This window comes from Faecalicatena contorta (assembly GCF_003149105.1).
Classification (GTDB): Bacteria; Bacillota; Clostridia; order Lachnospirales; family Lachnospiraceae; genus Muricomes; species Muricomes contortus_C.
The window spans coordinates 1-42,957 of the sequence record NZ_QGDS01000024.1; the positions used below are offsets into that span (position 1 = coordinate 1).

Annotated in this window: 43 protein-coding genes; 35 read left to right on the top strand and 8 right to left on the bottom strand. The window is 41.0% G+C overall.

The genetic code is table 11. The features are described from left to right. Together A8805_RS20660 and rsmH are read right to left on the bottom strand one after the other, a co-directional pair. Positions 1-574 (bottom strand): helix-turn-helix domain-containing protein (locus A8805_RS20660; RefSeq protein ID WP_109714607.1); only part of this gene is annotated, 574 nt, incomplete at its 3' end. 119 nt (positions 575-693) lie between these two features. Then, the gene (rsmH, locus tag A8805_RS20665) at positions 694-1,743 is read right to left on the bottom strand and encodes a 16S rRNA (cytosine(1402)-N(4))-methyltransferase RsmH (protein ID WP_109714608.1); all 1,050 of its coding nucleotides are present in this window, start codon (positions 1,741-1,743) and stop codon (positions 694-696) included. Between the two features lie 277 nt (positions 1,744-2,020). Between rsmH and A8805_RS20670 the strand changes: the two genes are divergently transcribed. From A8805_RS20670 to A8805_RS20715, 10 genes are all read left to right on the top strand, one after another. After that, entirely contained in the window at positions 2,021-2,485 is a 465-nt protein-coding gene (locus tag A8805_RS20670; RefSeq protein WP_109714609.1) for a YbaK/EbsC family protein, read from the top strand. 5 nt (positions 2,486-2,490) lie between these two features. Continuing rightward, positions 2,491-3,021 (top strand): CDP-alcohol phosphatidyltransferase family protein, encoded by a 531-nt coding sequence (locus A8805_RS20675; RefSeq protein WP_109714610.1) that lies wholly within the window; start codon positions 2,491-2,493, stop codon positions 3,019-3,021. Between the two features lie 203 nt (positions 3,022-3,224). Then, positions 3,225-4,175 (top strand): peptide-methionine (R)-S-oxide reductase MsrB, encoded by a 951-nt coding sequence (gene msrB / locus A8805_RS20680; RefSeq protein ID WP_109714611.1) that lies wholly within the window; start codon positions 3,225-3,227, stop codon positions 4,173-4,175. 148 nt (positions 4,176-4,323) lie between these two features. Next, positions 4,324-5,085, top strand: a complete 762-nt coding sequence (locus tag A8805_RS20685) for a DeoR/GlpR family DNA-binding transcription regulator (protein ID WP_242992533.1) — start codon at positions 4,324-4,326, stop codon at positions 5,083-5,085. 237 nt (positions 5,086-5,322) lie between these two features. Further along, the gene (gene pdxA / locus A8805_RS20690) at positions 5,323-6,339 is read left to right on the top strand and encodes a 4-hydroxythreonine-4-phosphate dehydrogenase PdxA (protein ID WP_109714613.1); all 1,017 of its coding nucleotides are present in this window, start codon (positions 5,323-5,325) and stop codon (positions 6,337-6,339) included. Between the two features lie 11 nt (positions 6,340-6,350). Further along, positions 6,351-7,700, top strand: a complete 1,350-nt coding sequence (locus tag A8805_RS20695; RefSeq protein WP_109714614.1) for a four-carbon acid sugar kinase family protein — start codon at positions 6,351-6,353, stop codon at positions 7,698-7,700. A 59-nt stretch (positions 7,701-7,759) separates the two neighbouring features. After that, positions 7,760-8,725 (top strand): 2-keto-3-deoxygluconate permease, encoded by a 966-nt coding sequence (locus A8805_RS20700; RefSeq protein ID WP_109714615.1) that lies wholly within the window; start codon positions 7,760-7,762, stop codon positions 8,723-8,725. 253 nt (positions 8,726-8,978) lie between these two features. Continuing rightward, positions 8,979-9,857 (top strand): AraC family transcriptional regulator, encoded by an 879-nt coding sequence (locus A8805_RS20705; protein ID WP_109714616.1) that lies wholly within the window; start codon positions 8,979-8,981, stop codon positions 9,855-9,857. 93 nt (positions 9,858-9,950) lie between these two features. Continuing rightward, on the top strand, positions 9,951-11,216 hold the full coding sequence (locus A8805_RS20710; RefSeq protein WP_109714617.1) for an aconitase X: 1,266 nt from the start codon (positions 9,951-9,953) through the stop codon (positions 11,214-11,216). Continuing rightward, positions 11,210-11,632, top strand: a complete 423-nt coding sequence (locus tag A8805_RS20715; RefSeq protein WP_109714618.1) for an aconitase X swivel domain-containing protein — start codon at positions 11,210-11,212, stop codon at positions 11,630-11,632. Before A8805_RS20710 ends, A8805_RS20715 begins: the two co-directional genes overlap by 7 nt. Before the next feature lie 180 nt (positions 11,633-11,812). Here A8805_RS20715 and A8805_RS20720 read toward each other — a convergent pair whose 3' ends face one another. Beyond that, positions 11,813-12,781 (bottom strand): helix-turn-helix domain-containing protein, encoded by a 969-nt coding sequence (locus tag A8805_RS20720; RefSeq protein ID WP_109714619.1) that lies wholly within the window; start codon positions 12,779-12,781, stop codon positions 11,813-11,815. 307 nt (positions 12,782-13,088) lie between these two features. Between A8805_RS20720 and A8805_RS20725 the strand changes: the two genes are divergently transcribed. The 6 genes from A8805_RS20725 (at position 13,089) to A8805_RS20750 (ending at position 19,319) form a co-directional block, all read left to right on the top strand. Then, complete coding sequence (locus tag A8805_RS20725; protein ID WP_109714620.1) at positions 13,089-14,066, top strand: ABC transporter substrate-binding protein; 978 nt, start codon at positions 13,089-13,091, stop codon at positions 14,064-14,066. Between the two features lie 41 nt (positions 14,067-14,107). Further along, entirely contained in the window at positions 14,108-15,130 is a 1,023-nt protein-coding gene (locus A8805_RS20730) for a FecCD family ABC transporter permease (RefSeq protein WP_109714645.1), read from the top strand. Beyond that, positions 15,130-16,143, top strand: a complete 1,014-nt coding sequence (locus A8805_RS20735) for a FecCD family ABC transporter permease (protein WP_109714621.1) — start codon at positions 15,130-15,132, stop codon at positions 16,141-16,143. Before A8805_RS20730 ends, A8805_RS20735 begins: the two co-directional genes overlap by 1 nt. A gap of 11 nt (positions 16,144-16,154) precedes the next feature. Beyond that, on the top strand, positions 16,155-16,988 hold the full coding sequence (locus tag A8805_RS20740) for an ABC transporter ATP-binding protein (RefSeq protein ID WP_109714622.1): 834 nt from the start codon (positions 16,155-16,157) through the stop codon (positions 16,986-16,988). Continuing rightward, positions 16,985-18,709, top strand: coding sequence for an ABC transporter ATP-binding protein (locus A8805_RS20745; RefSeq protein ID WP_109714623.1), 1,725 nt, complete (start codon positions 16,985-16,987; stop codon positions 18,707-18,709). The genes A8805_RS20740 and A8805_RS20745 overlap by 4 nt, the downstream gene beginning before the upstream one ends. Positions 18,710-18,848: 139 nt before the next feature. Beyond that, entirely contained in the window at positions 18,849-19,319 is a 471-nt protein-coding gene (locus tag A8805_RS20750) for a VOC family protein (RefSeq protein WP_109714624.1), read from the top strand. A 69-nt stretch (positions 19,320-19,388) separates the two neighbouring features. On the opposite strand, the gene A8805_RS20755 is transcribed toward A8805_RS20750, so the two are convergent. Next, positions 19,389-21,977, bottom strand: a complete 2,589-nt coding sequence (locus tag A8805_RS20755) for a bifunctional diguanylate cyclase/phosphodiesterase (protein WP_109714625.1) — start codon at positions 21,975-21,977, stop codon at positions 19,389-19,391. Between the two features lie 233 nt (positions 21,978-22,210). Between A8805_RS20755 and A8805_RS20760 the strand changes: the two genes are divergently transcribed. Further along, positions 22,211-22,840 carry a DNA-3-methyladenine glycosylase gene (locus A8805_RS20760; RefSeq protein WP_109714626.1) on the top strand — a complete coding sequence of 210 codons (630 nt, stop codon included), beginning with the start codon at positions 22,211-22,213 and terminating at the stop codon, positions 22,838-22,840. A gap of 23 nt (positions 22,841-22,863) precedes the next feature. Here A8805_RS20760 and A8805_RS20765 read toward each other — a convergent pair whose 3' ends face one another. Further along, entirely contained in the window at positions 22,864-24,711 is a 1,848-nt protein-coding gene (locus A8805_RS20765; RefSeq protein ID WP_109714627.1) for an APC family permease, read from the bottom strand. A gap of 167 nt (positions 24,712-24,878) precedes the next feature. Continuing rightward, positions 24,879-25,244: a DUF4180 domain-containing protein gene (locus tag A8805_RS20770; protein ID WP_109714628.1), complete on the bottom strand. Its 366-nt coding sequence runs from the start codon at positions 25,242-25,244 to the stop codon at positions 24,879-24,881. A gap of 272 nt (positions 25,245-25,516) precedes the next feature. On the opposite strand from A8805_RS20770, the gene A8805_RS20775 reads away from it, so the two are divergent. The 15 genes from A8805_RS20775 (at position 25,517) to A8805_RS20845 (ending at position 38,775) form a co-directional block, all read left to right on the top strand. Then, on the top strand, positions 25,517-26,758 hold the full coding sequence (locus A8805_RS20775; protein ID WP_109714629.1) for a [Fe-Fe] hydrogenase large subunit C-terminal domain-containing protein: 1,242 nt from the start codon (positions 25,517-25,519) through the stop codon (positions 26,756-26,758). Positions 26,759-26,897: 139 nt separating this feature from the next. Continuing rightward, the gene (locus tag A8805_RS20780; RefSeq protein WP_109714630.1) at positions 26,898-27,356 is read left to right on the top strand and encodes a DUF3788 domain-containing protein; all 459 of its coding nucleotides are present in this window, start codon (positions 26,898-26,900) and stop codon (positions 27,354-27,356) included. A gap of 58 nt (positions 27,357-27,414) precedes the next feature. Continuing rightward, entirely contained in the window at positions 27,415-28,023 is a 609-nt protein-coding gene (locus tag A8805_RS20785; protein WP_109714631.1) for a DedA family protein, read from the top strand. Positions 28,024-28,163: 140 nt separating this feature from the next. Further along, a complete protein-coding gene (locus A8805_RS20790; RefSeq protein WP_109714632.1) occupies positions 28,164-29,021 on the top strand; it encodes a DUF5685 family protein in 858 nt (285 codons plus the stop codon). Continuing rightward, on the top strand, positions 29,002-29,667 hold the full coding sequence (locus A8805_RS20795) for a J domain-containing protein (protein ID WP_109714633.1): 666 nt from the start codon (positions 29,002-29,004) through the stop codon (positions 29,665-29,667). The genes A8805_RS20790 and A8805_RS20795 overlap by 20 nt, the downstream gene beginning before the upstream one ends. Then, positions 29,658-30,191 carry a hypothetical protein gene (locus tag A8805_RS20800; RefSeq protein WP_109714634.1) on the top strand — a complete coding sequence of 178 codons (534 nt, stop codon included), beginning with the start codon at positions 29,658-29,660 and terminating at the stop codon, positions 30,189-30,191. Before A8805_RS20795 ends, A8805_RS20800 begins: the two co-directional genes overlap by 10 nt. Positions 30,192-30,474: 283 nt before the next feature. Then, on the top strand, positions 30,475-31,680 hold the full coding sequence (locus A8805_RS20805; protein WP_109714635.1) for a glycosyltransferase family 4 protein: 1,206 nt from the start codon (positions 30,475-30,477) through the stop codon (positions 31,678-31,680). A 98-nt stretch (positions 31,681-31,778) separates the two neighbouring features. Continuing rightward, the gene (locus A8805_RS20810) at positions 31,779-32,423 is read left to right on the top strand and encodes a PHP domain-containing protein (protein WP_109714636.1); all 645 of its coding nucleotides are present in this window, start codon (positions 31,779-31,781) and stop codon (positions 32,421-32,423) included. Between the two features lie 179 nt (positions 32,424-32,602). Further along, positions 32,603-33,265: a CD3072 family TudS-related putative desulfidase gene (locus A8805_RS20815; RefSeq protein ID WP_242992535.1), complete on the top strand. Its 663-nt coding sequence runs from the start codon at positions 32,603-32,605 to the stop codon at positions 33,263-33,265. Beyond that, positions 33,262-33,813 (top strand): CD3073 family putative ECF transporter S component, encoded by a 552-nt coding sequence (locus A8805_RS20820; RefSeq protein WP_109714637.1) that lies wholly within the window; start codon positions 33,262-33,264, stop codon positions 33,811-33,813. Before A8805_RS20815 ends, A8805_RS20820 begins: the two co-directional genes overlap by 4 nt. A 171-nt stretch (positions 33,814-33,984) precedes the next feature. After that, positions 33,985-35,796 carry an energy-coupling factor transporter ATPase gene (locus A8805_RS22705; RefSeq protein ID WP_242992537.1) on the top strand — a complete coding sequence of 604 codons (1,812 nt, stop codon included), beginning with the start codon at positions 33,985-33,987 and terminating at the stop codon, positions 35,794-35,796. Continuing rightward, positions 35,786-36,583: an energy-coupling factor transporter transmembrane component T family protein gene (locus A8805_RS20830; protein WP_109714638.1), complete on the top strand. Its 798-nt coding sequence runs from the start codon at positions 35,786-35,788 to the stop codon at positions 36,581-36,583. The genes A8805_RS22705 and A8805_RS20830 overlap by 11 nt, the downstream gene beginning before the upstream one ends. Before the next feature lie 27 nt (positions 36,584-36,610). Beyond that, the gene (locus tag A8805_RS20835; protein WP_109714647.1) at positions 36,611-36,805 is read left to right on the top strand and encodes a response regulator transcription factor; all 195 of its coding nucleotides are present in this window, start codon (positions 36,611-36,613) and stop codon (positions 36,803-36,805) included. A gap of 28 nt (positions 36,806-36,833) precedes the next feature. Further along, positions 36,834-37,787 carry a DMT family transporter gene (locus tag A8805_RS20840; protein ID WP_109714639.1) on the top strand — a complete coding sequence of 318 codons (954 nt, stop codon included), beginning with the start codon at positions 36,834-36,836 and terminating at the stop codon, positions 37,785-37,787. Positions 37,788-37,791: 4 nt separating this feature from the next. Beyond that, a complete protein-coding gene (locus A8805_RS20845) occupies positions 37,792-38,775 on the top strand; it encodes a tRNA dihydrouridine synthase (protein ID WP_109714640.1) in 984 nt (327 codons plus the stop codon). On the opposite strand, the gene A8805_RS20850 is transcribed toward A8805_RS20845, so the two are convergent. Continuing rightward, entirely contained in the window at positions 38,772-39,377 is a 606-nt protein-coding gene (locus tag A8805_RS20850) for a manganese efflux pump (RefSeq protein WP_109714641.1), read from the bottom strand. The two genes, A8805_RS20845 and A8805_RS20850, sit on opposite strands and share 4 nt — an antisense overlap. Before the next feature lie 107 nt (positions 39,378-39,484). Here A8805_RS20850 and A8805_RS20855 point away from each other — a divergent pair, with 107 nt between their 5' ends. Beyond that, positions 39,485-40,606, top strand: a complete 1,122-nt coding sequence (locus A8805_RS20855) for a M23 family metallopeptidase (protein ID WP_109714642.1) — start codon at positions 39,485-39,487, stop codon at positions 40,604-40,606. Positions 40,607-40,614: 8 nt separating this feature from the next. Next, entirely contained in the window at positions 40,615-41,178 is a 564-nt protein-coding gene (locus tag A8805_RS20860) for a phosphatase PAP2 family protein (RefSeq protein ID WP_109714643.1), read from the top strand. Positions 41,179-41,270: 92 nt separating this feature from the next. On the opposite strand, the gene zupT is transcribed toward A8805_RS20860, so the two are convergent. Beyond that, entirely contained in the window at positions 41,271-42,089 is an 819-nt protein-coding gene (gene zupT, locus A8805_RS20865; protein WP_330406051.1) for a zinc transporter ZupT, read from the bottom strand. Between the two features lie 294 nt (positions 42,090-42,383). Here zupT and A8805_RS20870 point away from each other — a divergent pair. After that, positions 42,384-42,957: helix-turn-helix domain-containing protein (locus A8805_RS20870; RefSeq protein ID WP_109714644.1), on the top strand; the 574-nt coding region annotated here is incomplete at its 3' end.

A 42,957-nucleotide genomic window follows, 5' to 3' on the forward strand; every position in this document is an offset into this window, starting at 1 on the left:
AAGTCTCTTCGGAGGCTGTGGATGATTCTCGCTGTTTTTTCAGAAGAGTTTCCTCCTCTAAACGCAACCTCCTCAATTCTTTTAAATAAGCATTCTCTATTTTTAATTTTAGAAGTTCATCTTCAAGTTGTTTGATATGTTCAGCGCTTGAATCGACCAAAGTAACTTCCTGAACTGGCTGCACCTTACTTTTTTTATTATCAGTATTCAAAGATTTCTTACGACCTCTTTTTTTCTCCCTTAGTGCTTCCGGACCTGCAATTCTAAAGTCATTTACCCATTTAGTTATCAGTGTTGGATTGTTCATTTTAAGTGCAGATGCCAAATCTTGATAAGAGTATTCTGATGATAAGTATAACTCAACTGCACGGATTTTGAAATCAAAAGTATATTTCTCATTCTTTCTGGAACGCATCAAACCTGCATCACCCAATTCATGGTATGCACAAACCCATCTTTTAATGGGCGAAGAAGATGACATACCATAATTCTTAGCTATTTCATCGAAGCTTGCATTTTTAGCCAGATATGCTAAAACTGTTTTTTTCTTAAATTCAAATGAATACTTTGCCATGAAAAAACCGCCCCTCCAATCATTAGATTTTTGGTCTAACAATTGGGGGGCGGTTCATTCTGGCTGGCACCTTTCTGTATATTTGGAATTTAAAACTTTGTCCTTATGACCCGCTTCTATTAAGCTTTTATAGCCCAACGTAATTTTGCGCATCGGGCACGGCTGTTGGAATTACATTCGGATGCGGATGGCCGAATGGCTTCAGGAGCTATTTCCCTATAGATGCCTTCGCGATAGAAGCGTTGAAAGGATTTTTTAACGAGACGGTCTTCTCCTGAATGGAATGTAAGGATAGCAACACGCCCGCCTTCAGCCATGGCAGCAGGAAGTTTTTCTAAAAATTCATATAATACTTCAAATTCATTATTGACATCAATTCGTAATGCTTGAAAGCATCTTTGACAGGATTTTTTGACTTCATGGTTTCTATCTTTTTCTGGAATGAATTTCAGAGCATCTTCGATAATTTGTTGGAGCTGACTTGTTGTGACAATGTCGGCTCCTTTTTTTATTGCGGAAGTAATGGCACGAGAGATTTCTGCGGCATGAGGCTCGTCTGCGTTTTCCAACAACATACCATGTAATTCATTTTGTGAAATGGTTCTAAGGCGGTCCGCTGCAGAGATACCTTTAGAGGCATTTAGCCGTAAGTCTAATGGTCCCTCTGTTTTAAAAGAAAATCCTCTTTCAGGATTGTCTATTTGCATGGAAGAGACACCTAAATCTGCCAATATAAAATCCAATGGTCCCGATTCGGAAACAATTTGATCTATATTGGAAAAGTTTGTTTGTTTAATTGTTAAAATTTCCGGGCCATAACCTAAGCGTTCTAAACGTTCTCTTGTTCGTGGCAATTCGATAGAATCTACATCGGTAGCATACAAGTGTCCTTTCGAATTTAAACATTTAAGCATCTCTAAAGTATGCCCCCCATAACCTAGGGTTGCATCTAATCCGGTTTGTCCAGGAGTGATTTGTAAGAATTCTAATATTTCGTTGACACAAATTGAGCGATGCATACCGGCAGGAGTATTGCCCTTTTGAATTACCTTGGCCACAGCATCAGCATATAACTCTGGCTGTAGTTCCTTATATTTATCTTTAAAAGCTTTTGGGTGAGTACCCTTATACCTGGGACGGCGCTGATGTTTTTGCTCTTGATTATCCATTTTGCTTCCACCTTTTAATCTCTATTTAATATACAATTCAAAATGCCTGTGAAATTGACAGTTTTGAATATTCCTATAAATTACATGATATCAAATACATGTTATAATAGCAAACGCATAATAAAAGAATCTGTATGAAAACCCAAGACTATAATAAATGGGCGCTAATAAACCGTTTTTATTGCATTGGATGGTATCCTCATGTAAAATGAATTTGTACTTAGTTAATCGAAAGTTAAGTAAAAAATAGATAATATAAACAGGCAGGGAGAATATCATGGCAATTGAAAATGTAAAAGCATTTTTTAAACAATATAATATGGATACTCGAATTCAGGAATTTGAAGCATCCAGCGCAACTGTTGAATTAGCTGCTTCCGCATTGAGCTGTGAACCGGAGAGAATCGCAAAAACGCTTTCTTTTATGGTAGACGGACAAGCAATTTTGGTTGTTACTGCTGGGGCTGCTAAGATTGAAAATAAAAAATTTAAGGGACATTTTAAAACAAAAGCAAAGATGCTCTCTCCAGACCAGGTGATTGATTTGGTTGGACATGCAATAGGGGGAGTTTGCCCTTTTGCTGTCAAAAAAGATGTTTCTGTCTATCTGGATATATCGCTCAAACGATTTGAAACGGTCTATCCTGCCTGCGGAAGCAGCAACAGTGCCATTGAACTTACAATAGAAGAATTGGAAAAATATTCTGGCTATATAGAATGGATTGATGTGTGCAAGGAGTGAAATTTATGAAAAGAATTCCTAACTGCATTACACTTATTAGAATATTTGCATCTGTCAGTTTGTTGCTTGTAGAACCATTTTCAATTCCATTCTTTTTCTTTTATGTTATATGTGGAATTAGTGATGTTTTAGATGGATATATTGCAAGAAGAATGGATGCCTGCAGCAAATTCGGGCAGGTGTTTGACAGTATCTCGGATCTGATATTTATTAGTATTGTGTTGTTCATATTTATACCAGTTATTAACCTTCCATTATGGAGTATCTATTGGATAGCCGCTATTGCTGCAGTGCGTTTGATTTCAATCATTACTGGTTTTGTAAAGTATCAGCGGCTTGCATTCCTACATACTTACGCTAATAAAGCAACAGGAATAGTTTTATTTTTCTTTCCCTTTTTATTCCCTGTTTTCGGAAAGGAAATAACGGTTTCCATTGTTTGTTGTATGGCGAGTATTTCTGCGGCTGAGGAATTGTTGATTAATCTGATTTCAAAAACATTATCCAGAGATAGAAGTTCAATTTTCAATAAATAGGCGAAAATGCAAAGCTCTTTTTAATTTATAAAAAGTTTCTTGAAATGTGCAATTGCACTGTATACAATGACAATATATGGTAGTTTTTTTCAGAGAACAAACAAAGGAAAGTAAAACCGTTATATAGATGATTGTGAATAAGAACGATGCAATTGAGAAAGCTACTTAAAATGAAAAGTCGTTTATTTAGGAAGGGGAATTCTATGAAAAAAGAGATTTATCTGGCAGGAGGATGTTTTTGGGGAACGGAAAAGTATCTGCAGAATATTCCAGGTGTTCTGTCTACGGAGGTTGGATATGCGAACGGAGATACGGAGAATCCAACTTATGAGGAGGTCTGCCGCAAGAATACCGGACATGCCGAAGCTGTAAAAGTGGAATATGATGACAGTAAAATCGGGCTTCCATTTATCCTGGACCTTTATTATGATGTCATCAATCCAATCAGTAAAAACCGCCAGGGGGGTGATATTGGCACACAGTATAGAACCGGAATTTATTTTACGGATGAAAAAGATGAGGAAGCTATTTTAGCTTCTATAGACAACCTTCAGAAAAGCTACAAGGAGAAGATTGCCATTGAAGTAAAGCCTCTTGCTAATTATTATAAAGCAGAGGAATATCATCAGAAATATTTGGATAAGAATCCTGGCGGATACTGCCATATTGGTGCTGACAAATTTGAGAAGGCGGAAAAAGCGGTAGATACAAGCAAGAAGTATGTGAAAAAGACGCAGGATGAGCTGAAAGCAAGTCTGAATGAAATGCAATTTGAGGTAACTCAGAATAATGGAACAGAACCTCCGTACCGCAATGAATATTTTAATATCTTTGAGGAAGGAATCTATGTTGATATTACTACGGGTGAACCTTTGTTTCTATCCGATGATAAATTTGAATCAGGATGCGGATGGCCCAGCTTTTCCAGGCCGATTGATTCCAAGTTAATTAAAAATATTACGGATAGAAGCCATGGTATGGTGAGGACGGAAGTAAGAAGCAGCAATGGAGATGCACATCTGGGGCATGTATTTGAGGATGGCCCTGCGGACCAGGGCGGATTACGGTATTGTATTAACAGTGCGTCTTTAAGATTTATTCCCAGAGAAAAGATGGAAGAAGAGGGATATGGGGAATATTTGAGTATGTTGTAGTATTGTCTTTAGATTTGAATCCATTATGTTGCCTTGAGAGTCAATAGAAGAAAACGTAAAACCATTTTCAATTGAAATATTAGGTTTTCTATAATATAATTAATTTGACAGAAATTCAAGTGCATATGAAAAGGGTGAAAATATGAAGATGAGTGAAAGACTTGAAGTTATTATAGATGAAGTACAGACGAATGGAAGCGTTAATGTAATAGATTTAAGTAACCGTTTAGGGTGTTCTGAGGTTACGATCCGCAGTGATATTAGAAAACTGGACGAGCAGGGTGTTTTAAAAAAAACTTATGGCGGAGCGGTGAAAATAGAGAAAGGGCTGAGTGTTGAATTTGTACCCGGAGAATGCTTTTTAAACAGCGATAAAAAATATCGCATTGCTAAGAAAGCATTTGAATATATAGTAAACAGAGACTCCATTATGATTGATGATTCTACAACGGGATATTATCTGGCAAAATATATTAAGGAGCATCCGGAGAAACATATTGTCGTAGTAACAAATTCTTTAATTTCGGCAGCAGAATTATCAACTGCAAGGCATGTGGATTTGTTTGTTGTAGGTGGGCAGGTGATGGGAAATCCGCCGTCAGCTTTGGATAATATTGCCGTGAATGCGATGGGACAATTTCATGTGAATAAAGCTTTTGTAGGTGTGAACGGAATCAATTTAAAAGTAGGCCTGACTTCAATGGGAACCCCCCAAATGGATTTAAAGCGGGAAATTATCAAAATGGCAAATCAAACCTATGTGATTGCGGATAGTTCAAAGTTTGGAAATAGTAATTTATTTACTGTATGCCCAATGGATGATATATATAAAGTGATTACTGATACGGATGTTACGAAGGAAATCGTACACTTGGCAAAAAAAGTAAAGGTAGATATGGATATCGTTTAATAGAAAAAGTTAGCTGTTAAAAGGCTGCTGCACTATCATTGTGCAGCGGTCTTTTTTGTGTGCAAATGAAAAATTGCGCTTTCGAAGTGCAAAAGTTTTGGAGGAAAGCAACAAAAAGAAAGGAATAAATTTGTGAAAAAAGACAATTGAAAATATATTGATTTCGATTGAAAATAATAATATACTAGTAGAAAGAAAAATAAAATATAAATACACCGATTGAAAGGAAAGAGAAATATGAAAGAATTACATATGCCAATTATCGGAATTACAGTTGGCGACCCGGCAGGGATAGGGCCTGAAATCATCGTACGGACCCTTAGGGAAAAAGAGATTTATAAAATATGCCGGCCGTTAGTCATTGGATGCGCAGGAGTATTAGAAAGAGCTCAGGGAGTGTTAGAGGAGCAGGATATCAGGTTTCGGGAAATAGAAAAGGTATCAGAGGCTAAATTTGAGCACGGTACCATTGATGTGGTTAAAACTGGAGAGTATGAATTAAGTGAACTTCAGTGGGGGGCAGAGCAGAAGATAGCGGGACAGATTGCTGTTGATGCAATTAATAAATCTATTGAATTAGGTCTTGCTGGGGAGATTGACGCAGTGACCACTGCTCCCATTAATAAGAAATCCATAAAAATGCTAGGTGTGAAGCAGGAAGGGCATACGGAAATTTACCAGGATGGGACAAAGGCGCCATATGTTCTGACGATGTTTGACTGTCTTGGAATGCGGGTATTTCATTTAAGCAGACATATGTCACTAATGAATGCAATTAAATATGCTACAAAAGAAAATATTTTAAATGAATTGGAAAGAATGGATATAGAGCTTAGAAAATTAGGATTAGAAAATCCTCTGATAGCGGTTGCAGGAATTAATCCACATTGTGGAGAAGGCGGGTTATTTGGGGATGAAGAACTGAGGGAAGTCATACCGGCAGTGGAGGAAGCAAAGAAACGGGGAATTAATGTAACAGGTCCCATTCCTCCCGACACACTTTTTGCAAGAGGAAAAACAGGAGAATTTGATGCAATTTTAGCGATGTATCACGATCAGGGGCATATGCCGTGTAAAACCTTAGACTTAGAGAGGACTGTTTCCGTAACCTTAGGGCTGCCGGTGCTGAGATGCTCTGTGGACCATGGAACAGCTTTTGACATTGCTGGAAAAGGTATTGCAACAAATGTAAGCATGACGGCAGCTATTCACTCAACAGTACGGCATGCCAAGGCTTTACTGGAAAAGAAGTAGAGGAGGAAATCATGGCGATTATTGGAGTTGTGGCAGACGATTTTACAGGGACGGCAAGTTCCGGGGTGTTAGTAGCAAGGTCACAGGCAAAAACAGGATTATTTTTTGACCCGGAGGCAGTTCAACAATTTCAGGGCGCAAATCAGTTGGATGCAATATATGTCAGCAGTAATAGCAGACATTTAAAACCAGGGGAAGCGTATCGAAAGGTTGCCCAGGCAACCCAGGCTTTAAAGAATATGGGAATTCAGTACTTTTCAAAAAAAATTGATACTACATTACGGGGCGGCATCGGGTTTGAGATAGATGCAATGCTGGACACCTTAGATGACGATATGATAGCAGTCATGGTAACGGCAATGCCACAGTCACGCAGAATTTGCATAGGCGGGTATTCTGTGATTGATGGAGTGATTTTAACCGAAACACCTGTTGCCAATGATGTTAAGACGCCTGTAACCGAGAGCTTTGTGTTGGATTTGATAAAAAAGCAGACAAAACGCAAGGCAGGGCTGATTACATTAAGCAATGTTCTAAGTGGGGAAGAAACACTTAAAAATCATATGAGGGAATCGGTAAGGCAGGGTAATAAAGTGTTAATTATAGATGCAATTACTTTGGAGCATATCGATAGGATTGCTAAAGTATGTGTTGACCTTAACTGGAATGTACTGGCAGTAGATCCGGGAGCATTTACGATGAAGCTGGCTTACCAAAGAGGACTTATAAAGGAAGAAAAATCAAATATTCCCAAAGGGGTTGTACCGGAAGAAGGAAAGACTGTATTTGGAATCATAGGAAGTGCTAATCCGGCGACAAAGGCTCAAGTGGAAACTTTATGCAAAGCAGATGATAGAAATATAGCAGTGGGAATATCTCCTGCGGCGCTGATAGAAGGAGGTGAAACAGCACAAAAAGAGATTGAAGATTCAATTCAAAAGATAAAAGAACTTTTTCAGCAGGAGCCAAGACCTAAAACAGTTCTTGCAGAAACAGCTTTGCATACGGTTGTGGATTTACAGCAGGAGGATGAAAGATATAGCTATGAAGCAGGAACAGCTTCAAGACTAATTAATAAAGGCCTGGCAAAAATCGCCAAAGGAGTTTTAGAGGCTGTTGGGCAGGAGAAGGTAGCTGGACTTTTCCTGACAGGAGGAGACACAATGGAATGTGTATGCAGGGAAATTGAAGTAGAGTGCATACAGGCTATGGATAATATTGTAGCTCAAATTGATGTGGGAAGAATTATTGGAAAATACCATGGGATGCCGCTAGTCGCAAAAGGAGGATTTTGCGGCGGTAATGACATTGGAATTGAAATTGTTGAAAGACTTTTACTTGAGTCAGCAAGGAGAGGGTAACAGAGAGTGAAAAGCAAATCGCTGTGTTTAAATATCAAATATTATGAGGAGGCATACATATGATATTAAATTTTTTAAAAAGGATTCCGGCAGGGATGATGGTCGTACCATTACTTTTAGGCAGCTTAATTAACACATTGTTTCCGGAGGCACTGCAGATAGGAGGGCTTACGACAGCACTCTTTTCTAGTGCAGGAGTTTCTACCTTATTAGGGGCACAATTGTTTTGTATGGGAACTTCATTGCAAGTAAAAGATATGCCTAAAGTATTAAAACGAGGTGGCATACTTCTTGTTTCAAAGTTTGCAGTTGGAGCCCTGCTGGGGATTATTATTGGCAAGTTGTTTGGAATGGAAGGGGTTTTTGGACTGACAACACTGGCAATCATTAGTGCAGTTACGAATAGTAATGGAAGTGTCTATTTGACATTGATGGGGAATTATGGAGATGAAGCGGATTGTGGATGTTTTCCATTGCTGGCATTAAATGATGGGCCGTTCTTTACTTTAGTTGCATTAGGGGCTTCTGGCCTGGCAAATATCCCGCTCATGTCTTTGTTGGCGGCAATCATCCCTATTTTGTTAGGAATGCTGCTGGGGAACTTAGATAAAGGACTCCGGGAGTTGTTTTCTCCCATGGGAACTGCAATTATACCCCTTATAGGTTTTGCGTTAGGAGCAGGCATTGACCTCTCCAGTATTATAAAAGGAGGTTTTCCGGGAGTTGTGCTTGGACTGACAACCGTGTTTATAGGAGGGTTCTTTATCTTGTTTTTCGATAGAGTTGTTGGAAGAAGGCCCGGATATGCCGCGTGGGCAGTATCTACAACTGCGGGGAATGCAATTGGAGTACCGGCAGCAGTTGCGATTATAGATACGGCATGGGAGCCATTTGTTGCATCTGCTACTGTTCAGGTTGCTGCCTCAACTGTTATTACTTGTATTCTGGCTCCGCTCATCACAAGCTGGTGGGCAAAGAAGTATGGGTGCCCCAAAATGCCGCTGGAAGGGCAAAGTTTCGATTAAATACAATTCAGAATCTATAAATAGGACTATTTCTCTCTAATGCTGAAGGAAAATTAAATTAGTATTTTGTAATTAGGCTGCCGTTTGGCAGCCTAATTGTGCAGCAGAATGAGAAGAGAAGAAAACATTTGCGCTTAATTTCCAGATATGTAATACTTAAAAATAAACAAGGACAACCTCTCTTTTTTGTGCAGAGAAAGAGAGGAAAAAATAGAAAATAGTTTTTATAATAATAATAAAGGAGCTGACAAAAATGGAATGGATTGAACGGTTAAACAAAGCAATTATTTATATTGAGGAACACCTGACGGAGGAAATGGATTATGAGGAGCTTGGAAAAATAGCCTGCTGCTCTGCCTACCATTTTCAGAGAATGTTTGCATACATGGCGAATGTTCCGCTGTCTGAATATATCCGCAGGAGAAAAATGTCATTGGCTGCGGTAGATTTGCAGGGTGGTGACGAAAAAATTATAGATATTGCTCAAAAATATGGGTACAATTCGCCTACTGCATTTAACCGGGCTTTTCAGACTGTTCATGGAATTGCTCCGTCACATGTAAAAGGCGGTGGTGTGGCTGTAAAATCTTTTCCGCCGCTCATGTTTAAAATTATGGTTAAAGGAGTTGAGGAATTGAATTATCGTATTGAAAAGAAAGAAGCGTTTCGGATTATTGGTGTATCCCAGCCGCTTCACAAGGAAGTAGAAGAAAATTTTATGATTGTTCCGAAAATGTGGCAGGATGCAGCCATGAATGGAACAATTCAGAAGCTGGCGGGGATGATGGATGCTCCGGTCATGGGAGTTTTAGGGGTAAGTGCATGTAACGATGAGGAGCAGTGGAAGTATTTTATTGCTGTTTCGAGTTCCGCCCCGGCTGATGAGGGTTTAGAAGAGTATGTTGTACCGGCTTTTACCTGGGCAATTTTTTCCGGAGAAGGTACTTGTCCTCAGGCTATTCAAGAATTAGAACGGCGCATTGTAGCGGAATGGCTCCCTACCTCTGGTTACGAATATGATAACGGGCCGGATATTGAAGTATATCTTAATCCCGACCCCCGCCAGGCTAAATTTGAGGTCTGGATACCTGTAATCAAGAGTAACGTTTCGTGTCAGATTGACAAAAGATAGACGAATTGATATGATAACTCCTATAAAGAAGCTGGTTTTTGGAGCTGTATTTGATTTGCTTTTTGCTAAGCAGAACGACAAAGGAGGGCAATCATGAGACTTTCGGATGATGAACAGCGCATGTTGAATGGAGAGATGGGAAAGGGTGTTCAACAGGCCATGGAGATTCTTGTCAAAATGGGGGAACTATTTGGGGCAAAACGTTTTTTGCCGGTTAAAAATGCTCATATTGATGCTGCTGCCTATACGACGATATGGGATGCTGGGACAGAATTTATTGAATATTTATTAAACAATGGGGCTAGGGTTGCCGTTCCAACTACAATCAACCCGGTTTCCAGAGACATTGTTGATTGGAAAAAGTTTGGTACTACGGAGGGATTTGCTGAAAAGAGCAGGCGGCTTGAAGATGCATATTTGAAGCTTGGGGTCATTCCCACATGGACGTGTGCTCCCTACCAATGTACGAATGTACCCGGTTTTGGTGAAGTTGTAAGCTGGTCCGAATCCAATGCAGTGAATTATGTCAATTCAGTGATTGGAGCAAGGGCCGAAAGACTTCCGGACCTTGTAGATGTGTGTTGTGCGGTAGTCGGACGTGTTCCTGAATATGGACTGTACATTGAGGAGAATAGGGCAGGAGATATGCTCTTTGAGTTGGAGGGCTTTGACGAAGAGTGGTTTCAGGACAGTGTGGATTATGCAGTTCTTGGATATTTGGTAGGAGAGATTGTGGTAAATAAAGTTCCCGTCATTAAAGGTCTCCCGGAACATACAATGCCGGATGATTTAAAGTCACTGTCGGCAGCGGCAGCATCCGGTGGTGCGGTAGCTTTGTTCCATGTAGTAGGAATAACACCGGAAGCTCCGGACTTAGAAACTGCATTTCAGGGTAAAAAAGACTACAAAACAGTGAAGATCACACCAAAAGAGATGCAAGAGATGGAAGAGCGGCTGAATACGGCTAAGAAGGATAAGGTAGATCTTGTTCTCGTTGGATGTCCACATCTTTCATTCCCGGAAGTGAGGGAAATAGCAGAATTAATAGAAGGAAAACAAGTATCGGAGAATACGAAATTCTGGATACAGACAAATCAGACGGTATATGATTTGGCTCAAAGGGCCGGAGTATCCAAAACGATAGAAGCGTCCGGAGCAGTGATTTTAAAAGATACCTGCCTGATGGAAATGGAATGTGACGGAGTATGGGAGGGGCAGCACTTTGTAACAAATTCAGGCAAAGCAGCACAATATGCTCCTTCCATTGCCGGAGTCAATATCACAATGGCTGATATGAAAGGCTGTGTAGAAGCTGCATTGACAGGGAAAAAGCCAGAAGGGGGGCGGCGCAAATGTTAGTAATTAAAAATACTAAGGTATTACTGGAAGGAAATCCGAAAGCAGAGGCTCTTGTTTCAAATAAGCCGCTAAGCTTCTGGGGAGGTGTGGATACTGTCACAGGACGGATTCTGGATGTTCACCATGACTTGTGCGGAGAGGTATTAACAAATAAGGTTTTATGTATTCCTTATGACCGGGGGTCCTGTTCAGGGTCCGGGGTTCTGATAGAAATGGTCAAGAGAGGGACGGCACCTGCTGCTATATTATGTTTGGAAGCAGAACCAGTTCTGGCATTAGGGCCGCTGATCGGTGAAAAAATGTATGGACGCGGGATGGCACTCCGCAATATTTCTGAAGAAGATTATAAAAAAATAGCTACGGGAGATATTTTGACGTTCAAGGATGATAGTATTATCATCGAAAAAGCAGAGTAAGAAAAGGGTAAAGGGGCCTGTAAAAAAGTCCGTAAAATAGTAAATGTAATAGCCTTCTATGATAAAATATACTATCATAGAAGGCTATTTTTATGGCAAGAAGAAAACGAGAATCAATGAGCGAAGGGAAAAAGAATATATTGATGTTCTTTTAGGAGAGTATGATATCAAAAAGCTTGCTTATAAATTAAAGGACTTTCTGAAAAAACTTGGAGTTATCCCGTGAACTTCCTTAAAAGCGGCTGTAAATTTTGCAGCATTTTTATACCCGCAGATTTCAGCAATATTTCTAATACTTAAGTGATCATCACCCATAAGCAGCATAGCTTTTTTCATTTTTTCCGTTCTAATATAATCATACAGTGCCATTCCATAGAGATTTTTGAAAGAAAGCCTTAACTTACTTTCGCTCATACCGGCTATCCTGCATAATTCCTGCATGGCAGGAGGATGTAAAACATCCTGGTCAATTCGGTTTCTTACCTTATATACTTTTTGCTCATATTCCCATGTAACATAATGACGTCTTTCGCTTCTGCGTTTAGGTACCTGGGGGAAGTTTCTGACAATACAAGTGAGAAGATGCAATACCATTCCTTCATAGCCAAGGAGAGGGATATCTGCATGCCGTACGTTCCATCGGATCTGTTCCATAATCAGCAGAGTCTCGGGGGTGTTATAATTTATATCCTTCCATTGCCTGGCATCTTCTATATTGATTTTAGGCGGATCTGTCCGGGTTTTTATACAGGAGTCTATAAAGTCATCATAAATCAGAACACTGGTAAAACAGTAATGCATATCTTTTTTAAAAGTAAATCGAAACTTCTTCCCGGGATTTATAATAACATGGTTAAACGTTGAAAGCGTAACCGCTTTTTTACCCTGCTGGGTATAGGTAATCTCACCACTGTCGATACACAGAATCCACATACAAGGCTTGTCGGTCTCCACGGTATGAATCATAGTCTGGTTGGGGATAAACCAGGTACTGGCCACATACAATCCCTTTGCAGGGTTCATCTCTGTTATCCATCCATGGGACCAGTCTGGAGGGAAATAGTAGATAAGGCCTCTGCCATATACACCATCCGTTAAGTTGTACTTTTCCGCAAATCCCCTCCAGGAAGTTTTCGTATATTCATCCATTTTTACCCTCCGTCGTTGTTTTAAATATGGTTCATTATAGCATGAGGATCAAAATCTATCAATACACCAATATGATTGAATGATACTCCAATTTGAAAAAATAGAATATATAATTCTAATGAAAATTCCAGTAAATTTCATGTATAACAAGTAGCAAAAGAAAATGGAACTTCTTGGATTTTCTGAAAGGGTCATTGACGTTTTACAAAATCAATGCTACTATTTCAAATGAGTTAGCTGTATCTAACCAAAAAACAGAATAGGCGCGCATCTGTTAATCAAAAAAAGATATTTAAAGGAGACTTTTATGAAAAAATTTTTATCAGTTTTAGGCACAGCAGTTTTGATTGTTTCTGTTTTAATAGGATGCGGTAATACAAAAAATACAGATACCTCTGTTACAACCGGTTCAGTGGCCGAAGAAAATGAGGCTGAAACAGCTGGAGAAACCGGCACAAGAACCGTAAGTACCATAAAGGGGGATATTGAAGTTCCTGAAAATCCCCAAAGAGTGGTAGCTAACTGGTATGTAGGTGAAGTGATAACACTTGGATTAAATTTGGTAGGTTATAATGCATGGGAGCAGGAAAGCATGCCATTTTATGAAGAACTGCTGGATTCTGCCAAGATTGATTCCTGGGAGCCTGAAAATGTTATGACTCTGGAACCGGATCTTATTATTACTTATAGTGAAGAAGATTTTGATAAATTCAGTAAAATAGCCCCTGTACTTGTAATACCAGAAGATATTGAGCCGACAGAACGTCTTTTAGTTCTTGGAGAAGCTGCAGGAAAGGAAGAAGAGGCAAAGGCAGCAGTGGATACCTTTACCACAAAGCTTGCAGAAGCAAAGGAAGTTCTGAAAGGGGAAAGCTTTGAAGGAAAGACGTTTAGTATTATGGAAGATTGGGGCCCATCCGGAGAATGGAGCGGTGTGTATTATGAAACGGGATCCAGAGGTGGTACTGTAGTCTATGAATATTTGGGACTTGCGATGCCTGAAAAGCTGACAGAGCTGATAGAAGAAACCGGAGAGGGCAGAGGTTCCATAAGTTATGAAGTTGCCCATGAATATTTTGGAGATTATATTCTCTGGTTCCAGCAGGAAGGAAAGGAATCTGAATATGCAAAAACAGAAATATGGAAGAGCATCCCTGCAGTTCAGGAAGGCCGCGTAGCAGAAATTCCTGGTGAAATGCTTGGCCTTTTCTACTACTCTGATGTTACGAGCCTGACGGAACAGTTAGATTATATTGTAAATGCGATTAATTCTCTTATTAAGTAAAAGCTTTATAAATTTCTGAAAGGAACAAGATAACAATGCAAATGAACACCCAGAAGAAACCGCGTCATGGCATTGCAAGTTTTAGAATCTATATGGCGGCAGGGTTTGTCTTACTGGTGCTTATGTCGGCAGCTTCCGTTTCACTCGGTGCTGCCGACATGAGTTTGTCAACTGCCTGGGAAGCCATTTTTAAATTTAATCCGGCAATGACAGAACATCAGATTATCCAGACTCTTCGCATTCCCCGTACCGCAGCGAACATTATTGTAGGGGCCAGCCTTGCAGTATGCGGTGCAATTATGCAGGGAACTACCCGTAATCCCCTTGCAGATTCCGGGCTTATGGGCATCAGCAGTGGCGCCACTTTTGCCATAGCTATTTCCATGGCATACTTTCCTTCGGGAAGCTATGGAGGGAAAATGCTGCTTGCCTGTATAGGGGCAGCGGTTACTACCGGCATGACCTACTTTATTGCTTCTATGGGAAAAAGAGGAATGACTCCTCAAAGGCTGGTATTAGCCGGAATTTCCATTTCCATGCTGTTTGGTGCCTTCAGCCAGTATCTGTCCATTAAATACCATTTGGGACACGCATTGGCCTATTGGACAGCAGGAGGTACTGCGGGAGCTAAATGGGGTGAACTTTTGATTGTAGCCCCTTTCTTTGCTGTTGGTATGATTTCAGCGATTGCAATATCGCCATCGGTCACAGTTTTAAGCCTGGGGGAAGAAGTGGCAGCAGGCCTGGGGCTGAAAACAGGAACTGTGAAAGGGATTTCTACACTGATTGTTTTGGTACTTACAGGGCTTTCTGTTATTGTGGTAGGTCCGGTAGGCTTTATCGGGTTGATTACTCCCCATATGATCCGTCACATGATAGGAGTGGATTACAGATACATTATTCCTGCTTCAGCACTTTATGGCTCTTTGCTTACAGTTGTAGCGGATTTAATTGGAAGATTGATTAACAAGCCTTATGAAACCCCAATCGGAATTATTTTCTCTATAATAGGAGTTCCTTATTTTCTTTATCTTGCGAGAAAACAGAGGAGGGAGTTTGAATAATGAAGAAACAAAGATATACGATGAACCGTGGTATCTGGATGATTCTTATTATGACAGCACTCATGCTGGCCATTGCTGTTATAAGTATGAATTCGGGAAAAATGAATCTTACTCCCGGGGAAGTTTTAAATGTAATTCTTGGAAAAGGAACAGAAAAACAAAATTTGATTGTATTTGAATTCCGCCTTCCACGTATTATTCTGGCAGTTCTTGTAGGTATTGGAATGGGAGCATCCGGGTGCATTATGCAAAGTCTTCTGCGCAATGATATGGCAAGTCCGGGAACCCTTGGAATCAGTTCTGGGTCGGGGCTTTTTGTCTTGATGTTTATAGTGTTTTTCCGGGTGGAGGGAATGTCCTCCATTATTGCACTTCCCTTACTGGCCTTTATAGGAGGAATCACTGCGGCAGCAATTATTTATCTGCTTTCTTACAGGAGGGGAAAAGATATCTCTCCCACAGGCCTTATTCTGACAGGCGTTGCCTTAGGCAGCGGATACGGTGCTTTGACTACGCTGCTGACATTAAAGCTGGATCAGAATCAGATGGACTTTATCCAGCGTTGGAGTGCAGGCAGTCTATGGGGAGACAACTGGAATTATATTGCAGTTTTGGCACCCTGGATTTTAATATTATTTGTTTACACATTTTATAAATCACGAATACTGAATGCTTTAAATCTTGGGAATCAGACAGCTACAGGATTAGGAGTGGCTGTAAAACCTGAATTTTTGGGCCTGTCTATTGCAGCAGTGGCACTTTCCTCAGGCAGTGTGGCTGTAGGGGGGAACTTTTTCTTTGTAGGTATGATTGCTCCTCACATGGCGAGGAAACTGGTAGGGCCAAACCACAGGCTGCTGATGCCTGCTTCCTGCCTGACAGCTTCCATTGTTATACTGCTGGCAGATACCATTACCCGTACTGTCAGCCTTGGGTCAGATGTGCCTACAGGCATTATTATTACGGTGCTCAGTACTCCGTATTTTCTATATCTTTTGGCAAGGTCAAATTAAAGGAGGAGACTATGAACAGTATTACAACAGAACAACTGGATATTGCTTATGACGATACAATAATCGTAAAAGAATTAAATATGCAGATTCCCCATGGAAAAGTTACTTCCATTATAGGGCCTAATGGTTGTGGGAAATCCACCGTGCTAAAAGCAGTGGGACGTATTCTGAAACCTAAGTGTGGGATGGTATATCTGGATGGAGATGATATCCGGAATTTATCAACAAAAGAAGTGGCAAAGAAAATGGCGATTCTGCCCCAGACCCCCACTGCCCCCAGCGGATTAACGGTGAGCGAACTGGTAGCTTATGGGCGTTTTCCTCATCAAAAAGGGTTTGGAAAGCTTACCCCGGAAGATAAGAAAATTGTAAAATGGGCTTTGGAGGTTACCAAGCTGAGTGGGTTTGAGAACCGGGAGGTAGATACCTTATCAGGAGGCCAGCGGCAAAGAGTATGGATTGCCATGGCACTGGCTCAGCAGACAGACTTAATTCTGCTGGATGAGCCAACTACTTATCTGGACCTTGCCCATCAGTTAGAAGTGCTAAGTCTTTTATTCGAATTAAATCGAGACCAGAACTGCACGATTGTAATGGTTCTCCATGATTTAAATCTTGCAGCCAGGTTTTCAGATTATATGATAGCCATACAAAAGGGGAAAATAATAAAGCATGGTTCGCCCAAAGATGTAATGACTGCCAGGGTCCTTAGAAAAACATTTCAGATTGATGCGGTGATTGTACAGGAACCTCGCACAGGAAGACCTATTTGCCTTACTTATGATGTGCTTCAAGGGGAAGAATCTGTGACCGGATATCATAAAAAGGAGGGGGTAGCGGTATGAACACCGTAATACGTGTCCTGAAAGATGCCAGGAAATACTGGCTCCATCTTTTTATGGCTTTACTGGCTGTCATGGTATCTACCATTGCAGGATTTTATACGCCGTGGGCTCTTAGGGAACTGACGGGGCTGGCCGCAGGTGATACATCAGAATTTGAGATACAGGCTATGAAAATAGGAATTTTACTTTTAGCAGCTACTGTGCTGCAGACAGGAGGTTCTTCCCTTGCAGGATACTTGAATCATTATGCAGCACTACATTTTGTTGCAGACTGGAGAAGCCGTTTGTATGCCAAATTTCAATGCATGAGCCTTAAGTATTTTAACAACAGCCGGACAGGGGATTTGACAAGCCGGGTGATCAGTGATGCTATGGAGGCAGAGATGCTGCTGGCCCATGTGATCCCTGATTTTGTTGTAAATCTGCTGACCTTCTTTGGCGTTGGTTTTGTACTGTTCTTTATTAACGTGAAACTGGCAGTTGTAAGCCTGGTTACCATTCCCTTTCTTCTGGGGATTACTTTGTGGCAGGGAAAATACCTGGCACCTATCTGGCATCAGAATACCAAGGTCAGAGGAGAACTGTCCGGCATTGTACAGGACAATTTTTCTGGGATTAAGGAAATCCAGATATTTAATCAGCAGGAGAAAGAAGAAAAGAAGATTTCCCAACTCTCTCTTAAACATAGTAAAGTTTATTTAAGAGCCAGCTTTTTCTTTGAAACAACCTATCCTTTACTTGCATTTTTTACAGCACTGGGTTCTGTTGTTGTCGTGATTTTTGGAGGAAGATTGGTAACATCAGGGGAAGTCCAGGTAGGGGATATTGTGGCTTTTGTAATGTATCTGAGTATGTTTTACGGTCCCATTAAAAGTTTTTCCGGTCTTGTAGAGATGGCAGGAAATGCCTCGGCAGGCTGTCGGCGTGTGCTTGAAATACTTGATGAGACACCTGATGTAAAAGAAAAGCCAAATGCACAGAATCTTCCAAGGGCAAAGGGAAGCATAAGTTTTCGGAATGTATCTTTTTCCTATAATGACCAAAACTATGTATTAGAACATATTAATCTGGAAGTAGAACCAGGAGAGACGATAGCTTTTGTTGGAAAGACAGGGGTAGGAAAAACAACGATTGCCAGTCTCCTAAACCGTTTTTATGATCCCCAGGAAGGAAGTATCTATATTGACGGAACAGATATTAAAGATGTTACTTTAAAAAGTCTGAGAGATAATATCAGTATGGTTTTACAGGACACCTTTTTGTTTAATGGAACGATTTATGAAAATATTATTTATGGATGGAGAGAAGCAAGTAAGGAACAGGTACTGGCAGCAGCAAAGGCAGCCAATGCCCATGAATTTATTACAGAGATGGAGGAGGGCTATGATACGGTCATTGGTGAAAGAGGGGTCAGACTGTCAGGAGGACAAAAGCAAAGGCTTTCTATTGCCAGAGCCATCTTAAGAAATTCACCAATTCTTATTTTAGATGAAGCGACTTCAGCTTTGGATACCAAGACAGAAAAGGAAATTCAGCTTGCTTTGGATGAGATTTCCAGAGAAAGAACTACCTTTGTAATCGCTCACCGCTTATCGACTATTCGTCAGGCAGATAAAATTGTAGTATTGGATGGAACCAATATTGGAGAAATCGGAACTCATGAAGAGCTAATCTGCCAGGGAGGAATTTATGCAAAACTATATCAGGCCCAGGTATCTTAAATTACTAAATAAGTTGGATATAAACAGAGACATTCACCGTGATTATTTGATTGAATCATTTTATGATTTGTCGTAAAATAATATTAAACTTTATTGCCATGCGGAAAAATTTAATACACTTTTAAAAAGGAGGTAACAAATGAAAAAGATTGTACCATCACTATGGTTTGGTGATAATAACTGTGAGGAAGCGATTAATTATTATGTAAGCATTTTCCCCAACTCCGGAATACAAGAAATTGTTAAATACCCTGATGAAAGCCTTGATGAGCATTTTGAGGGTATGGAAGGCAAGATTATTACTGCTGAGTTTACATTGAACGGACAGAAGTATCTTGCTCTGGATGGTGGTCCGTATTTCCATTTTAACGAAGCCATATCAATGACGATAGAATGTGAAGATCAGGATGAGATTGACTACTTTTGGGACAAGTTATCCCATGTCAAAGAGGCCGAGCAGTGTGGATGGGTTAAGGATAAGTTTGGTTTATCCTGGCAGATAACGCCCTATAATATGGGGGAGTTAACAAAGACGGATGCTCAGGTTCAAGCCATGATGAAAATGAAAAAGATTATTATCAAAGAGCTTGAAGAAGCAGGTTCAATTTAGAAGGCGTTTAAAGCAGAGTCACTTTATAGTAGATTAAGGAATTAGGGCAAAGTCAAATCAGACTTTGCCTCATTTTTTAATAGGACTTTTTAACAGCTCTATTTCTTCTCCAGTTATTGGCCGGCTGAAGTAGTAACCCTGAATATAGTCACATTCAAAATCTTTTAATCTTTCGTGCTGCTGCTTTTCCTCTACCCCTTCGACTGTGATTTTTAATCCCAGGCAATGTGCCAGCCGTATAATATTTTCAATGAATGCATCCTTCTCATCTTTTAGGAAAATATCAACGAGAGATTTATCTATTTTTATCTTTTTTACCGGTATGTATGTCAGGTAGTTAATAGAGGAGTATCCAGTACCAAAATCATCCAGTGCAAGTTTCACCCCGATGGACAAAAAATCTTCGAATAATTTCATAGCATTCTCATTGTTATTTATGAAAATACTTTCTGTAATCTCAATTTCTATTAACTCCGGTGAAATCTTGTATTTATCCAGTAAGTTCTTTAAATAGCATACATAGCCTTTATCTTTTATTTGCTTACTTGAAAAGTTTATTGCGACAGGACGCAAATCTAATCCATGACCTCTCCATATTGCCATCTGTTCCACTACCTTTTTGGTTACAATGCGGCCCAGCGTCAAGATGATGTCTGTTTCTTCTGCTATCGATATGAACTGGTCAGGAGAAATGGCATGGTCTTTTAGCCGGAGAAGGGCTTCATAGCCGGCTATCATACCGGTTGCGGCCTTAACCTGCGGCTGGTACAAAACATAGAACCGATCATGTCTGCAGGCCTCGCTCAGGATACTTTTAATATTTTTACGGTTAATCATTTCATTTTTCATACCTGAATTGTAATAAAAGCATTCATTTTTGCCTGATTTTTTGGCTGTATACATTGCAAAGTCGGCATTTGAAATGATTTCGCTGGCTTCCGTTATACCTCCCTTGAAATAAGCTACTCCCATGCTCACTCTTATGTACTGTTCCTTCTCTTCAAAGATAATAGGCTTTGAAAAAACCTGTTTTATTTGGAGCATTAATTTACTGTCGGGTCCCGTTTCTATAGATTTTATAATTAAAAGGAACTCATCGCCTCCTAATCTTGAAGCATAAAAGCGCTGGTCCTGCATAAGATTCAGCAGGCGCCGGGATATTCCCTTTAAAACTGCATCCCCACAGGCATGCCCGTAGGAATCGTTAATTTCCTTGAAATCATCAATATCCATAACAATAACAGTACAATTTTGTTTTGTGGCAATCAACATATTCAGCATATCCATAGCGGAGCGTCTGTTTGGAAGCTCTGTCAGATAATCATGTTCCGCCTGATAACGAATAACTTCTTCTTTTGTTTCCAGATATTTTGTGTATTCTTGATTTTCCTTATACTGCTGTTTTAATTTTTCTTCCGTAACAATTAATTTACGATATGTTTCCTGTAATTTATCGTGGGATTCCTGCAATTCTTTTGTGAGACGGCTGCGCTTTAAATTGTCAATCAGCGTAATAAATATTATGGACAGGCATACGAAAACAAATAGAAATACCGGAATCATTACTCTCTCATATTTTTCAAAAATGGTCTGCTCTTTATTTACAATGACGGCATCCTGAGGGACTAGTGAAGGGTTGATGTTGTATTTTTTTAAAACCTGATAATCAAAGCAATATTGGCTTTCCCCCTTTATAACCACCGGAATATCGGCTACATTTGCTCCATTTAGAATTTCAACAACCATTGAGGCAGCTTTACGTCCCGACTTTTCATAAGAAACCGTTTTTCCGCCGATAAGCCCCTCTCCAATTCCAGTGGAACTAGAAACCCGGTATACCGGCACATGAGTATGTGTCACAATAAATTGGACACTTTCAGGTATCGTATACTGGTTTCCATCTACATCTTCAAAACTGCTCATATATATGAGGATACTGTCGCCTGATATTTTGTCAAGTTTTTCTCCAAACTCCTGAAGTGTATATTTCGATGAATTGATTCCTTCAAATTGATATTCAGGGTAATCATTTTTGGCCGAAAAAAATTGCTTTTCATCCCCCTGACCTGATAGGGCGCTGTCATATATTGCAATTATCTTTTTTCCCTTAGGCTGGAACTGAATTGCAATATCAATGGTATCTTTCAGGTATAGCTTTTCCACTGCACCTGTAATATAAGGGTTTGTCCCTGCTCTTATTGCGTAGTCTATATTGTTGATACAAAAGAAAACCATGGGTATTCCCTGAAATAACTCTTGCTGGTAAGTTTCTCCAAATTCCAGTGCCGCATCATCACCCAGTAATATGGCATCGTATTTATCCGTGTGTTTTAGTTTATAGCGAAGCGTTTGATAAAATAAATCCTCATTCTCTTTTTCAACGTATTTCTTCGTATCCATATATTCAATATCGAGCTGAATATTATGGTTGGCAAATCCTTCCTTGATTCCTTCTTTTTGTAGATCCACAGTTTCAAAGCTTTCACTGTAGGAACTAATAAAAAGGACGCGTTTTACAGAAGAATAATCTTTCTTGACAAAAGTGTTATCTTCTCTGTAAAAGAAAAAGTAATAAATCAACATTAAAAAAGTTAATACTAAAAAAATAGTTACAGCAATGCGCTTTTGTACTAGTAATTTTGCTTCTTCTTTTGTCATATACTGAAACTCCTACATATTTTAATGGATGCGGCACAAAGTCAAACGTTATTAAAAGATATTATAGCATAAACATGAAGCTGGCGAAAGGTTTCATTGAGCATTTAGAAACTTAGAATTTGAAAAAACACCTAAATATTTAGAGAGGGATTTACTAGTCCTGTGCTTATGATATATTATATATAAATAGGGTATACTTATTGAACAGAAAAAGGCTGCAGGGAGGTTTATTGATGGGAAAATTACCCAGAGAATTTTATAATAAAGATTCATTAATTGTTGCGAAGGAGCTTTTGGGAAAGGTACTTGTACATGAGGTGAACGGGCAAAAGATTTTTGCCAAAATTGTGGAAACAGAAGCCTATATGGGGGTGGAAGATAAGGCCGCACACTCCTATGGCGGAAGAAGGACGCCAAGAGTGGAGATTATGTATGGAGGACCTGGATTTTCCTATGTCTACTTTATTTATGGCATGTACTATTGCTTTAATGTGGTTACCAGAGAAGAGGGAACTCCCCAGGCTGTCCTGATACGGGCTGTTGAGCCGATGGGAGGGATTGAATTCATGGCTCAGAACAGATTTAAAAAACCACACCATGAATTAAAGAAATCTCAAATTATCGGGCTGACAAACGGACCGGGGAAATTATGTGGCGCCTTTCTGATTGACAAAGATCTGAACGGAGAGGATTTATGCGGCAGTAAGCTATACATTGAAGAAGGGCAGGAGGAGGAATTTGCGATAGTATCCTGTAAGCGGGTAGGGATTCCAAACACGGGAGAAGCGAAAGACTACTTGTGGAGATTTTATATAAAGGATAATAAATATGTATCAGTAAAAGATGAGAAGAATGTCCATTAAAAAAAGAGCCGAGGCTCTTTTTTTTAATGGCGTTCCACATTCCTTAAATCGTAATGGAAGGGAAGAACAATTGTAGATATATTTTTATGTTTGCTTAAATTATGACTGATAAAATATGTGGTCTGATTATGCAGTATATTATCATACCAATGATCTATTACAAATTTAATCGTAATAACAGAGATATTTTCCCCAGGTTTCAATGCTTTTTCCCTTTCCCACAGATAATCATCCATAGGTTTAATAATATCCCGGTAGGGTGTCTCGATAATCTTTAACTTGCATGGGATTTTAAGCTCCTCCCATTCCTTCCGCAAAGCCTCTGCATGCTCCGGATGACGGCAGATATGCAGGGCAGTGATATTATTGGAAATGGAATTTGCATAGTTTATAGCCTTTAAAAAGGGCTTGTTGATATCGTGTACCAACACAATACATTGTGTGGAGGATACCTTGTCATAAGGGTGAAAAATATCCAGCTTTAATTGTTCTGCAACAAATGTATAATGTTTATTAATGAAGTACATCAGGAACATCAGAAAAGGTATTGCAATTCCTAATAACCATGCACCATCTGTAAATTTTGTAGAGAAGACAATGACAGATACAACCAGTGTCACAATTGCCCCTACTCCGTTAATCCAGCATTTATACTGCCAGTTCTTTTCCTTTATTTTCCGCCATTTCAGAAACATACTGAATTGGGCTACGGTGAAGGATATAAATACGCCTACGGAATACAATGGAACCATTTTATGTGTATCACTTCCGAATCCAATAATCAGCAGGGAAGAGACGATATAAATGAATACGATTCCATTGGAAAAGCTTAGTTTTGTTCCCCTCGAAGAAAACTGCCTTGGTACATATCCGTCGTGAGCCAGTATATACAATAACTGGGGCAGTCCATTGTAAGCGGTGTTTGCCGCAAGAATCAAAATCAGGGAAGTAAACACCTGAATTACATAAAACATAAAGGTATGTCCAAAAACTGCTGATGACAGCTGGGATAATACGGTATGACCGTGAACAATACCCACTTTCAGGTTTACTGCAAGCAGTGAAATACCTCCGAAAATAAATATAATGATTCCTGCCAATGTACATAAAATCAACTTTGCATTTCGTGTTGCAGGATTTTTAAAACTTGGGACCGAGTCACTTACTGCCTCAATACCCGACATTGCGGAGCAGCCGGATGAAAAGGCTTTTAGTAAGAACAGAACCCCAATGCCCTGCAGTGTCTCCTTAGGAAATACTCCGGCCTGATATTCAATAGGATGAAGAGTACCTGTCACTATCTTAAAAAATCCAACAATAATCAGTGAGGCCATAGAGAAAATAAAAATGTAAGTTGGCAGCCCGAATATTTTGGACGCCTCTCTTGCTCCTCTGAGGTTGATCAGCGTAATTATGAAAACGCATACAAGGGAAATCAATACCTTGTGATCATGGAAAGCCGGAAATGCTGACACAAGGGCAGCCGTTGAAGAAGATATACTAACCGCAACGGTCATAATATAATCGATAATTAACGCAGCTGCTGTCAGCAGTGCAGCCCTGTTTCCAACATTTTCCTTTGCTACTGCATATGCGCCTCCGCCCTGAGGATAATGGTCTATAATCTGCGAATATGAAAATACTAAAATAAGCAGCAGAAGCAGAATGGGTATTACAACATAAGGAACAAAATGAAATGCTGCAACACTGGCAAAAGGTATTAAAACCAGCAGGATTTCCTCGATAGCGTAAGCGACTGAGGATACAGCATCACTGGCAAGTATGGGCAGCCCCCATAGCTTTGATAATTTTTCGTGTGCAAGCTCATTGTTCTTTAATGGTTTGCCTAATAAGACATTTTTAATGTTCACTTTGAAACCTCCAAAACCTATATTCAATTTTTTTGCTTTTGTATAGCAACTTAGTATATGAATTTTAATTACGTTTGTCAATATAGTTTTTTCAGAATACGGATAAACCTTAGCAGTTTATATATGGTACCTGAAGTACAGGTGTTTGATGTTCAAAGATTCGTCGTTTATACGGCTGAGAGACGGGAAACAGCCTCATCCAGTGTAGAAACGAAGAAAAAGTCTTTTCCGTGATTGCACTCATATATAAAGTCATGAAGCGGTTTACTGGTATAATGGGAATAGTCACCTATAATTGCCATTTTTATTCCATAGTTAATGTATTTTTGTAATACATCACCGGCAAGGCGGGTACTAAGTATAAAAAAATCATCACAGACAGATTCCTTATCCAGAATAATCCTGCTGCATTGTGTTTCATACGATGCAGTTGCTATTAAGTCCAGTGCGCTCTGTGTATCTGTAATTAACAGTTCCTCGCCGGTAATACGGGCCATTTCTATATTGTTGTTCAATATCTTTTCAAATTTCATTCTGTTTTAATCTCCTTTTCATCTATTTCTGAAGTGACTCAGCCACTTTCAGTAGTGCTATTATAACGTTTGGTGAGGTCCAAATCAATAAGATGTATTAGAATATTGTTTCACATAAGAGGAAATCTATGGTATTGTAAGAAAAATATATTCAATAGTAATTCCTATGCTGTAATAAAAAGCAATATTTCGTCCATAATATTCCTAATGTTAAGTTACATTTGTATGGCAGAGTAGTAACAATGTTTAATGAAAAACGGAGGAAATAACAGATGAAGACATTTGAGCAGCTTTACAAGGAAGTTTTGAATCATAAGATATCTTTGAATGATCCTCTGCCTCCGGAGTATCATCCCTATCATTTAGATTGCCTGCTGAATCCGCATAATTATGCACCTGTTGTCTTTAATGAATCCTGTGAAAAATGTGAATATGAGCGTGCTTGTCAAAACAGTTGTATTTTTGATGCAATTGATGAAGGGGAAGATGGAAAGTTACGGATTAATCCTGATTTGTGTACGGGATGTGAGGCGTGTATAGATGCCTGCCGGTCAGAAAAGATTACGGCAGGAAAAGATGCTCTTGCGGCAATGAAGGCCGTAAGAGAGGCTGATGGGCCTGTATATATGCTGGTTGCCCCCGCATTTCTCGGACAGTTTAAAAAGGATGTTACACCGGGGAAACTGCGTACTGCATTTCAGGCCCTGGGCTTTACCGGGATGGTAGAAGTTGCATTGATGGCTGACGTTCTGACCTTAAAAGAAGCCTTGGAGTTTGATAAACATGTTTTGGAAGTTGGAGATTATCAGCTTACCAGCTGCTGCTGTCCGATTTGGATTGCCATGATACGCAAGATATATCATGAACTGATGCCGCATGTTCCGGGAGCAGTGTCACCTATGATTGCCTGCGGCCGCATGGTAAAGCTGCTGCACCCAGATGCGGTTACAGTATTTGCAGGCCCCTGTCTGGCAAAGAAAAGTGAGGCAAGGGAGCCGGATATTGCAGGTGCGGTGGATTATGTGCTTACATTTCAGGAAGTGCAGGATATCTTTGAGGCTGCCGATATCCACCCCGAGGAGATGGCGGACAATGAAAAGGAACACTCCTCCCGTGCAGGACGGATTTATGCGCGTACCGGAGGAGTAAGTGAAGCTGTGCGGGAAACTACGTTGCAATTGCGGCCGGATAGAAAAATAAAAGTTCAGGCAGAACAGGCAGACGGAATTCCTGCTTGCCGTGAGATGATAAAGCGTATACAAAATAAGGAGACAGAGGCTAACTTTTTTGAAGGAATGGGGTGCCCCGGTGGATGTGTAGGTGGTCCTAAAGCAATTCTGGACCGTGAAGAAGGACGCAGATATGTCAATGAATACGGAGATAGTGCGTTATTTGCCACACCTCTTGAAAATCCTTATGTGATGAAACTCCTGGAGGAATCTGGGTTTGACAGAATAGAGGATTTAATTGAAAAAAGTGACTGGCTGGTCAGGGACTTTTCGGCAGATGTTTAATGCAGGTGTAAGGCATTTGAATAATAAGTATTGACAGAGGGTTTCTCATCTACTATGCTTGGCATAGAAGCTTGTGGTAAACGGAAAAAGGAATGGTTCAGGATGGACTTTATGCGCCGAAAAAGGGGGGACTCTTTCAATGAAATGGATTGACACCTACACAAAAGAAAATAAGCCGGAATTTAAAGAAATCAGCAATTATGTGGAAAGCCAGGTATGGGATGAACTGTGTAAGTTCATTGAAGATACATATATGGTTTTCCCCAGCATTGAATACAGCATGTGTTCGGGTGCGCCCGGATGGAATGTGAAGTATAAAAAGGGCAGCAGGGCATTGTGTACCTTGTATCCAAATAAGGGGTATTTTACATGCCTGGTGTCAATTGGTAGGAAAGAGGCCCCGGAGGCAGAGTTTATACTGAGTTCATTTAGTGATTATCTGCAGGAGCTGTACAAAAACACCTCTGTATTCAACGGCTCCAGATGGCTGATGATAGATGTGACTACTCCCCAAATATGCGGTGAAGTGAAAGAACTGCTTTCTATCAGGATTCATCCTCCAAAAAGAAAACAGGAGCAGGCGTCTGTGAAGGAATGATTTTCTAAACTCCTCATATACTTATGTAACAGATATATCATGAAATAAGGATGAGTATATGCAGGAATTTATAATTCGGATCATGGACCAGTTTGGCTATCTGGGAGTCTGTTTTCTGATTGCGGTAGAAAATATTTTACCTCCGATTCCTTCGGAGGTAATTTTGACTTTCGGAGGTTTTATGACAACTTATACGCGGCTGACAGTGCCGGGGGTTATAATATTTTCAACCCTTGGATCCACCATCGGGGCATTGGTATTGTACTGGATAGGAACTGCCCTAAATCCGGAGAGGCTGGATAAGCTGACAAAGGGTAAAGCCTTTCGGATGCTGGGATTTGAAAAGGCGGATATGGAGAAGACAATCGGGTGGTTTGATAAGCATGGAAAGAAGGCGATTCTGTTTGGACGGTGTATTCCGATTATCCGCAGTCTTGTGTCTGTCCCCGCGGGAATGGCGGAAATCAATATGCCTGTATTTCTGACTTATACAATTATCGGGAGTACAGTATGGAATATATTGCTTGTGTCCCTGGGAGCAATACTGGGGGCATCATGGGAAGTCGTACTGGTATACATAGCAAGGTATTCGGCCTTTATCAAAGCAGCACTCTTCATAGGGGTTTTATTCCTGGTGATTCGCCTCGTGAAGAAGAAAATCAGCTGACGCTTCGGCTGCATTGCCAAAATTTCTTTTCAACGTATATAATTGGTGTTATAATAACATGAATGCAGGCTTATTGAACTACGAATGTTCAATAAGATATAGTGAAAAGGAGAAATGTATCCCGGATACAGAAGAAATTTATGTTTGGCTATGTTATGATTTGTGAACCTGAGCTTAAAGTGAAGGATTTGAGAAAATATAAGGCATATTACTGCGGACTATGCAGGACCTTAAAAGAGCGCCACAAAAGTCTGGGGCAGATGACACTGACGTATGATATGACGTTTGCCGTTATTCTGCTGACTTCTCTGTATGAAAGTGAAACAAGGACTTCTTCCCATCGCTGCAAGGTGCACCCAGTGAAGAAACAAAATATGCTGCAGAATGAAATTACAGAGTATGCGGCAGATATGAATGTCCTTCTTGCCTATTATCATATGAAGGATGACTGGGAGGATGAAAAAAAGATAAGTGGTCTTGCCGGGAGGTATGCCCTGAAAGGGAAAGCAGAGAAAATTATTCGTTCTTATCCCCGGCAGAGTAATGTGATCCAGAAGGAATTGAGAGAACTTGCTGCCTGTGAGAAGGCCGGAAGTACGGATATAGACCAGACCGCAGGTTGTTTTGGGAGACTGATGGCGGAGCTGTTTGTATACCGGGAAGATATGTGGGAAGAGCGTCTCAGGAAGATGGCGTTCTTTTTGGGGAAGTTTATTTACATTATGGATGCATATGAAGATTTGGAAAAGGATTTAAAGTCGGGCAGCTATAACGCTTTGAAGGAGTTAAGCGGAAATAAGGATTATGAGGAGCGCTGCGGAGATATGCTCTGTATGATGATTGCAGAATGCAGTGCTCAGTTTGAGGGGCTTCCTTGTCTTTTAGATGTGGACATTCTCAGAAATATATTATATGATGGAGTATGGACCCGATATCGGAAGATACAGGAACAAAAGAAGAAAGACGAGGAAGAAAATCATGACGAAAAACCCATATGATGTATTAGGGGTATCTTCGAATGCATCGGACGACGAGATAAAAAAGGCGTACAGAGACCAGACAAGAAAATATCACCCGGATGCGAATGTAAACAATCCACTGGCTGATCTGGCAGAAGAGAAGTTTAAAGAGATTCAGGAAGCTTATGATATAATTATGAAAGAAAGGGAGCAGGGCGGTTATACCGGGTACGGTTCAGGCGGTTACAGCTACAGCGGCTATGGTTCTGGAAGTTCTCAGCAGAGCAGCAGCTCCTATAGCGGAGATCAGGACGTGGAGATACAGGCTGCGTATAACTTTATCAATTCCAGGCGTTATCAGGATGCGCTTAATTTGCTGAACCGGATGCCAAACCGTTCATCCCAATGGTATTATTTAAGCGCCGCTGCAAATGCAGGCATGGGTAATAATGTACTTGCCAGGGAGCATGCAGGCCAGGCGGTAAACATGGAACCCAATAATCCACAATACCGTCAGCTTCTGAGCCAGCTTGATTGGAACAGCCGGAGATACCAGAACAGCCCATATGGCGGAGGGTACGGCGCGGGGAACTCTTCCTGCGGTACGGGAAACCTGTGCTGTGATTTATGGTGTGCGGATACGTTATGTGAATGTATGGGAGGAGACCTTTGTTCATGCATGTAAAAGCAAAGAAAGTGGCTTTCGGGGGTTTACTTCTTGCACTGACCATCGTATGTATGGCGCTGGGCAGTGTGATAGAGACAAATACGTTATTTCTGCTGGCAGCAGCATCCTACTTTGTAGGAATCATTATCTGTGAGATGGGAATAAGGATGGGGCTGGCATTTTACCTTGCGGCAGTGCTGCTGGGATTTCTGCTGGCGCCGAATAAATTGTATGTGATTTCCTTTGCAGCCATGGGCTTTTATATTCTTGCCATAGAGTTTGCCTGGAATCTGCTTGGCAGGACTCAGGAGAAAATCAACAGGAGGGTCTTGTTTTGGGGCGTGAAATATCTGATATTTAATCTGTTATATCTCCCCATGCTCCTTTTTTTCCAGCAGCTTCTATTCGGCAGAAGCCTGCCTCTTTTATGGCTGGTTGGTGCGATTGCTGCGGGACAGGTGGGGCTGTGGATTTATGATAAGGCATATGAGTATGTGCAGCAGCATATCTGGGGAAAATTCAGAGGAAGATTTTTAGCATAAGCAGTGGACATTAGGGTTCTGCGGTCTGTGCACTTTTATACAAAACCCAACACATCAGGGAATATGCGTCTTCACGGGCGGTTATTCCCTGATGTTTCTTATGTAATAGGAAAGTGCTTTTCCTATTACATAAAAACCCTCCGGGGGATGTGCACTGCGGCGTAAGCGGTAGATGTCGCTATGTGACCAACCCAGGCGCAAGAGTTTGCTTTGAAAACTCTTTGTTCTTCAGAGTAACCGTATTAGAAAATCAGTATTAGGATAAACAAACAGGAGACAAGAGATGAAGATTTTGAGCGTATCTGCGCAGAAGCCTGACAGCACAGGAAGCGGTATTTATTTGACTGAACTGGTAAGAGGATTTGATAAGCTTGGAAGCATGCAGGCTGTATCAGCAGGTGTATATAAAGAGGATTTGATAGGATTACCGAAATGCGTTCAGTTTTATCCGGTTTATTACGGCACAGATGAGCTGACCTTTGCGATTCCCGGTATGTCAGATGAGATGCCATATGAAAGTACCGTTTATAGAGAAATGACAGAATATATGGTTGAAAAGTTTCGGACCACAGCCATGAGACAGATAAGCAAAGCTGTGAAAGAATTTGAACCGGATGTTATTTTATGCCACCACCTTTATCTATTGACAGCCTGGATCAGGGAGGCTTTTCCAAACCACAAAGTAGCGGGTATCTGTCATGGAACTGATTTAAGGCAAATGTTGAAAACGGATCTTAGGCGGGACTATATAAAAAGACAAATACAGAAGCTGGATATCGTATTTGCCCTTCAAGAGGAATTGAAAGAGAAAATAAAGAGGGTTTATGGCTGCTGCTCCAAAAATATCCACGTGGTTGGAGTTGGATATAATGATCAGATATTTTATATGGCAGAAGGGAAGGAAGAGCAGAAAAAAGAAGGAAGGACAGAGCTTATTTTTGCAGGAAAGCTGGCGGAAAAAAAGGGCGTCATGAGTTTGATCAGAAGCCTTGAACATTTAGACTATAGGGAATCAGGGCTGGTGCTTAAGCTGGCAGGGGGATATGGGAATCAGAGGGAATACGAAGAAATCTGCCGTCTCGCAGCGCTGTGCAAATATCCGGTACACATACTGGGGAAACTGCCCCAGGAGGAGTTAGCAGCAGAGTTTAGGAGGAGTGATGTTTTTGTACTGCCATCTTTTTATGAAGGATTGCCCCTTGTTTTGGTAGAGGCGCTGGCATGCGGTCTGAAAGTCGTGTCGACAGATCTGCCGGGAATCCGGCCATGGCTGAACCATCATGTTCCGGGAAATGGCATTTCATTTGTGGAGCCGCCCAGAATGGAAAATGCAGATGATGTACCTGCAGAGGAACTTTCTGGATTTGAACAACGTCTGGCAGCATCTGTTATGAAAGCAGTGAATCAGGATACAGCCGAAGTCCGGCTGAATCATCTCTCGTGGGAATCGGTAAGCCAATGTATTTGGGAAAAACTCTGCGATTTATAGATGACGGCTATAAGTACGGCATGTTTATTAAAAAAATCAATTAGCAATGAAAGTTGAATGATGATACGATTTATGCATAAACGGTAGGAGGAGTTCAAATGTTTATAGATCTTCACATGCATGAGATGACGTATTCAAAAGACAGTTTTCTTGCTCTTGAAGAGATTGTAAATATAGCAAAAGCCAGAGGGCTGCAGGGTATCTGTATTACAGATCATGACAGTATGGGGCTTAAGGAATATGCTGCACAGTATTCAGAAAAAAGTGGTTTCCCGATTTTTGTTGGAATAGAGTATTTTTCACTCCAGGGAGATATAGTAGCCTTTGGAATTGAGGAATATCCGAAAGAGCGGATTGATGCTCAGGAATTCATTTCCTATGTAAAGAAACAGGGCGGTATTTGTTTCAGTGCCCATCCATTCAGAAATAATAATCGTGGACTGGGGGAGAAACTCAGTGAGATGAGAGGTCTTGACGGAGTGGAAGTATTAAACGGCAGTACTGATATGGAGGCAAATCAAAAAGCAGCTGATTATGCAAATCGGTTTGGACTTGTGACGGTAGGAGCAAGCGATTGTCATGTTCCTGAAAAAGTAGGCGTTTATGCAACTTATTTTCCGGAAGAAGTAAAGACATTAGAAGAATTTATTACAGTATTTAAAAAAGGAGGCTGCATGCCGGCCTATTACGAACACGGAAAATATTATGTATGGAATATGCGTGAGCATGCTGCAGCGATGTAATATCTTATTGAACTACTAACGTTCAATAAGCATATCATATTGAACATTAGCAATTTAATAAGTATGAATAATTGTTATATGATGAAAAGGTGAAAACTAGAAAGCTGGTTTTGGCCTTTTTTAAGTTATTATGGGTATTACCTCCTACTATATTTCGATAGATACAATCTATAAATGCAATGCAGTTATTGAAAAATACGATTGGAGTTTCTATTACCCTGAATGTTATAATGTGCAGGAGATTGACAGGAAAGGAAGAATTTATGAAGACTCTTTTAGTTGTATCGCACTGCATTCTAAATACAGCATCTAAGGTTGCGCAGGATGAAAGTTTGCTTGCGGAGGAATACAGATTAAGGTATAAGCTGCTGCATCTTGCCATTGAACAGGAGATTCAGCTTCTTCAGCTTCCCTGTCCGGAATTTATTCTGTATGGCTCCAGGAGATGGGGGCATGTAAAAGAGCAGTTTGCGCATCCGCATTTTAGAAAAGAATGCGGGAAAATGCTGGAACCGCTTCTGCTGCAGTTAGAGGAATATCAGACATATCCCGAAGAATTTAAAGTTTTTGGGATTGTTTCGGTTGAAGGAAGTCCAAGCTGTGGCTACAGGCTGACATGTACAGGAAACTGGGGCGGAGAAATTGGTACAGATACGGATAGAATTGCAGATATCCAGAAAAACCTGAGGATGAAAGAGGAACCGGGAGTGTTTATGCAGATATTGCAGAAAGAACTCAAGGCAAGAGACATGAATATCCCTGTCATGAGCATGGAGGAAGCAATAGAAAGGCTTTCCCCAAATGAGTTATCACGTGAAGAGAGAGAGGAGAAACATCAATGAAAAACAAAAAGGTATATGTAACTGCATTTTGCGGGGTAGCAGTTGCCATGAATATCGTACTGGGTATTCTTACATCGGCTTTAGGAATTCCCCTTTACCTGGATACTTTAGGAACTGTATTGTCCGCAGCAATTTTAGGACCTCTTCCTGGAGTTATTGTAGGTGCTTTAAGTAATATTATTACAGGACTAATCTACAGTGTGTCAGATATTCCATTTTGTCTGGTGAATATGGCGGTTGGTCTGATTGTCGGCCTTGTTGCTAAAAAGTTTGGCTTTGGGTTGATACCTGCGGTTCTGACAGGTCTGGCACTGAGCTTTATCTGCCCGGCAATCGGGACACCAATTGGTATTTTCGTATATGGAGGACTGAACGGGTCATTTTCCGATGTTCTTGTGATGTCTTTAGTGAAAGGCGGAAAGACTATTTTCCAGGCATCTTTTTTAAGGAATGTAGCTTCCAACCTGATTGATAAAGTAGGGACATGTATCATTGGATTCCTTCTGATTAAATCAATGCCGCTGCGATTTTTGGAGAATTTTAAGTAACAGTTCAGCCATGCAAATTTTCAGGGATGTATGCCCGGAGAAAGCTTGATTACGCATGGCATATATCCCTGAAAATTTATTTGGCGTTCTGCCAAAGCGAGATGAAGCATGCGTAATCGAGCTTATGGCTGAACTGTTACAATTTAAAAAGGAAACAAAAGAGATTAGATCATGATAAATATTAAAAACCTTATACATAAATATACCATATGGGAAAATGACAATAAAAAGAGTGAAAAAACTGCCCTGGATGGAATATCGTTAGATATTCCATCCGGCTGTTTTATTGCCATACTTGGGCCAAATGGTTCGGGAAAATCCACTCTGGCAAAACACCTGAATGTTCTTTTATTACCGGATTCGGGTACAGTATGGATAGATGGAAAGAATACCCAGGATCAAGAAAAACTGGGAGAAATCCGCAATACGGTGGGGATGGTCTTCCAGAATCCTGAGAATCAGATTATTGGTACAAGTGTAGAGGAAGATGTAGCTTTTGGTCCGGAAAATAAAAATCTGCCTTCTGAAATGATTCAGAAAAAAGTGGCCGACAGCCTGCGTGCTGTTGGCTTGCTGCATAAAAGAAAGGATTCTCCCTCCCGCTTGTCAGGCGGACAGAAACAGCGGACTGCAATTGCAGGAGTTCTGGCGGGAAATCCGGAGTGTATTGTGTTGGATGAACCTACAGCCATGCTGGACCCTAAATCCCGGAAAGAGGTATTGAATGTCATTCACAGGCTAAATAAGGAAAATGGAATTACGATTATTTTAATTACACACCATACGGATGAAGTGGTGCAGGCAGATACTGTAATTTTAATGGATAAAGGGTGTATTCTCCGGCAGGGGACACCAAAGGAGATATTTAGCGACCTGGAGCTGCTCCGGCAGGTGAAAATGGATGTTCCACAGGTGACAGAGCTGGCCGGCAGGTTAAAGAAGCGGGGTATACCCATAGAAATTCCTGTATTGACAGAAGAGCAGTTAATCAGGGCGTTAAGAGGGACAGGTTCCAATGGCGTGGAGCTGGAAGGAGAGGAACTAAAAGATATATCTGGAAATCCGGAAAAGGCAGGGGCTGCTGAAACGATATCTCCGCAACGGGAAGAGGGAAGAGTATTACTAAAAGGTGAAAACCTGAGATTTACTTACGGTAAAGGCACAGTGCGGGAAACCAAAGTATTAGATGGTATATCTTTTGAAATACAAGAGGGTGATTTTATCGGCCTTATTGGTACTTCCGGCTCAGGGAAGACTACCCTGATGAAGCATTTAAACGGACTGCTCAGAGCGGATTCGGGGGAAATATATTTTGAAGGCCGGAACATTTATGATAAGAAGTATTCCCTTACAGGTTTAAGAAAAGAAGTAGGGCTTGTTTTTCAGTACCCGGAGCATCAGCTATTTGGAAAAACTGTCCTTACAGATACAATGTTTGGGCCGTTAAATTTAGGGATGACAAGAGAAGAAGCCGAGGCTTCGGCAAAAGAGAGCTTAAAATTGGTGGGAATTGACGAGTCTTATTATTACGTCAGCCCCTTTGAATTGTCAGGCGGGCAGAAGCGCTGTGTGGCTATTGCCGGTGTGCTTGCGATGGAGCCGCAGATTTTAGTTATGGATGAACCGGCAGCAGGATTAGACCCTGAAACAAAACGAAGGATATTTGGGCTTTTAGAGAACATAAAAAAAGAAAAGAAGATTGCAATTGTACTGGTATCCCATCATATGGAGGATGTGGCGGACTACGCTGAAAAGGTATGGATTCTGCATCAAGGCAAATTTCTGCTTACAGGTTCTCCCAAAGAGCTGTTTACTCAGGTCAGGCTTTTACAGGAAATTGAAATTGGGGTGCCACAGATTACAAATGTTACGGAGAGACTTATGCAGGAAGGCTTTCCAATCGAAGCTCCCGCAGTAACCGTTCAGGAAGCGGAGGAGATGATTATACAGGGATTCAGGAGAGGAGAACAGCATGATTCGTGATATTACAATCGGACAATATTATGCAGGGGACTCTTTGATTCATCAGCTTGACCCACGCACAAAGATGATGGGGGTTCTTGCGTATATTATCGTATTATTTCTGGTGAGAACCCCCTGGTGGTATCTGCTCTGTCTTGGAGTAATCCTGATACTGTATTATTTGGCACAGGTGCCAGTGTCCTATCTGTTGAAAGGCCTCAAAGGGATTGCGCTGCTTTTGTTTTTCACCTTTCTTTTCCGCTTGATTGCTACTCCGGGAACACTGTTATACCAGTGGGGTGTTTTTTCAGTGACAGAAGAAGGAATTGTGAAAGCAATAGGAATGACTTCAAGAATTGCACTGATGATTACAGGGGCATCCCTTTTGTCTTATACATCCACCCCAAGAGCGCTGGCTGACGGGTTGGAAAAGGCATTTTCATTTTTACAGAAAATACATGTTCCCATACATGATATGGCTGTAATTGTAATGATTGCTTTCCGTTTCATTCCTATTATGCTTGAAGAGCTAAACGTATTGATGGATGCTCAGGCGGCAAGAGGAGCTGAATTTGAAAGGGGTTCCTTTATTCGGAAATGTAAAAATGTCTTTACTATACTGGCCCCATTATTTTTGTCTACGGTCCGCAGGGCTTCCGATTTAGCGATGGCTATGGAAGCGAGAGGGTATACAGGAGATAAACCGACTTCCAGAATGTACCCCCTTACATATGGGAAAAATGACAAATTGGCTTACATCGTTATTTTTCTGTTTCTTGCTCTTTCTTTCTTCTTCACAATCGTGTAGAATAGGAAAAGTATGAAGGAACGGAAGATGGAGAAGCGTAAGATTCTAATAATAGAAGATCATACAGATATCAATCATTTGCATGACAGAATTCTTGCAAAGAATGATTATCACACTATACAGGCGTTTTCCGGGACAGAAGCGAAAATTCTGCTTCAGATGGAAACGCCTGATTTGATGATATTAGATTTGATGCTGCCTGGTATGTCGGGGAAGCGTTGATTCACACCGTGGGGAAGGGATAGGAAAGATGACAAAAAATAAAGGAATTGGACATTTAGCCGCATTATTGACTATTATGGTGTGGGGAACTACTTATATTTCTACGAAAGTGCTGCTTACAGATTTTAAACCGGTGGAGATACTGATTTTTAGATCTGTAATAGGATACATACTGCTATTTCTTGTGAAGCCGGGCAAGTTACACTTGGAGAACAGGTCACAGGAATGGATATTTGCCGCTGCGGGGCTGTGTGGAAATTGTCTTTATTTTCTCCTGGAAAATATTGCTCTGACTTATACACTGGTATCCAATGTTGGGGTCATCATATCGGCAGCACCGTTTTTTACCGCACTTCTGAGCCGTATATTTCTAAAAGAAGAGGGCAAGTTCCATTTGCCCTTTTTTGTGGGATTTGGGTTTGCAATGGTGGGGATTGGTATGATGAGCTTTAGCGGGAGCGAGAGTCTTCAATTGAACCCCAGGGGGGATTTGCTTGCACTTACAGCGGCCTTTGTATGGGCTTGTTACTCTGTGCTGACGAAAAAAATCAGTGGATGTGGGTATTCTACCATACGGGTAACCAGGCGCATGTTTGGGTATGGAATTCTGTTCATGATTCCGGCGGCAGTGATATTTGACTTCCAGCCTAAGCTGACTGTACTTATGGAACCTGTAAATCTGCTGAATATTTTGTTTTTGGGAGTGGTGGCATCAGCCCTTGGTTTTGTGACCTGGAATTTTGCCGTACAGATTTTGGGAGCAGTGCGGACAAGTGTGTATATTTATGTATCCCCGGTGGTAACGATTATAACTTCTGTCTTGGTTCTGCATGAAAAGTTAACGGGAGTGGCGGCTGTAGGAGCAGGCCTGGCTCTGACGGGACTGATACTTTCAGAGGGCAGGCTGGATTTCAGATTATGCTTTACGCCAAAGGGGCGGGATGCTATACTGAAAAAGCTAAAATGGGAGAAAGAAGAGTAACAGCATGAAATTTTATTTGGCCCCCTTAGAGGGAATTACCGGACATGTGTACCGGAGTGCATATCATAAATATTTTGGGGAAATGGACAAGTATTTTATTCCCTTTATCAGCCCGAATCAGTTTGGACGTCTCAGCTCAAGGGAGAAGGAGAACATCTTACCGGAGCACAATGAAGGGGTATATGCAGTTCCCCAGATTATGACCAGTTCAGCAGAGGATTTTATCAGAACAGCTTGGAAGCTTCAAAAGTACGGGTATGGGGAAGTTAACCTGAACTTGGGCTGCCCTTCCAAAACCGTGGTGTCAAAGGGGCGGGGTTCTGGTTTCCTTGCATTTCCGGATAAGCTGAATTGTTTTTTGGAAGAAATATTTGAGCAGACAAATATGAAAATATCTATCAAAACCCGTATCGGCAAGGAAAGCCCGGAAGAATTCGAAAGGCTGCTGGAAATATACAACAAATATCCGTTGGAAGAGCTTATTATCCACCCCCGGCTGCAGACGGATTTCTATAAAAATACGCCCAACTGGGAAGTATTTGGAGCCGCATTGAAACATAGCAAATGCAGTGTATGTTATAACGGGGACATTTTTACTGTACAGGATTATGAAAAGTTTACCGCCGCCTTTCCAACGGTGGACCGCGTGATGCTTGGACGGGGAATTCTGTCCAATCCGGGTCTGGTGCCGGCAATTCTCAGCAAGACGCCCTTAGAGAAGCCTGCGCTTGAGGCATTTCACAATCAGATATATGAGAAGTATCAGGAAATTTTGTATGGCGAGAAGAATGTGCTGTTTAAAATGAAGGAATTGTGGTTTTATATGGCTCCTGTATTTACCAATTATGAAAAGTATGGGAAAAAGATTAAGAAGGCGGAGAAACTGGCAGCATATGAAAAGGTAGTAAAAGCCCTGTTTGACGAACAAGAAATTTTTTCTGTGCCTGCAGTTTTATCTGACCGCCTTCCCGGAGATGTTATTTTTTAAAGAAGTAGTTCATAAATTCCCAGCCCTATCAGTATAAGTCCTGACAGAACATCTGCTGTCCGGTCGGAAATCCGGGGCATTTTTGTTTTTCCTATAACGCTGCCTGTATAGAGAAATGTTACAGACACAAGAAAGGAAAAGATGGCTGTGGGCACAAGCCTCAAGCCGGTAATACTGGCTCCAATCCCCATACCGACGTTATTAATAGAAAGAGCAAGCCCCAGAAAAAGCCCTTCCTTTATTGTGAGAAGGGAATCCTTTGGCTGGCCCTTATCCTCGGAACAGGAAGTGATCTCATTGGACGTTACCTCTGATTTTTTGAATTTTGCACGAAAATAACCGTAAAGGGATTTTAAGATATAATACAGTCCAAGGCCAATTAAAAGAGCGCACCCGATGGCCTGTGAAGAGGAGGGCGGAAGAAAGCGTGAAATTTCCGTCCCCATAAGGATTGCTGACACAGTACCAAGCAAGGTGACCAGACTAATCATGGAGCTTTTTAAAAGACTAATATTTGATTTTTTAATTCCATAGGATATCCCAACAATAAAGCTGTCTATATTTGCAGAAATGGCGAATAGAAGGGATGAAATAAGATGCATAATCTGCTCCTGACATCATAATAGTAGTTTATATTCAGTATATTCAGAAGTATTTGTTGCGTTCATGGCGCATAGACTGTTAAGAGTTCATTCGCAGGAGCTTGCACATGCGCAAACGTTTGGTTTCCCCTTTTGGGATTATGGTAGAAATACTGCTTTTGTTTCTGATACTGGGCATCTGGCAGGTCAAAAATCTGACCGGACTTGATAATAAGGAGGATGCCGTTTCGGTGACGGCAGAGACGGGCACAGACCCGGAAACAAACACAGAAACAGACACAGAAACAGAAGAAAAAGATTTTATTAAATGGGTAGAATTTAATGTCACCTATGGGGCGCTGAACAAGGCCTATACATATGATGTGGATACATATATGGAAGAGATACACCTGAACTGGGTGGATCTTTTGGCCTATCTTGGGGCAAAATATGGCGGAGATTTCACCAGGTACCGGGAAAAGGATATGGTTGAAGTTGCAGAAAAGATTCTGGCAGGTGATACAACCATAGAGGAATTAACCGCAGATATGCAATATTATGGATACTACCGGGAGGCATACGGCGCTGTGCTGGATGGAATGGTGGGAGTATATGAGATTGAGAAACCTGCAGAGGAAGGATCGGATGAAAAAGTATGGAAGAAATGTTATGGCTTGAAAGCATTTGGTCCTGTTGCAAAGGGGTATCCCTATTCTGAGTTTGATGATTTCGGGGTTTCCAGGAGCTATGGATATCGTAGAAACCATTTGGGACATGACATGATGGGGCAGGTGGGTACGCCTATAATCGCAATCGAGAGCGGGTATGTGGAAGTATTGGGTTGGAATCAGTACGGCGGCTGGCGCATAGGAATTCGGAGTTTTGACGGCAAGCGTTATTATTACTATGCTCATCTAAGGCAGAACTTTCCATTTAATAAGTCGCTGGAAGAGGGCAGTGCGGTAACGGCCGGGGATGTAATCGGGTATATGGGGCATACTGGATACAGTACTACGGAAAATGTGAATAATATCAAGCAGACTCATCTGCATTGGGGACTGCAGCTGATTTTCGACGAGAGTCAGAAAGAGGGGAATAGTGAGATCTGGGTGGACTGTTATGCACTGACCAGATTTCTGTCACAGAACCGGAGTGAGACCTGGAAGGAAGTGGAGACGAAGGAGTATCATCGGACATATGAAATGAAAGATCCGGCGGTGGAGGCCTACCTCAAGGATAAGAAGGAGTAAACTTACTTATGGAATTTCTTTTACAATTAGATGGAAATATTTTGCTTTTTATACAAAAACACATCCGGCAGGACTGGATGGAATCTTTTTGGATATTTATTACATCATTAGGAGATACAGGCTGGTTTTGGCTGGCTGCATCTGCTCTGATGCTGATTCCAAGGAAGACGAGAACCATTGGAATCACCGCCATACTGGCTGTTGCAATTGGTGCGCTGCTTACCAATGTGACGCTGAAAACATTGGTGGCAAGAATCCGCCCTTACGAGGTGGTAGAGGGATTGAAGCTTTTGATAGAAAAACCACATGACTATTCCTTCCCGTCGGGGCATACCTGCGCCTCTTTTGCCGCTGCACTGGTTTACTACAGGATGCTTCCTAAAAAGTGGGGGATAGCAGCACTGGTATTAGCTTCTCTGATTGCCTTCTCCCGTATGTATCTTGGGGTTCATTACCCAAGCGATATACTCGCAGGTCTGGCTATAGGAGCCTTTGCTGCATGGGCAGCGGTATATATTGTGGCATATATGAACAGAAAAAGTAAGCCGGATTCTACAGCAAAATTAGAATGAAGAGAGTGACTGTTGAAAAGTCTATAATAACGGAAAGAGAATGTTGCATAATTTTCATACAGCAGTTGTATGGAAATTATGCGACATTTTGATTATAAAAACAACAGCAAGCTCACTGCCATCACAACCATACCGGCTACTAATCCATAGATTGACAGGTGGTGCTCCCCATACTCACGTGCTGAAGGCAGCAGCTCATCCAGGCTGATATACACCATAATGCCGGCCACCGCTGCGAAAATGAACCCAAACATAGTATCACTAAAGAACCGATACAGTAAAATATATCCGATCAGCGCACCCACTGGCTCAGATAATCCGGATAAGAACGACAGGCGGAAGGCCTTTTGGCGGCTGCCAGTCGCATAGAATACAGGGACTGCAACTGCAATGCCCTCCGGAATGTTATGAATCGCAATCGCAACTGCAATCGGAACTCCCAGCTTAGAATCGGACAAAGCTGCCGTAAAGGTCGCAAGGCCCTCCGGAAAGTTATGTATTGCAATTGCAAGTGCGGTAAACAAACCCATACGCATAAGTTTTGTTTTATGTTCTTCACTTTGCCCATCCATTTCTTCTACGGTATGTATTTCATGCGGGTTTTCAGCTTCAGGAATGAATTTGTCAATGATTGCAATGGCCAAAATACCAAAAAAGAAGCCGCCTGCCGCTGCCCATGAGCCCATTTTTTCACCCAGTGAAGCTGTCAGAGCGTCATTGGCCTTGACTAAAATCTCCGCAAAGGAGACATAAATCATTACACCTGCGGAAAATCCCAACGATACGGACAAAAACCTCCGGTTTGTTTGCTTGGTCAGCAAAGACAATGCACTGCCTATACCCGTGGACAGGCCTGCAAAAAGTGTCAAACCAAATGCAAATAAAACATTAGAAATCTCCATTGTTCCCATAAAAACCCTCCTTATCTCTTTATTTCGAAAATTATTTCAATGTGAGGGATATAATCCTCCAAATACATGTCCGATGTCCACTTTATTCTTTTCCTACAGTGTATCACATTTTGGTACAAAATGCCAGAATGTAAAGATTTCCTTATGCTATCGAGATTCCATTCTCCCTATAAACAATGTTTCCAATGGAAATGCATAAATGAGTACAGAGAACATTATAAAAAGGACTATCCTATTTGAACCGCCCCCCAATTGTTAGACCAAAAATCTAATGATTGGAGGGGCGGTTTTTTCATGGCAAAGTATTCATTTGAATTTAAGAAAAAAACAGTTTTAGCATATCTGGCTAAAAATGCAAGCTTCGATGAAATAGCTAAGAATTATGGTATGTCATCTTCTTCGCCCATTAAAAGATGGGTTTGTGCATACCATGAATTGGGTGATGCAGGTTTGATGCGTTCCAGAAAGAATGAGAAATATACTTTTGATTTCAAAATCCGTGCAGTTGAGTTATACTTATCATCAGAATACTCTTATCAAGATTTGGCATCTGCACTTAAAATGAACAATCCAACACTGATAACTAAATGGGTAAATGACTTTAGAATTGCAGGTCCAGAAGCACTAAGGGAGAAAAAAAGAGGTCGTAAGAAAACTTTGAATACTGATAATAAAAAAAGTAAGGTGCAGCCAGTTCAGGAAGTTACTCCGGTCGATTCAAGCGCTGAACATATCAAACAACTTGAAGATGAACTTCTAAAATTAAAAATAGAGAATGCTTATTTAAAAGAATTGAGGAGGTTGCGTTTAGAGGAGGAAACTCTTCTGAAAAAACAGCGAGAATCATCCACAGCCTCCGAAGAGACTT

Excerpts from the sequence above, each read along its gene's own strand:
- rsmH (WP_109714608.1), bottom strand. The coding sequence starts at position 1,743 with ATGGATAATCAAGAGCAAAAACATCAGCGCCGTCCCAGGTATAAGGGT.
- A8805_RS20670 (WP_109714609.1), top strand. The coding sequence starts at position 2,021 with ATGGCAATTGAAAATGTAAAAGCATTTTTTAAACAATATAATATGGAT.
- A8805_RS20675 (WP_109714610.1), top strand. The coding sequence starts at position 2,491 with ATGAAAAGAATTCCTAACTGCATTACACTTATTAGAATATTTGCATCT.
- msrB (WP_109714611.1), top strand. The coding sequence starts at position 3,225 with ATGAAAAAAGAGATTTATCTGGCAGGAGGATGTTTTTGGGGAACGGAA.
- A8805_RS20685 (WP_242992533.1), top strand. The coding sequence starts at position 4,324 with ATGAGTGAAAGACTTGAAGTTATTATAGATGAAGTACAGACGAATGGA.
- pdxA (WP_109714613.1), top strand. The coding sequence starts at position 5,323 with ATGAAAGAATTACATATGCCAATTATCGGAATTACAGTTGGCGACCCG.
- A8805_RS20695 (WP_109714614.1), top strand. The coding sequence starts at position 6,351 with ATGGCGATTATTGGAGTTGTGGCAGACGATTTTACAGGGACGGCAAGT.
- A8805_RS20700 (WP_109714615.1), top strand. The coding sequence starts at position 7,760 with ATGATATTAAATTTTTTAAAAAGGATTCCGGCAGGGATGATGGTCGTA.
- A8805_RS20705 (WP_109714616.1), top strand. The coding sequence starts at position 8,979 with ATGGAATGGATTGAACGGTTAAACAAAGCAATTATTTATATTGAGGAA.
- A8805_RS20710 (WP_109714617.1), top strand. The coding sequence starts at position 9,951 with ATGAGACTTTCGGATGATGAACAGCGCATGTTGAATGGAGAGATGGGA.
- A8805_RS20715 (WP_109714618.1), top strand. The coding sequence starts at position 11,210 with ATGTTAGTAATTAAAAATACTAAGGTATTACTGGAAGGAAATCCGAAA.
- A8805_RS20720 (WP_109714619.1), bottom strand. The coding sequence starts at position 12,781 with ATGGATGAATATACGAAAACTTCCTGGAGGGGATTTGCGGAAAAGTAC.
- A8805_RS20725 (WP_109714620.1), top strand. The coding sequence starts at position 13,089 with ATGAAAAAATTTTTATCAGTTTTAGGCACAGCAGTTTTGATTGTTTCT.
- A8805_RS20730 (WP_109714645.1), top strand. The coding sequence starts at position 14,108 with ATGAACACCCAGAAGAAACCGCGTCATGGCATTGCAAGTTTTAGAATC.
- A8805_RS20735 (WP_109714621.1), top strand. The coding sequence starts at position 15,130 with ATGAAGAAACAAAGATATACGATGAACCGTGGTATCTGGATGATTCTT.
- A8805_RS20740 (WP_109714622.1), top strand. The coding sequence starts at position 16,155 with ATGAACAGTATTACAACAGAACAACTGGATATTGCTTATGACGATACA.
- A8805_RS20745 (WP_109714623.1), top strand. The coding sequence starts at position 16,985 with ATGAACACCGTAATACGTGTCCTGAAAGATGCCAGGAAATACTGGCTC.
- A8805_RS20750 (WP_109714624.1), top strand. The coding sequence starts at position 18,849 with ATGAAAAAGATTGTACCATCACTATGGTTTGGTGATAATAACTGTGAG.
- A8805_RS20755 (WP_109714625.1), bottom strand. The coding sequence starts at position 21,977 with ATGACAAAAGAAGAAGCAAAATTACTAGTACAAAAGCGCATTGCTGTA.
- A8805_RS20760 (WP_109714626.1), top strand. The coding sequence starts at position 22,211 with ATGGGAAAATTACCCAGAGAATTTTATAATAAAGATTCATTAATTGTT.
- A8805_RS20770 (WP_109714628.1), bottom strand. The coding sequence starts at position 25,244 with ATGAAATTTGAAAAGATATTGAACAACAATATAGAAATGGCCCGTATT.
- A8805_RS20775 (WP_109714629.1), top strand. The coding sequence starts at position 25,517 with ATGAAGACATTTGAGCAGCTTTACAAGGAAGTTTTGAATCATAAGATA.
- A8805_RS20780 (WP_109714630.1), top strand. The coding sequence starts at position 26,898 with ATGAAATGGATTGACACCTACACAAAAGAAAATAAGCCGGAATTTAAA.
- A8805_RS20785 (WP_109714631.1), top strand. The coding sequence starts at position 27,415 with ATGCAGGAATTTATAATTCGGATCATGGACCAGTTTGGCTATCTGGGA.
- A8805_RS20790 (WP_109714632.1), top strand. The coding sequence starts at position 28,164 with ATGTTTGGCTATGTTATGATTTGTGAACCTGAGCTTAAAGTGAAGGAT.
- A8805_RS20795 (WP_109714633.1), top strand. The coding sequence starts at position 29,002 with ATGACGAAAAACCCATATGATGTATTAGGGGTATCTTCGAATGCATCG.
- A8805_RS20800 (WP_109714634.1), top strand. The coding sequence starts at position 29,658 with ATGCATGTAAAAGCAAAGAAAGTGGCTTTCGGGGGTTTACTTCTTGCA.
- A8805_RS20805 (WP_109714635.1), top strand. The coding sequence starts at position 30,475 with ATGAAGATTTTGAGCGTATCTGCGCAGAAGCCTGACAGCACAGGAAGC.
- A8805_RS20810 (WP_109714636.1), top strand. The coding sequence starts at position 31,779 with ATGTTTATAGATCTTCACATGCATGAGATGACGTATTCAAAAGACAGT.
- A8805_RS20815 (WP_242992535.1), top strand. The coding sequence starts at position 32,603 with ATGCAGTTATTGAAAAATACGATTGGAGTTTCTATTACCCTGAATGTT.
- A8805_RS20820 (WP_109714637.1), top strand. The coding sequence starts at position 33,262 with ATGAAAAACAAAAAGGTATATGTAACTGCATTTTGCGGGGTAGCAGTT.
- A8805_RS22705 (WP_242992537.1), top strand. The coding sequence starts at position 33,985 with ATGATAAATATTAAAAACCTTATACATAAATATACCATATGGGAAAAT.
- A8805_RS20830 (WP_109714638.1), top strand. The coding sequence starts at position 35,786 with ATGATTCGTGATATTACAATCGGACAATATTATGCAGGGGACTCTTTG.
- A8805_RS20835 (WP_109714647.1), top strand. The coding sequence starts at position 36,611 with ATGGAGAAGCGTAAGATTCTAATAATAGAAGATCATACAGATATCAAT.
- A8805_RS20840 (WP_109714639.1), top strand. The coding sequence starts at position 36,834 with ATGACAAAAAATAAAGGAATTGGACATTTAGCCGCATTATTGACTATT.
- A8805_RS20845 (WP_109714640.1), top strand. The coding sequence starts at position 37,792 with ATGAAATTTTATTTGGCCCCCTTAGAGGGAATTACCGGACATGTGTAC.
- A8805_RS20850 (WP_109714641.1), bottom strand. The coding sequence starts at position 39,377 with ATGCATCTTATTTCATCCCTTCTATTCGCCATTTCTGCAAATATAGAC.
- A8805_RS20855 (WP_109714642.1), top strand. The coding sequence starts at position 39,485 with ATGCGCAAACGTTTGGTTTCCCCTTTTGGGATTATGGTAGAAATACTG.
- A8805_RS20860 (WP_109714643.1), top strand. The coding sequence starts at position 40,615 with ATGGAATTTCTTTTACAATTAGATGGAAATATTTTGCTTTTTATACAA.
- zupT (WP_330406051.1), bottom strand. The coding sequence starts at position 42,089 with ATGGGAACAATGGAGATTTCTAATGTTTTATTTGCATTTGGTTTGACA.